Below are 57,671 nucleotides of genomic sequence, written 5' to 3'. Positions count from 1 at the left end.
TTTAGAAACTTTATTGACATCTGCTTCTATATTTGTAATAGTTCCATAAACTTGAACCATCTTATTTGTTTTTGTTAAAACCTCTAATCCTTTTAATTTAACTATTTCTGACATATATTCCTCCTAAGTTATTGTTTTTATAGTTTGTGTGGGTGGAGTTTCACCACCCACATTATTTATTTTATAAACAAGTTTCTTTCATTTGTAACAACATATCCATTGATAATAACTCTACTTTTCCAAGATGTGCTCCATTTATACCTTTATCAGCACAGAATTGCTTTAATTTGTTTGCAACCTCAACATTTTTCTTAGCTTCTTCTAAAATCGTTTTATGAAGAGTGAATTTGGCATCAACCTCACTAGATTCTTCTGTGAACGATGAAGCAGATTCTATATTATCGTTATGAGATGCAACTTTGAAATCAGATGATTTAGATTCGTTGTTTATAAAAGCTTGGTACTCCATTATATCGAAGTGATTAATCCTATCTCCTTCTTTATGTATTCCAGTACAATCTTTTTCAAATGTCATTTCAATCGCACCATCTTCTGTTTTTTTAGTGTGTAAGTTAAGATTAGTTTCATACCCTAAGAATTTGAATGAAGTAGCATCTATAATATCATATCCTAAATCTTTCATAACTAACTTTTTCTTTCCATTTTCAATTGTCTCAACAGTTTCTTTTGCATCTTTAGCTCTACACACAAATACAACGTGTTTTCCTGTTACAGCTAGTAAATCTCTTATCATCTTTTTAGCTTGCATTGATAGTTTGCTATAATCTAATAATTGAAGACCCATATTCTCAAGAGCCATCTCTTTTTCATCACCAGTGATACCCTCTTTTTTAATTTTTATATTAGTTCTTCTTTCGACTATGTTAAATCTACCTTCTGTATACATGTCTGAAATCACTGATAGTGAGTCAATTACGATTACATCTGCAACAAATGGTTTTCCATCTGCATCTAACTGAGCCTCATTTGTAAACACCTCTTTTTGAACCACCTTCTTGGCAAAAGTTTTAGGGTCTACAATCTCGACATCTTTAAACTCAGACTTCATAATTGGTTTCCCTTGTGTGAATCTATCAATTAGTATTTGAATGTTTTCAAGGTTTCTAGTTCTCTCCTCTAGAATATTCATTGTGTCAACACCTTGTTCTACCAAGTAATTCTCGTTAAATCCCTCAATAGCTTTGTATTCTGTGTCAATCAATAGAACTTTTAAATTCTTACCATCTTTACCTTTTAATCTTGCAAACTGTGCTCCTATGTTCGATTTTCTTGTCGCTGGTTTTCCATACACCATAACCTTCATAGAGTATTGTGTGCTTCCAAGTATTCTTCTTGCCATTGTCCTTCCTCCTGTTTTCTCTTTTTCAAACAACTCTTCGTTGCTTACATATACATAATATCATACTTTTTAAATATTGTCAACCATTTTTTTTAAATATTTAAAAAATTTTATTCCATTTGCTTCTGGTAACATTTTTTTATCAAAACCCTTGACTGTTTCTTTGAACAAACTCACATCTATCATATCATCGTAATCTTCTCCGAATGATTCTGAGCTAAAAGCAAACTGTACTTCTGTCATAACATTGTAAAAACTTTCCAATTTAGCGAATATTTTTATATCACCATCACATCTTCTCACCAGTTCGTTTACAGTCCAACACGTATCACACATTAATTCTTCTTTTATATTTAAAAACTCTAAATACAAAGTCTTGTTTGAGTTTTTAATATCCCCAAGTGAATAATCCGATATGCAAAAATCTACATTGTTTGGTTTGAAGTAATGTGGTCTTTGTCTTATTTTTCCATCCTTGTCTATAAACATACATAAAATTATATTCTTCATTTAAACCTCCTCGTATTGCAATCTTTTTTCTTTTATATATTTTTTAACAATTCTTCTAACTACAGTGTGAATCTCGTGAGTATAGATTACTGGGAATCTTTTTGACACATCTATCAATCTGTCATAATAAGTAGCTTCGGGATTCTCGTAGAATGAAATCTTCTTCATAACTTTCAACTTGGCAAAATGACCTTGCATTTCACGTGTTGATTGATTATAAACTATATAAAAATCCAATCCATTATCTTCGGCTCTCTGTAATTCAGCCGTAAATCGCTTCCAACTAGAGTACAGGGTAGAATTCATATCAGAATCTCTCTTTAGCTCTATAGCTAGATTACACTCTTTCCACGTGTCTCCATTATCAAGCGAATACATTATACCAACATCACCTGTTGAAGTATTTACTTTATTCCCATTTTTATCCAAAGATTTAAAAGGGGTATGAACTTCATACCCACTAATCATAACTTTTTCCGAATTGTATTTTTTGTCAAATTTAAATTGGGATTCTACCCATTCAGTCTTTTGTTCTCGTGAGTCAATTATGAGTTTGACCATTATGTTTTTCTTAGCCATTTAAAACCTCCTATTTTTAGTCTTAATACATTATACCACATAACGTGCGTATTGTCAAGCATTCTAAATAAAAAAGAGCCGTTAGGCTCTATTAAAATAGTGTCAATATCTTCTCTTTATCTTTCGGCTCTTCTTTTTTAATTTTTAACATTCCCTCTTCAACATACAATCTTTGGGCTAGTTCCTCCATTCCAATATTTGTCAAAGAAAAAGTCTCTGTTTTATTAAAACCTATTGTTTGATGGTATTTAAATATATTCTTCATCTCATTGTGTTTAGAGAATAAGCTAGTTGGATAGTAATTTTCATCTAACATTTTTGATTTTTTCATATTATCTAAGAATTGAGTATATACATCTTTGATAGTTGGAAACATCTGTTCTAAGTAAGTTTTTAACGACTGTGATTTTCTAGTGTTGTTTATTAAGATATTAGAGAAATTCTCGTTTTGTTGCGAAATCTCTTTTACTCGAGTAATTAACTTGTTGTATTGCTCTTCTGATATATGGTCTTCATTTATATAGTAGTTATTTTTTCTTATAGAAGGAAGCACTTCTGAGAATACCCACTTTTGGAACTCCTTAGCTCCATCTAAGGTGCTACCAAAAACTAATTGGTATAACCCACACTCGTTGATAAATGTTACATTATTATTTACAATTATTTCAGATGTGCTCTCTGCACACATCCCAGTGTTTTCAATGGTTTTCACATACATTTTGTTTTTATTCTCTTCCCAAACAATAGAACCTCTCTCACCCCATCTTCTAAGAGGCTTACTTTTCTCTGAATACCCTAAGAGTTTCACCATATCTTTACCGATAAACCATTCCTTACCTTCGATTTCATAAACATGTATTTCTATACCTAATCTTGCATTTTTAAATTCCTTACCTATCAACTTCATTCTAATCCTCCTTATTTTTGTCATCAGATTTGCTACTCAACACAATTGAATAAAACATAGCTTCTTTTATATATAATTTATCCAACAATGTTTCATATGTTTTCGTTTTCAGATACTCTTTCAAAGAGTATCTATTTTTAGTACAATTTAATACTAGTTAATGATATTATATTGGCAAACAAATATGTTCGGTTCTAGTTCCACCAAACTTGGTGGTAGTGTTTTAGAACACTTTTTATAAGAATCTAGTGTGTTATTCTTTATTCTATCGAATCTCAAAGATTTATATCTTTCGTTTACAAAGCCTAAAGACCTTCTAATGAAAATTCTAATTCACCATCTTTTTCCACAACCCTTATTTCCATATCCTCTTTTACAAATTTTTCAATATTCATTTTTACTCCTCCTATTTAATTTTGATATCCCAAGTATATCACACCAATTTTAGTATGTCAACATTTATTTTATATAAATAAAAAAGAGCCAAAAGGCTCTTGATTATTTTCTCCAATCGTTGCTTGTTTTAAACTCATCTATTAATTCTTTTACTTGTGATTTAGTCGGATGTCTTTTGCACAAATGCCATCTCTTTTCCTCTTCACAGAACATTTTTATATCACACTTTGGCACTAAGTAATTTTCAGCAATCCAAATCCACTGCTCATCCTTAGTTTCTTTTATAGCTTTTTTGAGTTCCATACAAAACTTCCTAGCTTCATGGTAAGCACAAGTACACGCTCTAACATTAAATATGTGCATTAACTCTCTCAGTCCTATCTTCATAACACCTTTTGTGTTGTAAGCTAATGGGATTATATTCGAAAAATCTTCAACAGGGACACCTAACTCTTTCATTCCTTTGACAGTGTTTGATATTTGAGTCATACCTTTATCCCAAACTTCTTTGGCTTCTTTATTTTTCAAGATAGAAGGAGGTGTTTGATATTTAAAATCCTCCATATCAACATACCTAGTAGACTCCTGTAGCCCAGTTAAATGTATGTGTCTGAATATTTCTCTCATAACTTTTCCACTAAACTCACTAAATTCAAAATGAATATCTGGAAACTCAGCCACTCTATGATGACCCTCTTTTAAACATTGTTCAGCTATTCTTTTAAACCACTTCTCGTTCGTTGTATTGTAGCAATACCCAGCAGATTTACCCATCATATTCATTGGATTCTTTGTATAATCAGTTATCTTTATCATTTTTATATTCCTCCCATTCTTCTTTTCATATTTATTCCCCATAAAGCTCTTAGGAATGTATTTCTTTTTTCTACATCATTTTTTTCAGATGCGAATTGCAAAGCATCTTCATCATATAAAACTATCAGATTTTTACTTGCTCTAGACATAGCTGTGTACACAGAATTTCTACTTAATACAAAGCTATGACTTGAATCAAATACAACTATGACATTACTCAAACTAGCACCTTGTGATTTATGTATAGATATGGCGTACGATAACATAGTTTCAGTCATTAGTGTGAATTCATTATATTTTATATACACATTTGGCTCATCAACTTTTTGACATCTATACATTTTTATCTCTCTACCATTTTTGTATTCTGATTTTAATTTATCAACCAATCTTATACGCTCACCATTAAATATCCCAAGTCTAGAGTTATTTTTTGTGTGCATTAAATAATCACCAAGCTTGTATTTTTTATATCTATCCTCATATATAACATTTCCTTTTGAGAATACTTCTTGTATATGATTATTTATAACATTGTTACCAAATTCTCTTATATTGAGAGGTGATAGTATAAAAGTTTCATCCAATTTTAATTTTTTAGATTTAATTATATCTTCTATCTGACCAGTGAAATTTGATTTATTCAACTTTATAAACTCAACACCTTTATGCTTTTTTTCTAGTTGATTAGAGTCATAATCCCCATGTTTTGTAAACATCTTACACATATGTGATATTGCTGAGTCTTTTTGAGAACGCATAATTTCTATTAGGTGAGTTACATTTCCATTTATCATATCACTCTCTATTAAGTTAATCATATCTCTGAAACAACAACCCTCAGAGATTGGAATTAATTGGCTTATATCTCCTATGAACAGTAGTTTTATAGGTGCTTTGTGTATCATTTCAAAAATCATCCTAAAGTGTTCTAATGCACACATTGAAACTTCGTCTATTATTATCCAGTCAGAGTCAATTTTTTCTTCTCTCATAATGTAGTCGGCATAGTATTTCCTATGAATAGTCATCGATTCTCTTTTTGTTGCATTTGACAATACTTTTGACGAACACCCAGTAGGTGTTAGTAGCTCATATGTTTCACCTAGTTCATCTAGCACATCTAATATTGCTCTAGTCGTATATGACTTACCAGAATTTCCAGTTGCAAATTCTATGCCATTATATTTAGCTAAAAAATATCCAGTTGTGGTTGTGAAACAAAACATTTCTTTTTCAGTTTTATTTTTTTCACTTATTTCTATACTAACAACTCTCTTTTTCTCTAATCCACTCTTTCTGTTTTTGAATATTTGTATCTCTATAACATCGTTTTCAAAATCTAACTCATTTATCATTTCAAATGTTCTTTTTATAAGAATCAATCCGTTTTTATACAATATATTCTTATGCTCTGTTGATACCGTTATCTTGCTTCCACATTCTAGTACTATATCAAAAAACATTGATTTTTCGTATCTATGATATTTTAATGGCATCTCAAATTTATATCTTTGCACAACATCATTGTAATCTATTTCTGATACCATTATTTCTTGTCCATTCCATTCAGATATCTTTATCCAACCATTCTTGGTTAAAACTTCAGTGTCTTTTGTGCAACACCCACCTAATCCACTGAGTATGTTTACTTTTCCATGAGGAATCTCTGTAAATGCTTTTCTTTGCTTTTCGTTTAAAGGAAATTCTAATCTTTTCTCAACTACATCAATAGCATTATTTATTTCTTCTTCACTTTTATTTTCAAACATATTTGCTCTTTTACACAACTCAACTAATCCTTGCTCTGTGTTCTTCCACCACTCCAATGTAATATAAAAAGGCTTTACATTATTCCTTTTTAACATCTTATCGTACATCAAATATCCACATTTAGACTCATTTTCTTTTATAATATTTTCTATATTAGTCCTATCTTTTCTTTCTAGTATATTCATAGCTTCGTCTAAAACAGATGATAGTTCCACTATAGTATTTCCGTTTGCTACTAATTCTATAGCATATTTTATACACCCAACAACCCTGTGATTCGAATACATGTCAAATCTAATCTTATTAGCTAATTCATCACACCTTTTAAATCCAAATCCAGTAACTTCCATGATTTCATATGGATTCATGCAAAATTTCTCAAACCAATCTTCTTTTTTAGAATAGAAAATTTTTATACAATCTAAGGTTTGTTGTGATATTTTTGTTTTCTTGCTAAGTTTTTTAATATCCTCTGAGTATTTACTCATTTTTTATAACACCTCCTATTTAACATTTATATTGTAGCATATATTTATGTATTTTGTCAAGATTTTTATTAAAATAAAAAAGAGCCGAATGGCTCTCTATTTATTAAAGTATTCCGTTGGAAGCATAGTTATATTTTCATCTATATATTTTGTAGTAGAATCTAATTTCCACGTTATTTGATATCCAGTGTGACCACCATTTGAAAATGGTCTCTCTACCCCATACTTCTTTCCTAATTCTGTCAATACAAATTTTTGCATAGAAGTAGTCCCTCTAGTTTGCAACCCTAATAATATGAAAGATTCATTTGTTTTGTTTCTTTTTATATCAAACGATTTTGCGATACTACTAGCTGTATGATACTCCTCTTCATCTACTTTCGAAATAACCTTTTTAATCTCATTAAAGTCGTAGTCAATCATCTTTGACGTTTCATTTATAGTAGTTGCTAACACAAGCTCTTTGGGTATATTTAATCCTATTGTGTTAAAAACATCCATCATACACTTCGAGTTATCAGCCAATAATTGCATTGGACTTAACTCTTTGTAACTTGGTTTTATTATCTGCTCTTTTTCACCTAAAGCTATTGACAAAACCTCTTTAACAATTTGCTTAGCTATTTCCGACTCTGTTAATTGGAACGCTACGAATAATACTGATTTTGCTGAATGAAGAACCATTCCTTGTGAGTTTATTTTCGCATTGGCATCTTGCCAACTCGACTTTAATTCTGAATGAGTGTATTTTCTAGAGCCTAATTCCTCCAGTATCTCTTGTTTTCTCTTCCAAATACCAGTTTGTATTGAATCCACTCCAACTCCATAAAACTCAGCTACTTGTTCATGACTAACCCCTCCAACCGAATCTACAAACTTAATTGCCTTAAATCTTTTAATCATCTCCATAGCTTTTTCATTTGTTGTGTCTCCTATTATAGACAAACCTTTTGCTTCTTTTAACTTCGCACTCATTCAAAACCTCCGTTTATATTTTGTACAAGTATTCCTTGTATCTTGAACTAAGTATAGCACACAAATTACGAATTTGTCAAATTAATTTTTTAGAAATAAAAAGAGGGTATTTCTACCCTCATAAAATAAAACTTTTATTTATATAACTTTCCATTCGCTATGTATTAGATGATTTTTGTTTAAATAACAACCTCTTACGTCATTTCCTTTTATATCAAAATAATTTTTTAATTCTAAAACAGTTTTAAATTTAATCTTCTTTTTCGTAAAAATATTCTCAACAACTATTTCTTCGCATGTATTTATGAAATTTTGGTAAGAACTACTTTCTTTTATATCTATTTTTTCTATAAGTTCAAATTTCATATCTTTGTAAACAGAGTTGTTTTTTATAAAATTAGACACCATTGTTTGCTTTATTCCATATTTTTTAGAAAAAGAAGTTTGATTATCGAATATAAAACTATTCCCTGTTTCTAAAAATGTAACCTTAAATAAAGTTGGACTCTTGTCAACCTTAGGATTTTCTACTAGCAAGACCATTTTTTTATCAAGATTTTCATAATACTCTTCATCTGTACATTTTGTGTATATATATTTTTTGCTTCTAGTTTTATATATTCCTCTTTTATAAACTTTAGATATGTGAGATAAATCTGTGTTTTCAACACACCTTTCGCATTCTCTTAAAGAACCATAAACTCCAACAATTTCATGTGTTTTTGCATCTAATACTTTTATCTTTACCGAATCTTTGTTTTCATCTCCAAATATAGAAACAGAACAACCATCTTCCCACGATTTTCTAGTATTTTCTTTATTTGTTGTCCAATATAAATTTTCAGCTCTATTGTCTGTTTTTATATTATTATAGTGTCCAACAATTGAGTTGTGTTTTGGCTTTTCTCCATTAAAAGCTCTACATATCAATATGTGCATTCTGTATCCTTTTGATTTTTCTGAATCAGACGATAGATGTACATAGCGATATCCATTGTGAGAATTTATACTTCCCAGTAAAAATTCGTTTTTTATTTTAGAAAACACACTACCGTCTCTGTAAAAAACATATTTCGAAAACCCTATTTTATCCCCATTTACAAAATCATTAATCAATTAAAACCACCTCTTTTGAATTTACAACTTTAAACATTTTTTGATTATCAGAGCCTCTAAATTTTTTAATCGTTGGCTTCGTTTTGTCAAACCTTCCTTCAATCAATATGTCACAATTTGGAATTTTCTCAAGTTCTTCTATTGTATATCCAGTCCAAACCCAAATATCTTTGTTTTTAAAGTTTTTTTTGACATATTCGCATATCTCAAACACTTTATCTCTATTTTTTTGATGAAGTGCCTCTCCACCTAAAATAGACAATCCTTTAATATGCTTGTCAGATAGCAATTTTTTTAACAAATAAAAATCTTCATTTTTAAATTCTTTTCCACTTTCAAAATTCCAAGATTCATAATTATGACACCCTACACACTTCAAATCACATCCTGCCACCCACAAAGTAACTCTCGCTCCGTCTCCATTATTAAAATCACATGAATCTATTTTTATATAATTCATTTTTAAACCTCCTATTAAAATTAAAGAGATAGGTTTTACCCTACCTCTTTTTACATTGAAATTCTATCTTTTACATTGTGCATCATTGCATCATTAAGAGTTCTATCTCCACGTCTTCTGCTAAAACCTAAGTATCCAGTAACTCTGTTTATTTCATTTATACTTTCACTTCCACACTTTGGACAATTTTCGCCAAAATCATTTCCTGTATTTCCACAGTCTTCGCAATAACAAGCGTTAAAATTTACTCCTTGATAAAAACCTTTCTCCAAACCTCTTAGAATTGTGTGTTTTAAACCTTCAAAATTAGAAGGATTTGTTATTCTAACATATTGTATATGACCACCTTCCGATTTTTTGAATAACTTTTCTTCAGCATCTTGTTTTTCAAAAGGATTTATTTCTTCTCCTACCCACATGTGATTAGAGTTTGTGAAATATTCTTTATCAGAAACACCTTTTATAACTCCGTATTTATTTCTGAATTGCCTAACTTGAGTTCCACACAGGCTTTCAGCGGGAACATTGTAAATTGCATATAAATGTCCATCTTCTTTTTTATAAAAAGACACTCTTTCGTTTATATAATCCATAACTTCATTTGCAAAAACTTGGTTTTCTAAAAGTCTTTTCCCATTATGTAAAACTTGCAGTTCATTAAGAGCAGTTATTCCGAAACTTGCAGTAGCATGTTTTAATAAAGGTTTTATACAGTCTTCTGGCTTTAAATTTCCACCGTAAGCTCCACCTTGAATAAACATCAAAGGATTCGAAGAAGCCTTTGCTTTTCCAACATAATCGTACCTTTGAATCCATAGTTCTCTAATCATTTGTAGATAGTATTCTAAAACTTCATAGAAATCTTTTTTTTCTTCTTTTGCTTTTATATAAATCATCGGTAAATTTAATGAATTTGCACCTATATTAAATCTTCCAGTAAACACAAGTTCGTTTGTGCTTGGCTCTCTATAATTCGATAAAAACGCTCTACAGCCCATAGGTGATACGTATTTACCTTCTCTTCTGTGTCCTTTTCCTATGTAATCTGGGTACATACACTTAGATGAACATTTTATAGACAAATCAAATAACCACTCAAATTTACATCCACCATTATGTTTTTCTTCGTGGTGTAAAAATACTAGCTTTGGAAATATCATAGTTTTTTTCTTTCCACTTTTTCCATGTCCTTCCATTCTAACCTCTAAAATAGCTTTAGATACGTCTGCTTCGTATTCGTTATCACAGTTACCAAAACTAAACGTTGTAAATGGATAACTACCCCTAGCACTAACAACCGTGTTTAACATTACTTCTAATCCTTGAAGCGATTGTTTTAAGTCGTTGTAAGCATCTTTTCTTGCAAAAATTTTGTAATCTACAACTCCCATTTCTTTGTACTTATTCTCGTATTTTACAATAGTTTTTTCGTAATACGGAGATAAAACTTTATCTATTTCTGGTACGGTATGACCTCCAAAATGTTGTGCAGATATAACCATTACAACATCTCCAACTTGACCAACAGCCGTTCTTATGTCTTTTGGTTCGTTATAATGAACATCTTCCATTTCAAATCCATCTTTTAATATATTTCCAACATCACTTAAACAACAATTAAATTGTGGCAAAAGCATATCTTTAAGGTCATGCACATAAATATATCCGTCTTTTATAGCCTGTATAACATCTTTGTTTAAAAACATCTTTTGATACATTTCTTTTGCGAATATTTGTGCTACTTCAGTCCTTTTGGTTGAAATATATCTTGTATTTGAGTTGGAGTTTTCTCTATCTACTTCATTAAGTGTCTTTTTTACTTGATTTTCTATATCATCCATTAAAGCGTATCCGAAATCTTTTTTATAATTTCTATAATTCATATAAGAAATTGCTGTTTCTTTGTTTGTTAAAATCAAAGCTTTTTCTACTAAGTTGTGCAATTTTTCTACAGAAACTACATTGTCATTTATATCTCCAATAACGTTCCTAACAACTTCTTCCTTTTGAGTATCTAATAAATGAACACCAACTCTATTAGCACTCTTATCTATCGCAGTAAATATTTTATCTTTATTAAAACTTTCTGTTGTTCCATCTTTTTTTGTAACTATGATATTCAATTATCACTTCACTCTCCTTTATATCCAACCATAACCCATACACAGCTCACACGCATTATGTATGCTCTCATAGTCGGTAATCATTATCTTTTCTTTTTTTCCACTGGCCTCAATGAATACAAACATAGTTTCATCGGCCAATATTTCTACATTCCTTAATATTACTCCACCTAAATCTACAAATCTTTCAAACATTTCCATGTATTCATGTACTTGTAAATCTTTCATTTCTCCTCTAAGTTTCATGATTCAAACCACACCACTCCTTTCTAATCTTTATTGCCACGTGTGTGACGGATTATATTCCAAAAATCTATCTTTCAAATCTTTTTATTATTTCTTGCATATCTGTTTCAAACAATACACACGCAATCTCATATAATTCTGGAATCATACCCAACCCTCTGTCTATAAAATCCATTTTATTTTTTATCTTAGGTTTTATGGCCAATGTAGTTTCAGACTCCAATCTTCTATTCAAATTCATGTGATATTTCAACTCAAATTCTTTATACAACAAGTTGTATCTGTCTTTATAATTTTTAGTATTATTCTTCACAACTTGTGTGATTCTTTGCCTTTTAGTAGCTAGGTCAATATCTGTTACTAATCCAATTATAACATCTTCTTTATGCTCAACTTCTTTTGTAAGCGACTTGTTTTCTAATTGTAAGTTAGAAATATTAGTTTTACACTCTTCAATTGTCTTATTTGCAATTTGTAATGCTCTAGCCATTACTTGAGTCGGGTCATTCCAAGCCTTTTCTATTTCTATGAAATACTTTCTAAATTGCATACCTTTTTCATTTCTAGCCAACATACATAACTGTTTTGCCATCTCTATTGAAATAATATGATTAATCTGCTCTCTTTTTACTAATCTCGAACCTTCTTTTTTTTGAGCAAGTTCGTTTACATCAACAAAATCAATATCTTCCACAAATCCATATTCAACCATTCTTCCAAACCAATCTAAGTACTTCGATTTTACCTCTAATTTCTCATGTAATTCTCTACCACTAACAACTTGTTCAAATTTATCATTAGTGTTTATTGTTATTAATTCCATACACCACTCTCCTTTTATTTTGTTATATCCACATTATACCATACTTTCATATACTATGTCAAGCATTTTGATAAATAAAAACGAGCCTGTAGGGGAACAGGCTCTAAAAGGGGAGGTTTCAGCCTAAGCTGAGTAAACTGGAATAGTGCAATCTATTTAAATCAAGGAGGATTTACAAAAGACATTTCTATTCTATAACAATTTAGGGAGGTGTTAAAATATGAATTTTATTACGCCCTATTCCAGTCTACCCAACCCACATCCTCATTTGATGTGTGCTGGAATTTTCATTTGTTTGATTGGAGGTCTTCAAAATGAATTAAAACTAAGAAAACAGCCAAGAAGAGAATCTTTAGCTGTGTGCTTTTCAGCACGATTAGATAGACAATTAATTATCTAACTAATCCAACTGAAAGTGCACATACAATTGGACACCAATCTTTTAGCATTCGCAAGGTTTATGATTGGCGAAACCTGTTTTGGTAAGAGGCTCTGACATCTCGTAGTATGTCACGTATTCAGCATTACACTTCCACACTCAACGCAGTGGACACGTAGATTTTTCGTTCCCGATAAGGCTTGGGTATTCCATTAATTGTCACACAAGTTCGCTACGCTTGTGCAGTTCTCTCATGAACTTCTGCACTAAACAGTTTTTGCCTTTCGAGTCGCTTGACTCTACTCCATTTATGGAAGGCAATTTTTCTTGTCCAATTCACAGCTTGGCTACTCTGTCTATCTTTCGGATAGAATCGTTTTTACAATCCTGTACATTCCTAACCTAATTTTTCTGTTATTAGGAAACAGTGCTGACTCTTATGTTCAGCTAAAAATCTAAATTGGTGGGTGTGGTTATTAACCACAGTTGACTCTTTTAGCTAAGGCTGACGAGTACAGCTAATGCCACCGCTATTAGTTTGATTTCATGGCTCAAACCACCTACATAGATATATTTTGAGTCCGTCTATGCAAATTTTCGGACAGTATAAACTTTTTTGTTGGGATTTTATACCCTAACATCTGAGTAATATTCTAACCGTTACTCCCGATTCTAATTTTCTGTCTCAGTAGACCACTGACCCATTCTTTCAGCATTAATGTTTTATCCTCAATCATCTAGTTGAGAAAAGGAGTTTAAACCTGTAAGTTGCAACTTACTTGATTTTATTATTTAAGGGATAATTCCCACTCCAACTTTAGCATGGTTACTCTGCACTCGACAGTACGATTTATGGCTTAGTTACAACTTCCATTTTTCGAATTATACTTTTGGTCTTATTGGGAATCCCACACAACTAAGTCCGAGTGCTAACTTACTCCTTTTCACGCAAGTAACTACGTGGTCAACCTTTGTTACCCCAACGGGTAGGCGACTTAGGATGTGATTTAGCTCACACCAAAGCTAATACTTTTGCAAAAGCTTGTTTTCCGAATAACTTTACACAATGTAATTAACATGTATGTAAAGATTTACTGTTCGGACATCCTTTACGTAAAAGGCTTGTTATAAACGCCATTTGGCGTGACACCTAGATAACTAGGATTTTAGGGATAGGCCTCGTGAGGTTGCTATCCACGAACTACTTAATTTGGCACAAGTCCACGTTGTTACACGAATTACATTCTGTGCTCTATTCTTGTCGCTAAGGACTGTAAATTTACAGGGAAATGTTGGACTCGAACCAACATCGCACAAAAAGCTCTAGTTTTGTGAATCTTCCAATTGAATTAATCTCCCATATTAGACCCTCACTCTCGTAGAGGAACACGATTAAACAGGAGCGACCAATTTAATTTCAGCGTTAAAACTAGTAACACTTGGGAAAGTAGCCAATCACTCTTTTATACTCGCTATAATTGGTTGGGAGTGTCTATATCTAGAATCAACAGTTTTCGACATCTTGAAGATTCGAACTTCACTAGCTACCATACTAGTAAGATGTCATAAGTTGAATAGGCGTTCTTTTCTGACTAGAGAAACACTTCCTATTCGGCCTACGTTTTCAGAGGTAGTAACGTATAAACTCGCAGTGTTATTTCAAACACAATTAGCTAATTTAATTATTTTTGCCAAAAATTGGATTTGCACCAATATAACCTACAGCAACGAAGGCGTAATTCTGTTATACGATTTCGGCGAATGAAACAGTGATTTTATTAATTAGGTAGGTGCGAGGCTCGAACTCGCAAGTCTAACGACGACAGTTTAGCAAACTGTTTGCTTACCATTTAGCATAACCTACCATTTGAATGTCAGAGCTGGAATCGAGCCAGCATTTTCACTAAGTCTGCGAAACCAACGACATCTGTGGGCTCGAACCACATTCAGACACCTGTGGTGATGTTCTAACCAATTGAACTATCCGACAATATTTAAATTTTAGTTCCTATGAGGAATCGAACCCCAACTTTCAAGTCCGTAGCTTGACGTGCAATCCATAACACTTTAGAAACATTGGCATACGCATAACGAATCGAACGTTACTCACAGAGTTTTGGAGACTCCGTCGCCACCTTGGAACATGTGCGTATATTTAAATGCCGACTCTTCTTTTCCACTTCCTAAGGAGAGGTGTTAGTCGGCTCAATCCATTTACTCGCAAAAGTAAATACAACTGTCATTACCACTGTTCTTTACATTTCTGTTCAGACTGTTCCAGTGGTAGCATTCGCACCCTTTGTGCTTCTACGACAACTCCAACAGGAGAAGTTTCTTTGAGATTCTTGAAAGATTTGAACTTCCGACCTTACACTACAACGGCGTACGCTCTACCTAACTGAGCTAAAGAACCATAAAATGCACATTTTATATAGACGTGCAACTATCTCTAATTTGTCTGGCGAACAGTGATTAGAGCAATTTTTAGCGTTTTATATCCATGAATGGAGGTGTGGTAATCACAAGAATTGCACTTGTTTTGTTATTGGCGTAACATTTTCTAAAATTACCATAAAAAATAAAGGAAGGCTGTATCTTCACAGCCATATGGCTCTCAACCACTTATACACATAGTATATCATACTTTTCATTTTTTGTCAAGCATTTTTGAAAAATATTTTAAAAATTTTTTAATTTAATCTCTTTTCTTAATTCTAGAGCACACTTTTCCACTATTAACCTGTTCCAAGAAATACCACTTGCACTCATCTGACATTGTTTGCATATTAGTTTTATAATATACAACATTTGGAAACTCAATGTCATTATCTTGGATAACCTTTAATTCTTTTTTATGAGAAAATAGTGGACTATTAAAAAAATATTCAGCTACATTTTTACCTAATTCTTGGCTAAAACAAACATCTTTTTCTTTTAAGAAATATACAAACCACATTTTACATACAAACTTTTTCTTTAGTTTATACTTTTCAGAAATAACCTCTATGGTTGGCATTATAGCTTTTGAACAATTTAAATAATACATTTCAGAATAAAAATTCTCATCATTTTCAATTATAATCTCATCGCCATCTAGTAAATCAAACATACACATATATATGTTATATAATGTATGAACATTTCTTTCGTCCATAAACGAACTTCTAGTTCCATGTGATTTTACTATTCCATCTTCGATTCTACTAAATTTTTTTAACAACTCTTTTGAATCTTGATTTGTGTACTTATCTAATAGTTTCAATATTTCTATCTCTTTGCTTTCATCATAAAGAAATAAATTGTCATTACTTTTTCCATATTTTCTAGATACTAAGCTAGCACTTATTCCAAGCATATCAGATAATATCTTTCTATGATGTAAAACTTCACAATTAGACAAGTTTTTAAATCCCAATCCAGCGAAGAAATTGGCAGTTTGTTCTTCAATGCTTATTTCAGACGAATAATATACACTTCCATCTTTTAGAGATGTGTATTCTTTGTAAGCACTAAGATTACTTTTTATACTGCTTATTGTTTTTCTATCTGCAAACCCTCCTTTAACCAACTCTTTTGTTGATTCGTTTATTCTTGACATAATATCTGTCAGTTTTAAAATTTGTTTTGTTGTCATCAGACACCACCTTTTTTGATATTTTTATTTTTATTATAAAACTATTCCGAATTTACTATGAACAAACTCTTTTAATTCCTTAGTTTTTTCGAAATAGAATACAATCCTACCTTCAAATTTGTTGTGAATCTTTGTATCCTCTACAACAAACCCTTCTTTTAAACAAGCATATGCAACTTCAACTTTATATATCGGTTTTAATTTTTTTGTTGGCAAGTCGTTTTCAATTTTATTATTAGTTTTACTTTCGAACTTATCTTCCATTTAAATCACTCCTTTTACAAGATATAATCAAATATTATCATATTATTTAAAATTTGTCAATCATTTTTACAAAATTTTATAAAAAAAAGAATTTTTGTACATTCTATATATTCTTTTGAAAACCAACCCAATATAGATATATAGAATTGTTAAAAATTCCCCCCACCTTTATATTTAATTTATTGTTATTTTCCTCTTTAAAACAATCTGAACACAAATCTAAATGTGAGCACAAACTTGTTTGGGCGAACAACAAACGCTTCTGAACAAAACTTGTTTTGTGAGGAAGTGTGCGTTAGTTTCTTTTCTTCTTTTTCTTTTTTAAAGTTACAGTCCTATATCCACAGCTCAGTTGTTCAGATTATGTTTCACTACGCAACCACTTTTGGTGGTAGCTAGTTCAACATATCTTCACTAACTTCCTCGGTGTATATGGATGTAACACATTTTTTTATTTTTTTGAAAATAACTACTTGACAAACAATATTTTTTATATTATACTTCAATCGACTGCAATATAAGTGAACAAAAATTTCTAAAGATGATTAATTGAATAGGATGATTAAATTAGAGTCGCTGTGCGTTGAGCGATATGGGAGGCAACACGTCTGCTGTTATGAATGTACGCAAGGTGAAAGCTACCTCAAAAGGCTTGGAGTGGATAATCTGTTTGGGATTTTCTTCTTTTGTATCTAAAATACTAAGTAGTCAGTATGGTACAGCACATATGGACAGATTGTATGTGATTCTGGAATTACAGAATATAGAAGTTAACTATGATGCTAAAAGACGATGTACAGACTTTTAACTCAACCCTATTGTTTTAGATTATTTTTTATTTTCTGAAACAGTAGGGATAAACTATTTCCACACAAGAACTTCAACCAGACTTGTTAACTATTAACTATATTTAAGTGTTTTAAACAAAACTAAATCAATATATAAATATAGCAAGTTTAGAATACAGCTAACAGAGTACTGGAAAAGGTTTTAGCATAGCTAAGAGCTTTGTAAGGACTCAACCTACAGGAGTAGATAGTAAAAGTTAAGATTGCATAAAATTAGGTTGAAAAATGAGCCTCTACATCACTTTTTAATACCTAAAAACGATTACAACAAGATTTAGGATAAAGTACTAGGGTTACATACTCTAAGGCCTTAAAATTTATCTATTTCAAACTATGGTGTAAAAATAAAGTTTTCAGAATGGTTGACAAAAGATTAAAAGTATGGTATAATCTACACAAGATAAGTAATACACTTATTAAAATAAATTTGGGAGGTAATAAATGATTTATGTTTTAGATACAAATATAATTTTAACAAATCCTTCGTTGTCTCAATACAAAGGTAAAACTGTATATATTCCTATCGAAGTTATGAGGGAATTGGATAACCAAAAAAGTAGAGAAGGAGTAGTAGGTTTTAAATCAAGATTGTTTCATAGAAAGTTAAAAGAAGTAGATGGTTTAAAAGAAGACACATATGATTTTGATGGTGTAACAGTATTAAATCCAACAACACAATTAGAAGATTGTTCTTTATGTTCAAATGAAATAAAGATAGCCGACGATTGGTTTGTTAATTCTTTTATACTAAAAGAAGACGAATATGTAGCTCACACATCAGATTTTTCTTGTTATAACTTAATGAGATTAAATGGTCAAAATTGCGAGTATATTCCTCAGCAAACAAAAGATGATTATAGTAAATTAACAAACTCTTATACAGAAGTTTATGTAAAAGGAGAAGTTTTAAATAACTTAAACTTGTTTGATAGATTTGAAGAGTTTGGTTGTATGGATTATTTATTATTAATAAATTCATCAGACCCAACTAAAAAGAGATTGGTAAAAATAAGAAAAGGTAGATTGCATCATGTAGAATCACATTCTCCTTATGGTGTAAAGCATAAAAATATAGAACAACAAATATTAATAGACTCTTTAATGGATAAGGAAGTTAAGATTGTTGTGTTATCAGCTAGACAAGGTTGTGGAAAATCGTTCTTAGGATTGGCATGTGGATTAGAGCATGTTGTGAACAAAAGAAATTATTCAAGAATATTATTAGCTAAATCACAAGCTCCACTTTCAAGACATGAGGAAATAGGTTGGTTAACTGGAGATATTGATAACAAATTAAGATATTCTATGGTAAACTATACTTCGAACTTAGAAGCTTTAAGCAATGGTGTTCACACTTTTGAAAAAGATGGTAAAAAAGTAAGAAGAGATGGAATGAAAATATTCGAAGAGTTTAAAACTTTTGGACAAATGGACTTCTTACCACTTGATTCAATTCTTGGTGCTAGTTATGATGATACGTATGTTTGCTTAGATGAGGCACAGTCAATTGATTTAAAAACACTGCGTAGTTGTTTGACTCGTATAACCGATAATTCAAAAATGGTTATAATGGGAGATGTGGCACAACAAACTGATGTTATGAGTTCGATTGATAAATCTGGACTATATTTAGCAAATAAGTATCTGAGAAATGTTGAAGGTGTTTGTGTGCTAACTCTATCAGAAATAGAAAGAGGAAGTGTATGTAGAAATGTTGCAGAAGCTTTAGATAAAATAGAGATATTAGGATAATAAAATGGGAGAGTAAAATCTCCCTATCTTTTTAAAAAGTGGTGGTGTATATGTCTAGGAAAAATTTAAAAAATTATAAAAACAAAGATGATATTAAAAATTTAACAAATAGAGAACGTGCTATTGCAAGACTACAATCAATAATATTTCATTTAAATAACAATCAAATTAGATATGGATTTAGTTATCTTGGATATGAATTCAATTTTATGAAATATGATTTTAATAAAAAAGAGTGGGTAGTTTTAGAATCACACAACTTCACACAAATGCAATATAATGAAAGTTATAGTGTAGTTAGAAGTATAAATAAAAGATTAGCCAAAGAACTTGGCATAGATGAGGAGGAGGAGTTTAATGAGAATGAATATTAATAACTTGGTGTTAAATGGCAAAAGCAAAGTAAATGGTGATTTCTTATTTGGAGGTGCACCAAAAATTGACCCAATAGTTTTCACAGAAAATGAAAAAGGTGTGTTTTATTTTGATGATGAGTTTAACAGAGATTCTATAAGAAATTTGATTAATGACATTGAAATGTATAGACAAAATGGATACAAAGCATTAGATTTATATTTTCAATCTAATGGTGGAGATGTAGATTATTTATTCACATTAGCAGATTATATTAATAATTTACCAGAAGATTTTGAAGTAACTTTCCTAGTAAATGGAATGGTGGCAAGTGCAGGAATTTATATTTTATTTATGATTAAATATGCAAATATAATTATACTTGAAAGTGGAATGGGAATGTTGCATTTAGCTGACTGTAGAGTTTCTGGAAGAGCGATGTACGATACAACTTCAAGTCCAAATCATAAATCTAACAAATTCGTTTTAGAAAATTTAAATAGATTAAATGAGTTTCTTGATAAAGAATATGTTGAAAACTTACAATTAAATGATGAGGATAAAAAGCATGTTCAAAGTGGAGAAGATTTATATTTACATAAAAATGAATTAGAAGAGTTGTTAGTTAAGTATAAAAATAGAGGGTATTTTAAATCAGAGGCTTTTGCTGAAAATATTGCATTACTTGAAAATCAACTTTGTGCAGTAGAAGATGAATTACAATCTCAATTAGATTTATATAGAGAAGAAATGGGAGTTTCATTCTATGAGCAACAAGGAAAATGCGAGTGTGGAGAAAATTGTGAGATTTGTAATTGTGTAGAAGATATAGAAAAGATTGGAGGGACTGAGTAATGGCTGTTATAATAGTATATTTGATAGCTTGTATGTTAGTAATGATGTCTGTGTTATGGTCTGTTCTTACTAAATATGTAAAATTTGAAATACCGAAGAAAGTGGATAAAGTTTTGGATATTGTGTTTGTATTAGCGTATATTGTTGTGTGTACAGGTACAATTGCGATGATAGTGCAAAATTTAATTAAAATATTGAAGTAGAAGTAGAGAGCATTTAGCTCTCTTTTTTATTTGTGTGAATAAAATGCGACTTTTATTTTCTATAATTCGTTCTCATTATCTAAAATGGCTTTCATACTTCATTGTAGTATAAATTGTGGCTCAATGCTTTTAAATCGGTTTTAGGTACTAAAAAGTGGCACACAGGATTAAATTTTAGTATAATTTTAAGAGGTATTAGTGTGAAAACATTTTAATTTAAAATAAATTAAAATTTTGTTGACATATATGTATAAGTGTGGTATTCTTTAAATATAAAAGAAACGGAGGAGATTAAAAAAATGGATAAAACAAGAGTTAATATTTACATTGATAAAAATTTATGGAAGATGTTTAAACACAAAGCTGTCGATGACGAAAAGAGTATGTCGTCAATAGTGGAAGATTTAATAAAAGAATATTTAGAATTAGAGGAGGAGATTTAAAATGAATTTAAAAGGAACTAGATTTGAAAACAACAGATTAGGATTAGAGATTTTTGTATATGATGTAGATGGAAAAGAGATGTTTATAGGAAAGGATATAGCGAAATTATTAGGATATCAAAACTATAGCACAGCAGTTTCAGAAAACATAAAACCATCTCAAAAGAAAAAGGTATACGTGAGAACCATTGAAAACATTGGGAATTCGGAAATTCCGAAGTCTGAAGTTATAAACAATAATCTAACAATGATTACAGAAATAGGCGTTTATCAGCTTGTTTTTAGAAGCAATAGAAAAGAGGCTGAGGAGTTTCAAGAATGGGTTTATGGAGAAATCCTTCCATCTATTAGAAAGAATAATTTCTATATAGATAATAAAAACTTTACAAATGAAGACTTTGAAAAATTAGAAGAAGAAAACAGAATACTTAAAGATAAACTTGGAAATTACACAAATATAACTCTAAATAATAATAGAAGATGCCAAAGTTTAGAAACATACTTAAAGCAAATGTTTCCAAACCAAAAAGATGTATTTGAGCAATTTATAGATGGGTTTAAAAGAAATGGTTATCTTGATGAAAATGGAAAACCAACAGAAATATTTGAGAAAAAGAATAAACCACACAAAATATTTAAGCATTTAACAGAGGTTTGTGATGGTGATTCAAATAAACACACAATTATATTGACAAATAAAGGAATAAATTTATTTGCTAATGATTTATATATTGAAAATAGAGTTTTAAAATGCAAGAATAGAGAAGGAAGTACTAGAATTATATAAATTTATTTATCAAATTGTTTGACAAACCAACTAAAATGTGTTATAATATATACAGAAGGTGGTGATTATTAAATGGAAGTTAAATTTTTCAGCTTTCTTAATACATCAAAAGAAGAAAGAGAAAATAACGGAAAATGTGTTTCTGATTTTTTAAAAGGAAAAAAGTTGGTAGATATTAAATTTGAAACAACATATTTCGCACATGGCGATGACAGAGTAGATGTTATGATTGTTTGTGAGTAGTAAAAAATAAAATATAAACAAGAAAGCAGAGAGAAATCTCTGCATTTTTGTATTTAGGAGGAAAGTAGATGGCAAAGAATGAGAATTTTAAAGATAGGAGCATAGTTTTTATAGGAGAAAATACAATCTTAGATGTATTGGCTAGTTCTAATATACAAGGCAATCCTATGAATGAGGATTTTTTTAGAAAAGAGATGAGGTTTTATAGCAAATCTATGTTATTAGCGTATATACAATCAATATATTCTAAAAACACGGCTTTAGCTTGGTATATGCACTCAGAATATAATATGACATACAGTGGTATAGCTAGACAATTGGGTTTGAATGTTAAAACGGTTAGAACATCTATAGAAAACACAAACAATAAAATAAATGAAATGAAAATGATAGATGTTTTGTCAATAATGGAAGACTGCTATGACATGCACATAAAAGAAAAGGAATTTAAAGAAGACGATAATGAGCTTTCTGATACTGATTTTTTAATAAGTGTAATGAAAGAACAAATGAAAACTTTGAATTTAACAAAAGATGAAAAAAATGAAATTCAGAAAAAAATAGATGAATTATCGTAAATCTATGGTATAGAGTACCATAATTTATGACATATTATGAGAGGAATAATTACGTTGCAGTTGCGATGAGCGAAGAGGTCTGCATTTAAAAATTCAAAACCTCTGCTAAAATTTTTTTACACATATATTCGGGCGGTGAATGTTATGATAATTAAGCACGTTGAGTCAACAAATTTAAAAGTTGTAATGTTTGACCCAAGCAAAAATGTGTTGTTTGTGATTTTTAATGAAGGAAGTATGTATAAATATAAAAATGTTACTGAAAAAGAGTTCGATTCTTTATTCGATAAAAAGAAAAAGAAGACTGTTGGCGAATTGTTTTTCAGTAAAATTAGGACTTCGAAAGAATACGAAATAGTTTACTGAAGTATGGTGTAGGAGACCCCTCCTACTCCTACACTTTATTTTTCCTAAAAGGTGGTGATAGTAAAAATGGGAAGAAGAGCAAGATTAAAAATATCTGAATCAGATTTTCAGATGTATTTATTAGAAAATTATATTGACTCAACTGGAGATAAGGTATCTGACAGAGAACTTTGGAGTTCAGATGAGTTTATAGAAAAAACTGGATTGTTCAAAAAGGATAAATTTTCAACTAAAAAGCTAATGGTTTCTATGGGAACAGTAAGTTATTGGAAGAAAAAGTTAGAAATAACAGAAGAGTCTATCTTCCATTATCACACGGTTATGTCAAAAAGACTTAAACCAAACGCCGATTTTGAAAAGTGGAGTAGAAAGAACAATGCAGGACATTCTAAGAAAAAGCAAAATGATGAAAAAACTAGAAGAGCTAACTTGGTTAAGATTCTAAATTTAGACTCAAACTTTAAAAAATATTCTGTCGATATTATCATGAATTACATGCGAGATATTTGGAAACTATCAAATCTTGATGTAGAATCTGAAACAAACAGAATAATGAATCTCTTAGACTCTATCGAGGTGAGATAATGGCTACTGAAAGAAAGCCAGAAGGCTATCACGTTCTTACAAGAGAATCAAAAGAAAGTTTAATATTTATGGTACTTGATTTGAAGAAACAGATTCTAGATTTAGAAAAAGAAAAACAGGTTGCTTTGATAGAAGTCACAAAAGCAAATAGGTTATTAGAAACTAAAAATAGTGAATTGGCTGTAAAGGGTCAAGATGATATGGTAAGAAAAGTATTAGAGTATAGAGCTAGGAAGCTTACGCCAACTCAGATTCAATATAAGTTAGAAATGCAAGGATATGATGCCACAGTAGAGCTAATTGAAAGATTGTTGGATTCAGAGTGGACTTTAGAAATGGAAGCATTTTTTAAGAAGTGTGAAGAAGAATATCTCGAAACTGTAAATATAAATCCAGCATTATTTAGAATAACAAATTTGACAAAACTACAAGCTATGAACGATGCGTATGAAAAAATGCTTAGAGAAGATGCAATAGATGACGCTCCAACTAAGTTGAAAATAATGAAAGATATGCAAGAAAATATAAAGAAGATGGAAGAAATTGTAAGAAATGTGCAAGATGAAAGACTTCAAAGTGGAGAAGACCAAGAAGATATGGCTACAACAGAAGCTAATAATTGGGAAGAAACAGTTGGGTCATTTATGAGTTTTGAAGGACATGAAGATGATATTATAGATATCGAAGAGGTGTAACTATGAAAAGACAAATTTTTATAGACCCTAAATCTTCAGTTGTATTTGGTAAAGTTGGAGACAAACCATTTGAGCCAATAGGATATGATTACAATTTTGAAAATAAACAAGCAACACCAATGACACATCCTATATGGAAAGATTTAATAAGATTTGTAAAAGATGTTTCAAAGGTACAAGATAAAAAAACAGGAAAAGACATAGCCCAACCTTTATTTCCTTTGCAATGGAGTATATTAATATTGGCAATACGTGCATTATTAGAGAAAAACTCTGAAATGTTTTTATGGGCTATATCAAGACAAGCAGGAAAATCATTCTTAATAGGAATAATAGTTCCATTTGCTGTTGTATATATGCCAAAATACGTAGATGTTCCAACTATGAGATATACTGCTGTAATGGGGTCTTATAAAGATGATGCTGTAAAAGAATTGTATAAAAAAATTAAACCTAAAATTCAATATGCTGTTGACCATTATAACAAACATCATAGAGATAAATTGATAACAAAAGACCTAGACCCAAAGTCAAGGTTGAAAGATAATGTTGATTTAATTGAGATAGATAAAGAATTTGTGGATGGAACAAGAATTGCTTACTCAGAAGTAAGGAATATAACATGTGGAAGTTCACAAGACGGTCAGATAGGCTGTCTATAAACCTCTCTAAAACTGGAAGTATCTTAAAAACTACTACACCAAGCTGTTGCAGTGATGTAAACAGTGGCTAACGTAATGAAATTAGGTATGGTAAAAGCTAGTAGAATTTGATTAATCAGTTACGAAGTGTCTTACGAAGATAAGATATGTGTTCAACGACTAAAGAAAACTTAAAAAAAATAAGCATTGTTGAAATACAATGTGAAGTGAGTATTGTAGGGATTAAGCTAATGAATCTCGAAACGAGAGGGTGTTTACGAAAGTAAAAGAAGATATAGTCTAGAAACTGTAAGACAGTTTTGTTAAGTGTTGCGACTTAATTTAGAAATAGTAAGAGTTGTCTGCTTACTTATTAGTTCTCGATGAAGCAGGACTAATTGATGCTCAATTATTTAGAACGTCAATGGCTAACTTTACATCATCAACAGGAGGTATTACTTGTTTTGCAGGTGTTCCTTGTGCTGATGCGAGTTCGGTTTTTTACTGGGCAAAAGCTAGTCGTGGTGTAAAAACAATGTTATATCAATTTCCAGATGTTTACAAGCATAGAAAATTAATATCTGAGCCATTGGCACAGAATTATAAAAATGACTATGAGAAAAAAGTTAAAACAGCAAGTGGTGGAATAAAAAATACAGAAATACAGTGGAACTACTATTTGAATACCGATGATATTGGTGGTAAATTCATGTCAAGAGAAAGAATGGATGACAATAATTTATTACAAAACTCTATAAGAAAACCAATTGGTGGAGAATTTAGATATAAAGTTGCAGGAATAGATGTTTCAGCTAGTGGTGACTATAAGGTTATGACAATAGGAGAAACAACCCTAGAAGAGTCATTTAATGATAAAACTAGAGAAAAAACTTCAACATATAGGTCTGATGTTTGTGAAATCATAACATTTAACAAAGATGGAATGAAACAAACAGGAGAAGAGTTTGCTGAAAAATGTGTTTTAAAATGTAAAGAATATGAATTAGATATGGTTGCGATAGATAGTTCATCAGCAGGTGGACAAATGTTCACACAGCTATTTAATAAATATATGGCAATTCATGGATTGAATATCATGGTACTGCCTTACGCTTATAACCAAAATAAGTCATTCTTATTCGGATATTTAGAGAGTTGTTTATATAACGGAAGAACAAAATTATTAAAAGAATTTGAATCTTGGGAGAGTGAACAATTAGTAGAAGAAATGTTGTATATGCTTAAAAAACATAATGATGGAAAAACAACAGTTCAATACTTTGCTCCAAAAGGCGATGGATTTACAGATGACCATGTTAACTCATTGGCACTGTTTAATATTTGTGTGAAAGAAATTATAGATAGGTCTAAAGATAAAAGAAAAAGAAGAGCGAGTGATGGAAGTGGAAAAATGTGGATTTTAAGGCCACAAAAATTCTCTTATAAAGAAGATTACAAACCTAGAGGGTTTGAAGATATAAAAAGCACAGGTGCTCAAACAGTTTGGGCTATGCTATAGAAAGGAGTTGATTGAATGTCAACATATCTTAGTGGTATGGTTGCCACAGAAGAATATGGTGGTCTGAATAGAAGACAAGTTGCCATGAAAATCATAGATGACATGAGAAGAGGTAATAGTTATAAACACTTCTGTAATATGTTTTGTGTTGACTCACAAGGCTCAATACAAGATAGTGAAAGAAAAAAACTATATCATTCTTATGGATTTATGAACAAAGTAATAAATGTGTTTGTATCTTTCTGTCCAACACTTTCTCATGCAGTTCCAACTGGTAAAAAGAAAGATGCTTATGGAAAGAAAAATGCAATTATTAAAAAAGTTTTAAATGAAATAAAGTGGAAACAATTAAATAAACAGATTTATGACATTTTAGAAGGTGGAGGAGATGTATTTCTTCATTATTACTATGATGTTAAAGCTAAAAAGTTTAATGTTAAAATCTTAAAAACTGAAAATATGAAAGATATTTTACTAGATGAATTTAACAATCCAAAAACCTATGTTTATAGAGAAGATATTTCAGAAGAAGAGGTAGATTACTCAACAGGAGAAATAAATGTTAAGTTTTCCGAAACTGTAACAACAATATATGAGAAAGGAAAGGTTTCTATAATAAGAAATCTAAGAGATGAAACAGGTAATGTGATTGAAGATGACAATGGTAAAAAGAAAGTTAAAATATATGAGGATAAAAATTTAGGAGCATATAAAAATATGATTCCAATTATCCACATTCCTTCTTTTAAAAAAGAGGGAGATAAGTTTTCTAAGATTCCAGCAAGTGAGTATATTGATGATTGTTTAAGATTAGACCAAATAACAACAGATATAAGAGGAATACATAGACAATATGCGTTCCCAAAATTATTCTTGACAGATTGTAAGGTAATAGCTGGTGACGGTAGAATCGGTGGTATGATTCAAATGGAAAGTGTGTTTCCAGAGAAAGCTGACCCATTAGAGTGGAAATCACAAGGTAAAATGGATGTAGTTCAAATAACAAACTCATCTGAGCCAATATTTAGAGAATATGAAACTGTTGTAGATAATTTATATGATACAGTTGGACTAACTAATCCTACTTTGATGAGTAAAATAGGAAGTTCTGATAGTTCTAAAATGTATCAACAAGTTAATAGTAGAATGCAAAATAAGATAGAAACTTATATAGACAATATTATAGAGGCATTTAAACCATTCTTTAAAATGATACTTCAAGATGCTAAGTTATATGAAGAAAGCTACGATGATGGTTATTCATTTGCAAGACCAGACAATATAATTAAAAACTCAGCTTATGATGATTTATTATATGACCAAATAGCTTTAAATACTCACATAACAACTATTCAAGAGTTGATGAAGAAGAAAGGTATGACAGAAGAACAGATTGAACAAAGAGTTACTGAGATAAACGAAGAGTTCTTTAATGGTGAAAAAGATGCACGTATCGAAAAGATGACAACACCTAAATCTGTTACTAGAACTGTTAAAAATGCAAATAATACAAAAGTTTAAAATGAATTAGGAGGGAAAACATGTTAGTACAAGCTATAAAGAAAAGAAAAGATGGAGTAGACTTAACAGAAGAAGAAAAAGCACTGTTAAATGAATTTGACATAGAATGTCAACTTATGTCTGCTACTATAGAAAGATTGAATTTAGAAAAGCAAAATTTAGAAACTCAAACTGGAAATGACACTTCTTTAGTTAAAGAATTAACAGATAAACTAGAGGGTGCAAACAAAGAAAAGGCTGAGTTGAACAATAAATTAGAAGAAAAACAACTTGAGTTAGATAACACTTTAAAGGCTCTTGAAGAAACAACTTTGACAGTTGATGCTAAAGTAAAAAAAGCAGAGTTAGATAAGGAAGCTGAAAAGTTAAGATTGGAAAAAGAAAATCAAGCTAAGGCTGATAAAATCTTAGCAGATGCTAAAAATAAAGAACTTGAAACTCAAAAGAAGATTGATGAATTAAATGAAAAGATTGCTAAAATTGAAGCTGAAAAATTAGAAGCTGAGAATTCTAGAAAATTCATTGAAGATATGACTTCTATAAAAAATGAAAAGCCTTATTTAGAAAATCATATTTCTGTTTTAATGCAAGAAGTTAAAGAGGGAAAAGCTACTACAGAAGAAGCTATGAAAACTTTATCATTCATGACAAGAACATTAAACCATGAAGAAGAAATGGAAAAACACAAAGCTAAAGACAATCCTAGTATTGTAGATAGAATAAAGAAAGATATTGAAAAGGATTTGCCAGACCCAACTTTAAAAGGGTTATCTGAGGCAGATAAAAAGAGAAAGGAAATAGGCGATTTAATGAAAAAACATGGACTTTAATAGTTTGTGTTTAAAATAAAGAAAAGGAGTGTGACGAAGAGTGAGAAGAAGTGTGGATTCGTTTTTAAATATTGGAACTTACACATCAATCGGTAAATATCCTGTTGCTGAAGCTGGGAATTTAGAGATTGGAACTCTTGTTGGTATAACTGAACAAGGTGAGCTTGTTACTGCTGAAGGTATTACTGATGCTAACTTCGTAAGACCTATTGGTGTAATTACTGAGGGTTCTACGGTTACTATTGAAGATAAAAGATACCTTCCAAACGGAAAAGCTTACAAAGAAGTTGGAGATTTCCAAGACCTATATACTTGTTTTAAAGTTATCAACGTAGAAAATGTATGGGTTTCTGGTGCAAGTGATGCGAAAGTAAATACTTGGACTTTAAAAGAAATTGGAGTACCAGTTTACTTATCAAACGGAGAATTAATCGTAGATGTTGCAAATGTAACAACTGCACACAAGTATGTAAAAGTTGGAGTTTTAGGTGACCCAATTAGAAAAGAAATAATTTGCAAACTTGGACAAGAAGTTTTAACAAAAGCAGTGGCTTTAAAAGCAAAGCCAACTGAGACAAAATAAAGGTGGTGAATTAAGTGATAAAAAGAAGAAGTGTGACTAACTTCCTTAACGTTGGAATTTATACTCCAATTGGAAAGTATGAGTTAGCAGAAAAAATTGCAATTGGAACTTTAGTAGGTTTCAATAATGACGGTCTTTTAGTTAGCGTTGAAAAAGGTGCTGATACAATTAGACCTGTGGGAATAATCACAGAAGGTTCTACAGTAACAATAGAGGATGCTAGATATTTACCTAATGGAAAGAACGAAAAAGAAATTGGTGATTTCCAAGAGTTATACAGAGCTTTCGATATACTAGGAGTTGAGGCTTTAGACGGTGTAGCTGGTGGAGGAAAATGGAAAGTTTCTGATATCGGAACTCCAGTGTTTGTAGATAAGGGAAAATTAACAATAACTTCATCTGCAACAGCAATAAAAGTTGGATTCTTAGGATGTCCACACAGAAAAGAAATTAAGTGCGAATTATAATAAAATTAAAAGGAGTGATGTAATAAGATGGATATGCAAGTATTAATCGGAAGAGAATCAGCAACGCTAATCCCTAATTTCAAGTATGAGGGAATTGGTCAAGATATATTAGAGTTAGTAGAGATTGGAAACTACAAAGGATATCAAGGTTTAAATTCATTAAATGCTTTATTAGCAGGAATTGAAAGACAAGAAGGTGTAGGAAGAGGTGCTAAATTACCTATTGAACATTTCAACGTGTTCTTCCAAAAAGGTGGATTAGAGTCATCTGCACCACAAATGCAAAAATATATTGAAGAGTTTACATTAAAGCATTCAGTTGGATACAACGTAATGACTTATGATTACTCACAAACAGACGTGTATAACGCAATAAATGAAGGAATCGACTTAGATGCAGAAGCTAGAAGAAATACATCTGTTGCTACTGAGCAATATGTTCAATACTTAGCTTTCTCTAGACTATGTGCATTAATCACTGGTTCATCTTTATCTGCAAAAATACCAACAGACGATGCTCAAGGAACAGGAGAGTATTCTGATAAATTTGGATTCTTAAGAGGAGAAAAACCAGCAAGAGGATTCTTAAAACCAACAGCAAAGTCTGAGAAAAAATATCACTACAGAGGAATTAAAGGAGATACTTTAGCTAAATCTGATATTTTTGACTCAATTCAATTAATAACTTCATACAAGACATATTCTGGAAAAGGTGTTATGGCATTAGCTTCTCCTTCAAAGATTTATGATTTAATTGGAGATACATTACAATCAACTAGAAATAAAGATACTCATATGTTAGAAGGTTTAGATTCAACTATGGTACCAAGACCATTTGGTTGTCAATGGATTCCAGTTCCAGAGTTAGAAGGACATGATTTCATCATATTCTTAGACGAAGGAAAGAAAGACATATTATTCAGAAGAGTTGAAAAAGCTCCTCAATTCAGAGGATTCGGAATTGTACCACAAACTAAGATAGCTACATTCATGTCTTTATCAGATGTTAAAGGTGCTAAATTAAGAATATTCCCAGAAGAGTGGTATGTGACTAAGAGAGAATCTGGAGTTATTCTTGATGTTAAAAACAAAGCTAAAGATGCAAATGGACAAATGGCTGATGTAGGAGTTACTGCATTAGAGGCATTAGCATTAGCTTGTCAAGGTGCTTATGATTTAGAGAAAGCTGAGTAATCAGTTAACATAGTGGGGTGGGAGTAATCCTACCTCACATTACTAAAAAAAATATTTAGGAGGGAAAGTTAGTGAAGACACTTAGAGAGTATGAGTTAGAAGCAATAGAGTATTTTAGAGAAATAGGAGAACCTATTCCAGTTGCAGGTGCACTAGGAAGTGGAGAGTCTAAAAGAGATTTAGATATGACTATAAACTCTATGATTATGCTTGACATGATTAAAAAAATAAAAGATTTGAACGCAGGGAATTCTGAGCCTGTTGAGGTTAAACAAGCAGTAAATAAAAAAGTTACCAAGTAGGTGGTAAAATGGCAGAGAAAACAATTCAATATTGGGAAACGCAAATTGAAAAAGCACAATCAAAACTAGATGAGCTAATAACAGGAGATTCTGTTGGAGTTAAAATGACTAAATCTGGTGATGATGAAATTATGGAACATACATTGAAAGAACAAATGGATTATTATTACAGATATATTTCTTATTGTGAAGGTGAAATTGATAAATTAAAAGAAAGTAGTAATAAAATCGGTCTTTTATTTATCGGGAGAGACAAGAGATATGGCTAATTTAATGCAAAAACATGCAAATATGATGGCAAAACACCGTAAAATAGTGGGTCTAAGCATTGTTGTGAAGAGTAGTACGGGTGAAGAATACGAAGTGCCTTCTAGCGTTACCAAAGTGAACGCTGACGACATATCTTATGACATATTTAAAGATAAACAATCTATAAAATGCAGAATTTTACTAGAGGATTTAAAGGCACAAGATATTCCACTTACGGGCTTTCAAACTATAACTTATAAAAGACAAGAATATGTAGTTGTTAATCCAAGTGTAAATGGTGGATTTGATGACTGTTTAATATTGTATGGAGTAATTTATGGGAAATAATATTAGTCTAAAACAGTTTATAAGAGATATGAAGAAAGTAAGAGATAATATTCCAAAGTTAGTTCAAAAAAACAAAGATAATATAATTGCACATGTTATGAAAAATATAGGAATGATGACAGCATACGACACAGGTGTGGCTAGAGGTGTTATTAAAGATATATTATCAAAAGAGTTAAAAAGACCAGACTTGGCAATAGAATTAGACCATACGGTTTATAATTATTGGGAAAGTAGATATGGTAAAAGAACTCCAGATGATGCAAGTTATATATTTGAGAAAACTGAAAATGGTGTTTATAAAATATCTATAATTGATGACGGATTTGCAGGACAAGCAGAAGATGGAAAGATTTCATTAACACATCCTAGGCAAGACCCATTATTAGTTCCACGTCAAGTTGATTATGTATGCGATTTAATGAACGCAAGTATGTTACAAGATGTAGAAAAAGAAATAGATGAAATGACCACAAAAATTCTATTAGCCATTGAAACTGGTAGAATTAGGGGGTTTTAAATGAAAGATTTAGTAAAAAGTACACTTATAAAAAGAATAGAAGATTTAAAGTTAGAAAATTTAACTGTTAATGATGGACATTTAGAAGAAGTTAAGCCAACTCAGAGGACATTCCCAAGAATGTTGTTTAAAGATTTTGTAAACAAAGATAAAAAATCAATATATGTGGTAGATTATGAGAGATATGATAAATATGGAAAAGAAGAAATACCAAAAATTGTAGGAGATGTAAGTGGACTTGAAGTAGAGTTTGATAAAAAAGTTATAAGTAATGTCATATCTAGTTATGACCCTACAACTGGAGTTATCGAATTTGAAAATCCAATCTCAGATAAAACTTTTAAGTTTAAAACAGAGGTACTAATTGTTGAAAATGTAGAAAGTGTTGGTGAAAATAAAGTTGAAATATACGCAGTGTCAACGATATCAACTACAAAGAATAGGAATATAACTTCAAAACTAAGGAGATATGACTTAGTTTTATTCACGTTTAATGATGAAAATGGAGATTTGACAAATTATTATATTGACCAAATACAATCTACATTAAGAAGAGATTTTTTATTATTAGATGAAAACTATGAGAAAACAAAATCTATCGTGTACATAGAAGATAATTGTAGATTTGATATACACGATTACAACAAGTCAAACAGGGTAATGAGAGGTACGGTGCTTCTTAAAACCATTGTATAACAACAAAAATATTAAAAGGAAGTGATAAAATGCCGAATGTTTTAGGTGAAAGAAATGAACAGTTCGTGGGAAGAACTGGTGGCGAAATAGTTGTATCAGCTCCAGCTAAAAACTTAACTAAGAAAAAAATAGTTTTACTAGCTAACTTAATTACAACTAGAGAACCAGCAAGTTATTCAATGAACAACATGTCAACAGGTATGTATGATAAGGTTACTGCTAATACTAACTCTGGTAAAATCGCAGGACAAGTAACAACAAATGAGCAAGAACCAGCAGGAGATATTTCTTTTGGATTCCAAGAGGATTATATTTATATTGGAGATGCTCTAGGACAAGGTTCTAAGTCAAAATTATTAGCACTTTTCAATGGAGAAGGGTTTTATAATGGAGAAGATTCATTAGTTCCAGTTGGTACAAATGGAACAGTAAAAGAAACTTCTGATATAGCTAGACCACATGAGGTTAAACAACCGTGGATGTATTTATATTACAATGAAGGAGCTTTTATTAAACAAGCAGGAGCTACAGATTCAATAACTGGTGAGCCTTTATTAAAAAGAAACCCATTTTCTGATTCATTAAACAGAGAATACAAAACTCTTTGTGCTGAGTTTTTATCAGTAGCAGGAAGTGGAACATCTGTAAACAGAATGTTTGCTATATTAGGAAAGTCAGCTCTAGACTATACAGAAGGAGATATCAACTCATTCTCATTAACAATGACAAGAGGTTGCGACTTATCTGAAAGAAAAGGATATTTCTGGGAAACTGTAGAAGGAGCACCTAAAAACGATGCTTCGAAATTAAGAGAATTTGAAGTAGATTCTATTTGCATTGGAGCAGAGCCAACTGGTGGAGTTACAGGTAATATTGCTTGTGTGGTTTCAGCAGACGGAACAATAACTTTTAAAAAGAAAACAGCTTCAGCATGGGAAGCAGAAAATACATTAACAACTAAAATTCAAACAGGAACTAGAATTCTTGCTAGAAAGATAGATGTAACTGCAAAAGCTTCAACAGTAGGAAATGTTTTTGTTGTAGTGGGAGCAGATGGAAAGGCTGTTGATTTCAGTTTAGATGCTGGTAAAAAGCAACATTATATTGAGGTTATGTTATTCAACAGAGATTCTGGAGAATATGAAACTTATGTAACACCAGATGCTATTCCAGTAGGAAGACCAAAACTTTTATAACTAGGCTGTACGTTCAAAGAGATGAGTCCTCAGAAGGGACAGCCTTAAAGTTCACAGCTGAACTATAAAAAATAACATAAGAGAGTCATTCGTGACTCTCTGAAATATTTAGGAGGGAATAATGGCAAAGTATAACTTAAAAAAGATAAAGCAAATATCACAAGAAGTTCAAAAGAATGTGACATTGAATCTTGGTCAATTTTTAGGTGAAACTATGGAGGGTGTAATAATCCCTTTTAGAGTAAGAACTTATGAAGAGACATTAAAACTGAAAAATCAATACAAATTAGATTGTGGGTTAGCCACTTTAAGATATATAAATTTTGATAAGGCTGATAAAAACCTTAGAGATTTTTATGAAAAACAGATTCCTGCTGAAAGAAAAAATGCCTCAAGATTTGTATATATATGCGATGCAGTTGCAGATGGTGGAGATTTAGAAGTGTTAAAATTTAAAGAAAGAATTTTAGAAGTTCTTTTAAACATAAACATGGAAGCTGAATCTGAAAGTGGAATGACACTGTGGCAAGATTTAGAAGTTGAAAAAGATAATTATGTAGAACTAGTAAATGTGTTCAGTGATGTAATAAAGTATGATGAAGAATTAATGGTATTGGAATCAATAGTTGGTGCTATTAAAACTGGACTAAGAGATGAAACTCAAATAGCTATAAGAGTATCTATTCAAAATGACTTGAGAAGAATAATGTCAATTGAAGATGAAGATGCTAGAAATAAAGCTTATAAAGAGTACCAAGAAAGTTTTACAAAAGTTCAAAAAAACTTAATGAAAACAGCTAAATCGGTTGAGAAAAAGATAAAACAATCTGAAGAAAAAATTGGTGTTGAGCTGTAATGTCTTCTAATGTAACGGATTTTTTCACAAAATGTAATATGAAAAGATACTGTGAGATATCTGTAGGGGAAGGGGAGACTAAATTAGTTCTTCCCTTTTGTTTTGATATAGCAAAAGTGTCAATGACGTATGAAACCGATGAGAATTTCTTTGTAGAATATAGAGATGATTTGAAAATAAAAAAAGTAAAAAACAATTTAGCTGATTTTTTAGATGATGTAGATTTGACCATGTTTTCATTCGACTTAGATGAAGACAATGATTTTTTAGAAGATTTAAATGACAATGAAATTGCATACTATAGTACAAAAAGTGAATGTTTTTTAAAAACAAAAGAAGATTTATACAAACTTTTAAATATGCTGATGTATTCAGAATTAGAGTTTGTAAGGATTAATGAATTTGTTATAAGAAACAGAAGTGAAATGGTAAATAGTTTTATCAATATGGCTTCTGACGATTTAAAAATTGGTGATAAAACTGGAAAAGTCACAGAGGCTTTTATGACAATGAGAGGAGCTATGGAACATTCTTCTGCTTGTATTTTTCCAGAGAATATGAATAAAGCAGTTTCTCAGTATTCATGGAGAGAAACGATGGTAAAAAGGCTTTATTTAGCTAGAAAGGTAGAAGTGGAAGAATATTATACCGAGAAAGCTAGAGAAGAAGCTAAACGAAAGAAATAGGTGGTGAATAGATGTCTAGACAAGTCGGTATGGACTTTACTCTTAATGAAAAACCTGTTGTAACCAGCATGGATAAGATGATTAAGAAGTTTGAAGAATTAAATAATATAAAAGAAAAACTAGCACCAAATGGAAAAATTAAAATCCAAATAGATAGTGGAAATGTAAAAGATAGCGTTAAAGGCATAAATGACTATCATATGGGTTTGAAAAATGCTACTGCTGAGGCTAAAAGATTAGAAGAGGCTAGTAAGAAATTAGGTGGAACTAGTAAGCCAATTAAAGAGTTTGGAGATTCTTTTAAAGGTGCAAATGAAAATATAGTTAAAACTGCTGGTAGTATAATTGTACTACAAACACTGGTTACACAAGCCATGAGAGGACTATCTTTTTTCTCAAAAGAAATGCTTTCGCTAACAAATAATACTTATGGCGTTGGTGTTGCCTCTCAAATGACAGCAGGTCAAATATCAAAGTTAAATGACAAGTTTCTAGAGTTGTCAAAAGGAACTCCTGTTTCAGCAAAAGACTTGGCAAAAGCAACAGATGATTTAGTTAGAACAGGTAGAACTTTTGGTGAGGCTCAAATGATGATGTCTGAAATATCTAAGCTATCGGTTGCCTCTGGGGAATCGTTAAAAGATACAGCACAAGTTGCTACAAAAATAATGGTTTCATTGGGAATTGAAGCAGAGAATACAAAGCAAACATTAAATGCACTTCATTCGGTTGCAATTCAAACAGCTTCGAGTATGGGTGGTTTATCAGAATCATTCAAGCAATTTGCTGGTACATTAGGTATGTATGCGAATGAGACAACATTACAAGGTGAAGCTTTAAGACAATATAAACAAGACATATTAGAATTAGGATTGAGTGCTACAGGAGTACTTAATAACTTAGGTTTATCCGCAGGTTTCCAAATGGTAGCTTGATAACATAGCGATATGTGAGGAACTTCTTTAATTGACGGGGACACACTTTATATATGATGACACCAAGCTATAAATTAATAGTTTATAGTGGCCAACCGTAATGGGATTGGGTATGGTAAAAGAACATCATCTTAGGTAATCCGCAACCAAGACTCGCAAAGCTGAATAGCAGAGTAAGGCTCAACGACTAGAGTCGCTCAACAATGAGTGGAAGTACAGCCGAAAAGGTTTGATTAATATTCAATTAAATGGAAATGGGAAGCTCTTATGTTAAGAAATATAAGATGAAGATATAGTCTAGCCCTTATGGAGACATAAGGTAAACAGCGACTGCTGGAACAAAAATAAAAGTAATTTTTTCTAAATTGGTAAATAGATGCCACTTCGTACAATGTACGATATCTCTCTAACTGCTGGAAACCCTTTAGGGCTTGTAATACTAAGTTGTCATAGTAATATAGACAATGGCTAATGTAATGAATTAGGTATAGTAAAAATGTACAAGATTAGGCAATCAGCAACTAAGTGTCCTAGAAATAGGATGAAAGCTCAACGACTAGGATTCAACAACAATGTTGAGAAGTACAGCCAAGCAAATGGGTTCGATTAACATTCGATTAAATGGAAATGGGAGACTCACATTCCAAGAGGTTTGTGATGAAGATATAGTCTGAACTTCTATTGAAAGATAGAGATTTTATATAATGCGAATATAATAATAACACAATGGTCTTTAGAAAAAACTGCAAAAAAATTATTTGACGTAGATATGCAAAAAGCACAAGTTTACATAGATAGTGCTGGTAAGGTAGCAACGTCAACAACAGGAGTTTTACTAACTGCTGACAAAGTAGCAGAAATGGCAAAAGGAAATTTACTAGAAGCTTTTTCTTTAATGTCTAAACTTCAAAACGAAGGTGTAATTTCAACTGGAACAATGCAAAAGATGTTTACAGGAAGACACTTTACGGAAGCACAAGCTGTTTTAAGAGCAGTAGGTGGAGATTGGGAAAGGTTCAATAGAGTTTTTGCACAAGGAGTTGATTATCAACAAGACTATGCAAAGCAAATGATGAACGTAAATAATGAGATAGCTAAATTAAGAAATAATGTTTTATCTCTAGGTTTAAGTGGTGGAAGTTCGAATTATTTGAATACATTAATAACGGGTACAACTTTAGGGTTGAATGATATTATAGAAAAAGGTGGAAGTACTTCAAAATCTTTATTTGATTTAGGTACACATGTAGTTGGACTTGGTGCTCAATTTGGAGTTCTATATAAAGGTCTATCTATGATAAAAACAGGTATGTTATCACTAACTCCAGTTATGGGAGTTGTATCTGGAATAGTAACACTAGGTGCTTTTGCATGGCAAAAATATAATCTATACATAAAAGAAGCAGAAATAAACCTGCAATCTTTTTTAGATGTTCTATCTGGAGAGCAAATAGCTTCTGACAAACTAGCTGTATTCTCTCAACAATCTGCTTCTGGAATGGCTGAACTAAACAGAGTTATAAATGAAATTAGAGATGGAAAATTCGTTTTAAATGGATTAGATGACACAAGTTATGCTATTGCTGGAATATTGGGAATAACAGACAAGTGGGGTGACTCATTATTAACAGTAAAAGAAGCCTTTTCTGAAATAAATAGAGGAGCAACTGCATTAGAGCAAAGAGCTAGAAGAAAACAAGAGTATGATTTAAGAGAGAAGGCGTATAAATCTAACGAGGCATATGACACTCAAAAAGAGGTTGTAAAATCAAAATTTATAGATGAAGCTGTTAGTAGAAGAGGAGAATTTTACAGAAAGGAAATAGAAGCACAAGCTAAAATATGGTTTGATGAAATAGAAAAAGGTGAGATGAAAACATTTGACAAAATGAGCGATTATATAGAAAAAAGCTCAAGAGGAATGTTTGGTTTTTCGTCTGACAAAGGATTAAATGTAAAATTATTATCATCATCTATGGAAGGAGAAATAACAAAACTAGCTGAAATTTCAGATGAGAGAAAGAAGTCAACTGACGATTTAAAGAAGTTTTCAGAAGATGTTGAGAAAGAAATAAAAGGTAAACAAGATATATTAGAAAAACTTCAAGGAACATTAAATAATGTTAATATAGAAAATGCTAAAAAGCAAATGAACATATTAAAAGAACATGGAAAAATAAATGTCGGTGGAGTTGAATTATCTGGAGAATCAGCGTTTAAAAAAATAAACATAGATAGTTTCGGTGGAAATAAAGAGGCTCAAGAAAGATTTGATTCTTTATATGGTAGATTTTTAGAGATGGAAGGAAAGAAGATAGACTTCTCTTCGCCAGAATCTATAGAGTATGCTATGAATGCAATAATGTTATTAGGAAACATATCAGCATTAGAGGAAGAAATAACTCTTCTAAAAATAGAGCAAGAGAAAATAGGAGTAGGTGTAAACGGAAATCTTGACACTGAAATAAAGTACAGAGAAGATTTTAGAAATAAGTTGTTAGAGAATCTTAGATTAAACAGAGTCCAAAAATCTTATGATGACGACAAGCTTAGGTTAGCAAAAAACACAAATGAATATACTTTTAAATATAAAAACTATTTGAAAGAATCTTTAGATATAGAATTAGAGAGATTGAAAATAGGTAAAACAGCAGGACAACAAGCTGTATTGGAATATGAGTATAAAGTTAAACAGTTAGAAGTAAATAAAGAATTAGCTGACCAAGAGTTAAAATCTGCTAAATTAATGGGACAAAAATCATTAGGTGGACTTACAGATTTATCTGCAACTAGAGCTAATTTAGAAACACTTCAAGCTCAAAGAGATGCTTTAACAAGTCAAACGTTCCAAGTGGGAGAAGCTGGAAAGGCAAATAAAGATAAATTAGTTCAATTAGATGCAATTATGACAGCTATGGTAAAAGTTTTAGATTTAGAAGAAAGGATTGCACTAGCTCCACTTCAAGAATTTAATAAATTATCAGATAATTTTCCTAAAACTTTAAAAACAATAATAGATTCACTGGCAGATTCAAGATTACCAAGTATGAATATTTGGAAAGATATGCTGGAATTGCAAGATATAGACTTACAAGAATCTATGGATAAAATTAGTAAATCATTTAACAAAGAAATCACATCTGGGAATATAGACACTTCAATACAAGACCAAGTTAGAAACGTACTAGCTTCTAAGAAGAAAGTACAAGAAGCAGAAAAGAAGGGTGGAAAAGCACTTTCGGATGCTACGTTGGAATATGTAGAACAAGTTGAATTGTTAAATGATATGAATGATTTGAAGAAAGATATATTAGATAAAGATAAGACAATGCTAGAGTATTATCAACAAATGAATAAACCTTTTGAGCAAACAGGAAGTTTATTTTCAACATTAGGAAGTGTATTTGGCAATGATAATCTAACTAGCATAGGAAATATATTTACAGATTTTGCTGATGTAAATTCACAGTTCAAATCTGGGGATTTTGGATTAGATTTTGGAAGTATGTTTAAAGATGGTAAGTTTGATGCACAAGCTATGGGAAAAGTTATGGAGTCAGCAAGTGCAGTAATGGCACTAGGTCAAATGGGTGGAAGTTTAATGGCTAGTGTTTTTGGTGGAAACTCGCAAATGGGTGGAGAATTAGGAAGTATTGGTGGAATGATAGGAACTATGGTTGGTGGCCCAGTTGGTGGATTAATAGGGTCAGCACTAGGTGGGTTAGCAGGTGGAATGTTTGGTGGCGATTCTGGGAAAGACCAAGAAAAAGCACAGCAAAAAACTAATGAGGCTAATAGGTTATACCAAGAAAACACAAATGCTTTGAATAAACTAGCAAACAACATGGCAAATTTAAATAGTGGAATAGATAGTCTAAATAGTAGTTTATTATCTTCATTCTCACAAATACCAACGTTTGATAAGTTAAACAATGTTACAGATGCTTTAAAAGAAATGAATAAAACACTGATTTCATCAAGAGATTTTGGGTCTGTCGCATTCCAAGTAACTAAATCTAAAAAGTCTGGTGGTGGATTATTTAGTAAAGGTCAGACTGTTCAATGGACAGAAACTCATGAAAAGACACTTCAAGATATGTTGAATCAATATGGATTTAAAGGCTCTATTTATGACATGGATTCTAAACAATTGCAGAACTTTGCTGATTGGTTAGAAGATGTAAAACTAGGAGAACAATCTAATGTTGAAGGAATGTCACAGTTAATACATGACTATGCTGACGCTATGAATAAACTCGAAGACAATATAAATGACTTCTTTTATGATGCTACAATGGAAGGGTTTAGTGGTATTTCATCTATAGCACAAGAAGAATTAAAGCAACAATTAACTGAATACTATAAAAACTTAGGTATAACAATAGATGAAGAAATGCAAAAAGAAATTGATAAATTAGCAGAGCAAATGTCGATAATGGTAACAGTTATGACAGATGTAAGAGGCGAGTTCTTGGATGTGTGGAGAGAAACAGGTACAACATCTGGAGAAGCCTTTATATCTTCTATGAAGCCATATATGGACAGTTTATTGGGCAATATTTCTCAAATTTACTACGATGTGTATTTTTCAGATGTTACAAAAGCATTAGAGGATTCTTTTAAGAAGATGTCAGAAGAGTTGGTTGAACTTAAAAAAGAAGGTGCAAATTTAAACTGGGATGATGTTGGAAGTAAGTTAGCAGGAGAATTTGACAAGGTTTTAAATGCGATAATTTCTGCAAAACAAGAAAGCGAGAGTTTCAATGAGATAATTATGCAACTTCAAAAACAAGCTATAGAGGCAGGGTTGAGCTTAGGAGAGTTGTTTGAAACTGGATTGGTAACAGGAACACAAGGTGAAGTTTTAGAGATGTTTAAAGATGCTGTATTGTCAAAAGATGATGATGGTGCTTTAAAAGCAGTTGGTGACTTCATGGGAGATAAAATAGGAAAAGCTCTATCTGAAAAACTTATGGACAATTTATTTTCTAGTCAAATACTAGAGTTTGGAAATGAGTTAGACAAAGTGTTGAGTGGAGAGTTGAAATTTAGTCAGTTGGCAGGGTTAATGAGCCAAGCAAATGCTATAGGAATAAATATAGAAAGCCAAAGGCTACAGATGGAGGCTATTTTAGCAGGGTTTGAATTTGGAGATATTACATATTCTACAGACTCTTCTAAAGTTGAATACTCGGCTGGTAGTAGCCAACAAAATACATATGTTTACAATATATCAAGTGCAATTAATACGAGCAACGTTATAGAGAGTGATTCTATTCAATCGTTAGCTGATGAATTGTTAGATATTATAATTGAAAAGTTAAAAGTAGACAAGGGTGTAGATATAACTAAAAATTATTAATTTAAATAATACTTGACATATTTAAATTTGTGTGGTAGACTCGTAGTAAAGATAGGCTTACGAGTCTACGCAAATTATAAAGGAGAGTATTATGAAAGAAAAGAATAAGGTTGAAATTAAAGAATTTTTTGGAACAAATGTAAGGGTTGTGAATGAGGATTGGATAGTGATGAAAGATATGTTTGGAGCTCTGGGGAGGTTGGATTCAAAGGGAGATGTTCCATCAGCTACATCTAATAAGGTTGACGAAAAGATAGGTTTATTAAAATTATGCCCCCGTAAAAGTTTTACAGTGCCAGTCAAAGTGTCAAAATCAAAAGGTGGTAATAAAAATGAATTTGTTGATATAAGTTGTGTTAACTTAAAAGACTCGCCAGTATTACTAACGTTTTTCGAACCAACAGCGAGAGCTGGTGAGGTGGCTTTAAAAACGTGGGTTGAGTTTATGAAATTTGTAAACAATCTACTCGTAGCGAACAATGTAAATCTTTTTGATATACAAGATAGACGTAATCAAATGTCAGCACAAGACAAACTTGACTCAGATGGTGGAAAGGTTATGATTATGAATACTATGATTTCTAAAATGTTAGCAGAGTTAATTGGAGTCGAAGGTAAAATACTAAAGGGTGATATTAGAAAGTTTCAAGATGAAAACCCACAAATAAGATTGGATTTAGGTTTAGTTTACGAAGAATTAAGAGAGGATTTTGTTAGTGCTTATAGCTTTACACAATCTCATTCGACTTCAAAAGATATGGCATTAAATAAGGCCAAAAGAAAATATAAAATTTAATACTTGACATCTTCCTATGTATGTGATAAACTCATATCAAAGTGAGAAATCACAAATAAAAACATAGGAAGGTGTTATATGAATAATTTAGTAGTAAAAAAATATTTAGGAAATTCGATTGAATTCAAAATGATTGATGGAATGGTGTATGCGAATGCGAACTCTATGGCAAGAAACTTTGGAGGTAGCTCTAAAATAGCAGATTGGAAGAGAAGTTCAAATACAAAAAGGTATTTAGAGGCTATGGAAAATTCCCATAGGGTGGTAGGAGAATTAATCATATCTAAAGACGGGATTGAAGCTGGAACTTGGATTCACGAGAAATTAGTATTACACTTGGCCAGATATTGCGACATCTCTTTTGAAATCTGGTGCGACGAACAAATAACTACCCTTATTAGAGAAGGAAAAGTTGAAATTCAATCACAGCCAACAAGAATAGAAGAAGTGAATCTTAAGTATGCTGTGTTGTCAAACATATCAAATCTTATGAATCTTAATGATTCGTCAAAAGCTAGTTTGTCAAACAAGATTGTTAAAACCATGAATCTTGGAGATGAATTATTGTTAGATTATGTAGATTCAAAAGGTGTGTTGTTCCCACCTAGTGATTTGTTAAAGAAAAATAACAAAGAGTTAAAAATAATAACTTTTAATAAGTTGCTGTTGGCCGATGGAATATTAGAAGAAAAAGAAAGAAATAGTTCTAAAGGTGGCGTTAAGAAATACAAAGCTCTGAGTACAAAAGGATTGGAGTATGGAGAAAATCAAGTAAGTCCTATGAATCCAAAAGAAGTTCAGCCGATGTATTATGAGAATAAATTCTTAGAACTATATGATTTGATTGTAAATAAATAAAATTTTGCGTTAAAAATGATTGACAAAAATACTAAAATATGGTATACTATATATAAAGGGAGAGTATGTTCGCATACTTTCCCTAAAGTAGTTTACGGAAAAGGTAGGTGAAGATATGATTATAGACTCTCTAGGAGATACAGAAGTATTTGTGGAACAAAAAGTTGAGGCAACAATAACTGTAAATTCAACAAAAAACAACACGGGTGTTTTAAGTGTTGATGATTTGGGAAATAAATTAGTTGGACTAATAGATAGTGGAGAAACAGAATACTATACAATAACAGAGTACAATGGTACAGATGGAGTGATGTTATATAATAGAGTTACAAAAGAAATACAAGTTGTCAAAGTTGGAGATAGTATAAAGGTTAGAAATGATTTTCAAAGTGGAACTCAATATTTCATTGGAGCGAAAAGGGTTTTATCCACATCGGTAAACAATGGTACATTTACAGTTCCGATTAATGGAAAGAAAATATTTAGAGTACAATTGTCTGGGAGAGATGTAAAATCTTACCAAGTAAACGGAAATACTTTGAAGATAATAGGAAATATGAGTTTTTTAGTAGACAACTTTTCAGAAATAGTTGTGTATTTATATGATGAAGATAAAATTATAGAAGGTGATAACACAACGTTTACAGTAACATATCAAACGTACTCAAAGGTGTGGGAAGATGAAATGTTTGAAAACCCTCAATATTGGATAACGTTTAGAGGAAATCAATTAGAAAACTTTGATAGTGCTTCGATATCATCAAATGTACAAGAAGATACAAATAAACAGGCTTTTGGAAATGTTACTAGAAGAGTGTTGAATACTGTTGACAATACAATAAGTATGACAACGTTTGAGGGTAAGGATTTGTTTAATATTGTAGATTCAATGGTTGGGCAAGAATTTAGACTGTTGTTTTACAATGGATATTATGGAAGAGTAGTATTGGTAAACAATTGTGTTGTGAGCGATAATGTTAATATAGTATACGATAAAAATAAGAATACAAAAACTTTTACAATTTATTGTGGAAACTATATAGATATAAATAAAGGAAAAGATAGACCATATGGAGAAGGTCAGTATGGTAGAGGAAGATATGGTGGAGAAAAGATAGTTAAAAACTCTGCAAGGTTAGGTGAGGTTTTATGATAATATTAACAAATGATAAATATAATTATACTGTTGAATTTAAAGGTGGAATAAAACCTATCCCAACTAGGCTTGGTATGAATAAGATTGAAACTATTTATAACGAGAGGATAACAGAAACAGGTAGGTTTGTATTTGATTTACAGATAACAATGGACTATATGAATGATGATATGTTTGATAACCTATCAATTATGTTTGGTAAAGCTCATGTTATAAGTATAGAAGATTCTGACACAGGAGATTATTATACTGGTTATGAAATAACTGGCGACACATTAGATTTGGAAAAGAAAGAAGATTATAAAACTAAAAAGTTTTATTACAAAGGAAGTTTAAAGTTAGAGAAAAAATAGGAGGTGATTTTTGATGATAGATTTGTCTAAATATGGCATATCTGAAAGTTTAGAAAACATAGAGGTTACAAACTTAGTTGTACTTTCTAACATAGAAAGAACAAATATAGATACTGCTTTTATCTCTAAAAATGGCAATACATTCTTAATAAAAGGAAAACAAAATGATAAAGTTGGAAGTTACGCCATATTTGGATGTGAAATAGTAAAAATACTAGAGCAGTCTGAAATAAGTGGAAATACACAAGTTGTAGTAGAAAGAGCACAGCTTGGTACGATAGAAGAAGAACAAGTGATAGGAATGAAATTTAGAACTGTTATTCCACTTATATCGCCAATTCAATTAATAGGTTGGGATTTTAATGAGACTATGGGAACTATAGGGTCGACTGTATTCCCAGTTGAATTAGGAACTGGAAAGATAGAGATAAAAGATGACCCCAAAAAGTGGATGCAATTCTCATTAGATAAAATTTACTCTATAAAAAATAAGAAATCTATGGCATTTTTATTTAAAGGTGTAGATGGAAAATGTGTGTTGAAAAATGCAACAATAATAGAAAAAGTTGGATTTAATACTAAGGGTAAAAGAGACCCTAATATGATATCTATAAACATTAAAACAGTTTTAGCTAAATGGTTTGATAAAGATTTGGCAATAAATCAACAAATTAAATCGTGTGAGCCAAAGCAGTTTCTACAAATGATATTCGGACTTGAAGACCATGATGTATATTATGCAGACGGAGTAACAGCAGATTCATTTGTACAAATAGGAAATATGCACACAAAAGAATATAAAAAGATGAGTGAAATGTTGAAAGCTTATGCAAGTTGTGGAGTTAGATTTTGTTTTGATAGATATGAGAGAATAAAAATATTTTCAGATATGAAAGTTAAAGATTTACAATCTCAAAAAACGTTAAAGTATAATATAACAGATACAATGATGAACGAAAATTCGTTATTAGTATTTAATAAAATAGATACAAGTAGCTATGAAAGACAAACCATGTTTGATTTTGAAGAGTTAAATAATGAATATGTGCACTTTGCAGGTGTGAAAACAAATGCAGTTAGCTCAGATAAGTTTGTGTCAGTTGCTCCAAATGGAGATTACCAAGCAGATTCGATAGAGATTATAGATGAACAAGTTTTCTCAGCAGTTCAATTAAAAGACTATGTATTATTCAAAGGCACAAAAGCACCTTATTTAGAAGTGTATGGCATGGTTGGTAAAAAAGAAAAGGGGAATAAAGTAACTATATTGCCTATATTACAAGGAGATAAAGATTATAAATTGTTTTATCTTGGTAAAGCTGACTATTTATACAAAAACCTTAGTCAAAACATACAGCCTATGAACTTACACTATGCAAGATTCGACCTGCCTATGATATGGAGATATTCAAGAGGAAGAGGAAGTTCTGATAGTGAAAAATTTATGAATCAAATGTTACCATTATTACCAAAAATAGATGGAGAAACAAAGTATGAGACAGAAATTGTAATGTCATTTGGGTCAGCTAGTAATTTAGAAGCTGGAGAGTATAGTGGAATAATAGAAGAAGTAAATGGTATTTATGGAACATGGGATAGTTCAAAATTATTATATAATCAAGAGAAAACTCAATTTAGTGGAAAAGATTATCCTCCAATATTTGCATTATCGAATATAGGGTATGAAAATACGATTAAAAATCAACCGGTATTGTTCTTTAATAAATTTGATAACTCTAATTTATTAATAGAAGTAACAAAAAATGAAAAGAGTACATCGTCAAATGATGGAAAGTTGGTTTTATCAAACACTATGAATGCAAATAGCTTAATAGATATTTATGAAGGAGAGGAAGTTTCAAGGTTAGGAAATAGAATTTTACAGGTTTCAGATATGTCGCCTTTCAAAGTAGGCGATATTTTAATAGTGAAAAACTTTGATAATCCAACTTCTCAAGAATCAAAATTGTTTGATGAAAAATTGAGTAAGCTTAGATATAGAATAACCAACAAGAAGACAGATGTTATAAGTGAGACAGAAGTTAAACATTGGATAACATTGGACAATAACTTTCCTCCAAAAAGTAAAGATAGAAAGTGGAAGTTTCAGAGATTTCCAGTTGATAAAATAGTTTATCTGCAAGAATTGTATTTCAGAGGAAACCCTGTAATTCAATTTTCACAAGAGGTTAGTGGATTTTCTAGTACAACAAATACAGATGGAGATACTTCCAAGGATATTTATGGAGATAAAGAGTATTCTTTTGACTCAAAGTTATTAGAAAAAGATGGAGTTAAAATGTTGATGGGATATATTTTAGACCATTTTAACGGAGTAACACCTATGACAACAAAGTATACGTTGCCAGTAAGTGTTCACAATGGAATAGACATCGAGTTATATGACGTAGTAACTGTAATAGATACTGTCTTTACCCATGTTGGAGAAAATATAAAATGGTTGGTTACTGGTATAAAATCAAATGCTAGAACCAATGTTGTAGAATTATCTCTTATAAATTTAAATGCAACTGACACCAAACCTTATGATATAGACATAAAGGACTATATAGAATACGACCCTGTTGAAATACCAAGCTACGACTTCGCAGGTGGAGAAGGTGAGACAGATAAGCCTAATGGTGGAGAAGGTGGAAGTGATGAGGATAGAAAACTAGGAGTAGTTGCATTAGCAGAAGTTAAAAGAGAGGAGTTTAGAGCTAGAATAGAAAGGTTTGATGGAAATTATATCTACTTTAAAGATTTTAGTGGAACTAAATTTGAAGAATATACAAAAGCATTATTCCCAGAAAGTGAGTTTGCTGTAAATATAGATGGTGAAATAGTATTTGTTCAATCAGATAGAGAATTTAGAGCTTTTGTAAAAAAGAGACGAATGTATGATACAGAAGAGGCAGTAATAACCCCAGAGCTAGAAGTTGGATTTTATGTGGTATCAACTATGGTTGGAATAGATGGAACTTTTTATTCAAGACGTGCTCACATAGGAGATGGAGTTACATTTTTTAAATTTGACCCAATAAATGGAGCACACTTTCAAGGAGATTTCGTAGTAGGAGCTAATGGGCAACATGCAGGTAATGATTTGTGGTTAGCATTACAAAATACTAAAACTTATTATTCAGATGTTGAGCCAACTTTGGCAACGCACCCTAATTTAAAAAATGGAGACTTATGGATTAATACACTAGACAGAAATCATCCGTGGGTTTGGAATAATGGCCAATGGGTAGATGCACAAGATAAAGTTTATGAAATCAAAGGTGGTAATAAAGTTTACTACACAGGAACAAGGCCAGTTATAGGAGAAACAAATAAAGATGGAGATGTTTGGTTTGATACTTCTCAAAACAATAAAATGTATGTTTTATTAAGTGGAGAATGGGTGTTAGCTGACGATGCACTAGACAAAGTTAACACTGGAAGAATAATATTAAATGGAAATACGACTATAAATGGTGACTTCATAGTAAGAGGTGCAAATGTAGAGTTAAATGCTCAGACTAAGATATACGGAACTCTAGAAGTTTACGGTGGAGATAAAGGTATAATTAGCTATAATGGAGTAAATGAAGCTAGTAGTAATAAAAGAATAATAATGAGAGGTGGAGAATTAGTTTTCCAACAAAAGGTGTGATGATATGGCATGGGTAGATACAAAATTGATAAAAAATTTTAAAGTTTTTAAAATAAGAGTAAATGAAAGTTTTAATGTAGAAATATTGTCAAATGGATATAAGTATTCAGATATAAAGTTTATATACGCATACGAAAGTGTAGATGCTGTTGATTACATATGGGATTCAACACTAACTTTAAATGGTGCATACCCTAACTATTATTTTTCTGCAAGAGAAAATGTTACAGGAAATTCGGTTATAAATGTTGTAATATTTGAAGGAGATGCTTCTGTCACTACGACAGATACATCTCCGAAATATGGAAATTGGGTAACTATATCAGCAATAGGAAAGATAACTTCGTTTAAATTAAATTCGTCAAACGGTTTTACTCAAAACTTAGATTTATTAGGGAAAGGAAGTTGGACTAAAGGAAAATATACAATAATACCTATGGTTTCTAGGATGAAATTTACAAAAAGAGATAGAGGATACAACTTATCTTTAGAAAATTTATCTGGAAATACATATAGATGTAGATTAAAAAGTTGGAGATTTACAGGCAAATTCATAGAGACAAAAATAACGTCTCCTGCATATACAGAGATTAGGCTTAGAGATGACTGCATATTTGCTATGTCTTATCAAAAAGGATTTGCTGGAAATCACTCAGTTTATGTGAAATTATGGGATGATGGAAATCTACAATATGACGTCAGAAGTTATGACGTTGCACTTGGGTATTATAGTAAGTATAAAAGATATGGAGTGCCTAGTACAATAGCATACAGAGGGGATGGTAGTTTAAATGGATATGTAGTGTATTTAAAAGAATTTTTATCGGAAAATGTATTTGTAGAAGATGCAGAGGTAACTTGTTTGGTAATCGAGGAGTTGGTGTAGTATATGGCATGGAAAAACTTATTTTCTATAGGAAAGATGCACTCTAGTCTATTTGTGGGTTCTAAGCAGATAGACTTAAGGAATACAACAAACGGAGCTACTTGGACTAATCCATCTGTAAGTAGCTTTGCATCATCACTATCTACAAAAAACAACGCCTTTGTCTTCGAAACTAGTTCTAGTATAAGTGGTCAAATTGCAAATTGGTGGTCGAGCTCTACCCTATGTAAAGAAATAAATGTTGGAGAATATAAAATAAGAGACAATGAAGGTGGTTATACATACTCATACAATGCTAGAGTAAAAGAAGTGTTGGGCACAATAAACTTCAAACTATCTATATCTAAGTATGGAGATTCTTCTAAAAACCATTCGTTATACATGGATTTTATGATGAATGGGTCTTTAATAGCTAGAATACATACAATCCATGATGGATATACATTAGATTCGAGCAGATGTATGAATTTAAAGGATTTTACTTACTATACATACAGTAGACTTGCTGGTGATGAAGTAAATGATTATATTCAAGTATACAATGTATTTGTAGAAATTCTAAGAATAGAGGAGGCTGGTAGTTTAAATATAGATACAAGTGGATTTAATATTTCAGTAGGGGGTCAAGCCAGTCCAAAAATAATACTTAGTTCAGAAATACGTAATTTATCATTTTATGATATACAAAATACAACAAATCAACAGGCACAATGTTTGGCTGTGGCAATAGAAAATTTCAATTAAAGAGGTGATGCAAAAATGAGTAGAAAAACAGTGTATAACAAAAATTTGGTTACACCAGAGAAATGGGAAAGTGTGAATGAAGAAAATAAGGAGTTGATGGAAAATTTTCTAGATTCAAAAGAAGGAGATGGACTTAAAGAAAGTACGTTGAAACAATATCGTAATGACTTGCGTATATTTTTCTGTTGGGTATTAGATAAAAAAAGAAATATAGATTTCTTTAAATTGACAAGATTGGATTTTGGACAATTTCAAAAATACCAATTGGACATGGGAGTAGGTACAAAGATAGTTTCAAGAAGAAGGTCTTCTGTAAACTCTCTAGAAAGCTTTGTTGAAGTTATGATGGGTGACGTGATGCCAGATTTTAGACCTAGAATGAACAAAACAAAAGTTCCTGTTAGAGAAGCGGTTAGAGAAAAATCTATATTTTCGTTCGAAGATTGTAAAAAAATAGCAGATACTTTATTAGAAGAAGATAAAATTCAATTGGCTTCTTTGATAATAGTAGCTTGTTATAGTGGTTTGAGAAAAGCAGAATTAACTAGATTATTGCACAAAGATTTTACAACAAATGTAAATTTAGTGTGGGGAGATTCTTTTTATAAAACTTCAAAAATACTTGTAAAAGGTAGTGGAGACAGAAAAGACCATAAATATGTATGGAAGAAATGTGATGAATATTTACAAAAATTACTAGAGTATAAAGAAGAAAAATCAATAATAAGTGAATATTTATTCTGTGACATAAATGGTGAACAATTGGGCATTCCTACTATGGACAGCTACGCAAATACCATAAATAGAATTTGTGAAAAATTAGAATTACCAAAATTTTATTGGCATAGCTTACGCCATACGCTACCGACTATGTTAACAAAAATGGGATTACCTATGGAAGCTTGTCAAAAGTTACTAGGCCACGGGTCAACTGATGTGACAAAATTATATATAGATATTGACCAAGAAGAATCTATGGAGCAATTTGCAGACTTATTTAGTGGAAAAATTACTGAAGTAGAAAAGAAAGGACTGGGTGATTTGTAATGACAGAATATTCAGTCTCAAATAAAACAAGCATTTTATTATTAGTTTTTCTCTTTTGTTGTACGTTTATAGTACATAAAATGCCTAAAAATGTATATAAGCCAAACACAATTACGATGATAAATAAGTCAGAACTAGCAAAAGATGGACAAAAAATACTGGAAGATTTACTTAACCAAGTAGGTGGGTAACAATGACACCTACCTACTTCAGCGAAGAGTTACTTAGAAAATTACATGCAATTATACAGGATAACATTTACATTTATGTGGCTCTAGCAGTTCTTTGCTTTGTTTTGGGAGGCATTGATGAGCTACTTCTTATCTTCGCATTGTTAAATATAATAAATTTGCTATTTGCGACATATCAAGCAGTATTTAATTGTGATTGGAAGATTTTAAAAAATGCTCTGAAAAGAGTCTTACACAACTTTGTTATTGTAGTAATAGGCTCTATTGCAGACAGACTCCTACATTTAGACTCTGCAAAAGTTATGTCGCTAAGAAATTATTTATTATTATGGATGTCACACAAAGAACTAGTTTTACTTTATGTGACAATTACAATTCAAGGTGCAGAAGTACCAATTGTTTTAAAACACTTTATAAAATTTAGTAAAAGAAAAAGTGGTGGAGATGATAGAGATGATTGAGATTTTACAAGCATATAAGATAGATATTATAATTGTTGTAACTTTGATAATTGGATTTTTTATTTTTAGAAAGACACCAGTGGTTAAGAGCATTGTTATTAATGCTCTTTCTGAGATTGAAAAAAGAGTCAATACAGACTTGGCTCAAAAGGGAATAGATGAAAAAGTTAAGGCTATTAGAGATGACAAAAAAATTCCATTTTTAATTAGAAAATGTGTGACAAAATATGTGTTAATTACAATAATGGAAAAAGGAATGAATGTCGTAGCTAATGTATGCGAAATAGATAGAGAGTTTGATTTAAAAGGAAATGATGAGTGTTTGACGAGTACATCTACAAAAATAGAATTAAAAGATGAAGTTGTTGAAGTTTCTCATAAAATAGAAGTTGGCGAAAAACCAACAGAATCAGATACATACATTTACGCAGAGGCAAAAGCTAAGACGGATTTTAAAGGTGAATCTAGTGGCGAAATAGCCATTGGAATAAAAAAGAAAATATAGGAAGTGATGGAATGAAAAAGGTTTTAGTTATTTTAGCATTAACATTATCAATGGGTGCTTGTTCTTCTTTAAAAGAAGTTGGCGAGAAACATAAGGCTGAGAGGAAAGAACTTAGAGCTGAACAAAGAGAAGAAAAGATGGCTTTAAACAAAGAATTAAGTGAAGAAATTAAAGTTATTTTATCTGAATATAAAGCTAAGAAAACTAAGCTAAAAAATGAAATGGATTCTAAAAGGAAGGTTTTAGAAGCAAAACATTTAATAGAGTTTACAATTTATAGTGGTGGAAAGTTCAAAGACTTAGAAGAAGTTTTAGATAAATTAAATGAGTTTTTAAAGTAAAATACGGGTGTGGAAACACCCACTTAAATTAATAATAAAGGTGGTGAAATTAATGCCTGTAGTAAAACCAACATATAGGTTGCCAGTAGTTTTCGGTAGCTTAAACGAATGGGGAGAAATTCTTAATACTGTAATAAAACAAGTTGATGGTTTCCAGTCAGACCTAGTTTCCAACATAACTGGTATAGAAACCGAATTAGGAAGACTAGAGCAAGAAAAGTTAAGCTTAGTAGATGCAGATAAGTTGATTGAAGTTAAAGTAAATAATTACATAGATATACATGTAAAGCCAGATTTAGATAGCTATACAGAAAATCTAAAGACAAACAATATCAGACCGTTTGTTTTAGAACAAATGAAGGAAATAGATGAGTTCACAGAAGCTCAAAAGATAGAACTAAATGAGAGATGTGAGGATGAAAAATTAGAATTAGATGCTCATGAGAAATTAAAAGAAAAAGAGTTGGATGACTATGAATTGGTAAAAGAAGGAGAAATAACAACTCATACAAATAGTGAAATTGCAAGAATAACGGCTCATACAAACAATACTGAAATCCCTAGGCTTATAGCTAGAGCTGATAGAGAAATAGAAAGAATTAGAGCAGTTGGAGTAGATGGAATATTAGATGAAATAGATTTCACAACAGGAGATACATTTCATTTTGATAGAGACGAAAACTCAGATGACCCAATTGGAGATTTTAGAAGAGGTAAAACTTACAAACTTGGAGAGTTAGTAGATAAGATTTATGATGAAAAACAATTTAAAATAGATAATGACTTACAAACAATTTCTAAAAGTGTTGTTGGAGCTATAAACGAAGTAAACTCTAAAAAAGTTGAAATAGGAAATGGATTAGAAAGAGTAAATGAAGTGTTAAATGTAACGTCTGAAGATGAAGGTATTTTAGTTAATAAAAAACTAAAGTTAAATATCGTAGATGACTTACTTACTGGTGGAGTAAAAAGACCACTATCTGCTGAACAAGGTAAGGTTTTAAAACAACTAATAGATGCCATTGGAACTGGTGGAGTAGCTAAACTGATGAGAAAAGCTGAACTACTAGGAGAGTATGATTATCTAGGAAACTTACCTGCAAGTGGAACTTCAATAGCAGTTGGAAAACAATTATTCAATCCTAATCTATATTTAGACGGAGTTAAAATGAATAAAAATCAATTCTCTGTTGAATTAAATACTGGATTGATAACACTAACAAATATTTATTCAGACACATATGATGTAACATGGGTAGTTGAAGATGATATGACACCACATATTAAATTTTGTTTTCCAACTATGAATTTGTTGATAGCTAACGATGATATGAAAAGTAGAATTGTATTAGATGATGTAATAAAGATATTAGGAGAGTCAGATGCAGATGACGGTGGACATTATTTGGTTAAATGTGAAAATACAGCTAAATTAAACCCAGTAGATATTGGTGGAGGAAAGTTTTTAAATGAAATTCCAAACACTAAGATAGCCACTTTAAAAGGCGAAGTAGACAAAAATAAAAGCGATATTTTATTAAATTCTAAAAATATTGATATTGGAGAGGTAAAAGGGTTGAATTCTATGAGAGACTATACACCTCTAGCATACAATTGGTTTAATGGAACTGTTGATACTGGTAGTAGTTTGAACAGAATTACAGCACATTGTCTTCAAATAGGGCAATTTAGGAATAACGTAGCAGGAAATCACAGGTCTCAAATTTTAGTTGGGAAAGATGGGTTACGTTATAGAACTGTTTATGGAGATACAGATTTATCTACTGAATTTATTAGAGCGTTTGATGATAAAAACTGTACAATAGTTAAAAGTGGAGATGGTTGGTGTAAATTGGCAAATGGTTTAATAGTTCAATGGTTTGGTGCAGGTAAATCTGGAGACATAGCAGGAAGTTTTGTAACTGCAACTTTACCCATAGCATTCTCAGCACCACATACATATACTGTTTGTATTTCATGTACAACTGGATATCCAACAGGAATACAACAACAAACAAATTCAATATCTTTTACAAACGCCACTGCGAACAATGGGTCTAGATGTTTAGCAATAGGTTATTAAAAATAAAAAGAGGTGACAAAATGGATTTAAATGCAATTAAAGGTTTGGTAAGTGGGGAAGTAGTAAGTTCAGAAAATACTATATCTTACACTGCGTTAAAAACTACAGAAGGAAATATAACTTTTACTCCAATGGGGGACAATAGATTGAATACAGTTTTCTCAGAATGGGTTGTGTTAAAAGATATAAATTCAGCAGAGCATCAAAATATTTTAAATATGATGAATTCTTGCGAGTGGGATAAAAAAGTAGACTTTGTGAATGGAGAGTTTGTCAAAGTTGAGAGGTACACTTTAGAAGAAAAAGAAGTGATTATTGCTCAGAGAACAGCGAATGAAAAGAAATCATTTTTTAATTCTGAGAAAAGAATAGCGTTAGAAATAGAGGAAGATTTTAGATTAGATTTGGGTGTAACAGAAGTAGAGATGGAAGAAGTTAAGATGTATATTAAATCAATAAAGCCAAGCGAAGCTGTTGTTTTAAAAAGAAGCATAGCACCACAAGTTCAAAGACCAGAAGTTATGTTTAGATATGATAATAAGGAGGTGTAATTATGCCTAATTTACCAAGTATACCAGACATAGCTAAACAAGTAGACTTAAATAAAACTGATATTTTATCTATACAAAATATACTTCCTACAATCACAAATGAAAAAGGTGCAGGGTGGTTTAAAGACAAGAAGACGGGTTTAATTATACAATGGAACACAACAAGTGGAAGTGGTAGAGTTCCATTTCAAATAGCATTTTCTTCCAAACCTCATGTTTTCGTAGATGGACATGTAACAAATGCAGACCCAATCTATAAAACGAAGTCTGGAGCGTACAATCCAAATGAAACAGGATTTACAATTGTAACTTATGGATATGAAACACTGGGTACTTTAAATACAGACCCTTTAACATGGCAATATATAACAACAGTCAGTGCTTCTTCGTTTAGTGGAACTTCTAGTTGGTTAGCGATAGGGTATTAATAAAATAACGATTTTATCGTCAAAATTGATTTTGAAAACCCTCTCTAATTGGGGGTTTTCAGAGGTAGGTGAAAATGAAAAAAGCAATTTTAGTGCTAATATTGGTATTTATGAGTGGTTGTACTACAAGATACACTAAAAAGCAAGAAGAAAATAGAAAGTTTAGAAAATGGGGACTTCAAGAGATAAGAATTAGATTTAATTCTGCTGGAAGTTCATTAGTAGGAAATACTATGTTTTTAAAAAATTTAGGAGATGTGTCAATATTTCTACATGAGTATGGACACGTACTTCATGACTTTCATTTAGTTCCACATGACAAATTAGTAAGATTGTTACAAGTAGAATATCCTATTCCACCTAAAATAATCCCTACAAATGAAAATACAGAGTTACAAGATTTTATAACAACATCGACTAGATGGAAAGTAAAATATCCTCACTCTCACAAAGAGGGAGACACTCTTATAGAAAAAGAATTAATGGCAAATTTATTTGTAATATTTACACTACAAGGTATAAACAAAGAATACATAAAAAATAATTACAGAGAGTTGTATGTTGAGTACGAAAAATACTACAACAACTTATCTAAATAAAGGAGATGTGATATAGTGAAAATAACACCTTTTAGACCAGACATTGGTCAATCTTACAAAAACGATTTTAGAGAAAAGAGAATTTTCCCATTCAATAAAATCGGAAGAGTTGTTGTTGATAAAGATACAGCAGAGATATTAATGTGGTTAGGAGAAGATGATTCCACATTAACCAAAGAAGGAGCACCTTGGGTATATGATGAAACAAGACATGATATCATGGTACACTTCCCTGCTTTTTATTATAAAAGAACTTGGAATGGAGATGTACTAGAAGATTCGATATTTACAGAAGTTCCAGTTAAACCAGTTAGTCCAGAAACAGGTGCAGAAGTTTTCCCATGTTTCTTAAGAGAGGATGGAAGTGTAAGACCTTATGTTTTATATGGAGCGTTTAAAGGAGTAGAGTTAGGTGGTCAATTAAGAAGTATAGTTGGACAAAAACCTACTGTAAATAAAACTATTTCAGCGTTTAGAGATTCAGCTAGACAAGGTAGAGATAGTAGATGGAACATAGAAACCTTTGGAGTTATTTCTATGGTGCAGTTTTT

61 protein-coding genes and 3 tRNA genes (2 of these 64 cut by a window edge) are annotated in these 57,671 nt (G+C 31.2%); 46 read left to right on the top strand and 18 right to left on the bottom strand.

The window, feature by feature from the left end; genetic code table 11:
* The 13 genes from ACRDDY_RS04135 to ACRDDY_RS04075 all read right to left on the bottom strand — a co-directional run.
* Positions 1-114: the 5' end (the start) of a hypothetical protein gene (locus ACRDDY_RS04135; protein WP_438563704.1), read on the bottom strand. The gene continues 1,314 nt to the left of window position 1, outside the view; 114 of the gene's 1,428 nt are visible here — the first part of the coding sequence; its start codon is at positions 112-114; the stop codon falls past the left edge of the window.
* 67 nt (positions 115-181) lie between these two features.
* Positions 182-1,360, bottom strand: coding sequence for a hypothetical protein (locus ACRDDY_RS04130; protein ID WP_438563703.1), 1,179 nt, complete (start codon positions 1,358-1,360; stop codon positions 182-184).
* Positions 1,361-1,429: 69 nt separating this feature from the next.
* Positions 1,430-1,870, bottom strand: coding sequence for a hypothetical protein (locus ACRDDY_RS04125; RefSeq protein ID WP_438563702.1), 441 nt, complete (start codon positions 1,868-1,870; stop codon positions 1,430-1,432).
* The gene (locus ACRDDY_RS04120; protein WP_438563701.1) at positions 1,871-2,449 is read right to left on the bottom strand and encodes a hypothetical protein; all 579 of its coding nucleotides are present in this window, start codon (positions 2,447-2,449) and stop codon (positions 1,871-1,873) included. It lies immediately after the preceding gene.
* 91 nt (positions 2,450-2,540) lie between these two features.
* Entirely contained in the window at positions 2,541-3,356 is an 816-nt protein-coding gene (locus ACRDDY_RS04115; RefSeq protein WP_438563700.1) for a BRO-N domain-containing protein, read from the bottom strand.
* 498 nt (positions 3,357-3,854) lie between these two features.
* Entirely contained in the window at positions 3,855-4,568 is a 714-nt protein-coding gene (locus tag ACRDDY_RS04110; RefSeq protein WP_438563699.1) for an FAD-dependent thymidylate synthase, read from the bottom strand.
* Positions 4,569-4,570: 2 nt separating this feature from the next.
* A complete protein-coding gene (locus tag ACRDDY_RS04105; RefSeq protein WP_438563698.1) occupies positions 4,571-6,829 on the bottom strand; it encodes an AAA family ATPase in 2,259 nt (752 codons plus the stop codon).
* A gap of 96 nt (positions 6,830-6,925) precedes the next feature.
* Positions 6,926-7,804, bottom strand: coding sequence for a hypothetical protein (locus ACRDDY_RS04100; RefSeq protein ID WP_438563697.1), 879 nt, complete (start codon positions 7,802-7,804; stop codon positions 6,926-6,928).
* Between the two features lie 138 nt (positions 7,805-7,942).
* On the bottom strand, positions 7,943-8,920 hold the full coding sequence (locus ACRDDY_RS04095; protein WP_438563696.1) for an HNH endonuclease signature motif containing protein: 978 nt from the start codon (positions 8,918-8,920) through the stop codon (positions 7,943-7,945).
* Positions 8,913-9,380 carry an anaerobic ribonucleoside-triphosphate reductase activating protein gene (gene nrdG, locus ACRDDY_RS04090; protein ID WP_438563695.1) on the bottom strand — a complete coding sequence of 156 codons (468 nt, stop codon included), beginning with the start codon at positions 9,378-9,380 and terminating at the stop codon, positions 8,913-8,915. Before nrdG ends, ACRDDY_RS04095 begins: the two co-directional genes overlap by 8 nt.
* A 50-nt stretch (positions 9,381-9,430) precedes the next feature.
* Positions 9,431-11,503, bottom strand: coding sequence for an anaerobic ribonucleoside-triphosphate reductase (gene nrdD / locus ACRDDY_RS04085; protein ID WP_438563694.1), 2,073 nt, complete (start codon positions 11,501-11,503; stop codon positions 9,431-9,433).
* An 18-nt stretch (positions 11,504-11,521) separates the two neighbouring features.
* Positions 11,522-11,731, bottom strand: a complete 210-nt coding sequence (locus ACRDDY_RS04080) for a hypothetical protein (protein WP_438563693.1) — start codon at positions 11,729-11,731, stop codon at positions 11,522-11,524.
* 85 nt (positions 11,732-11,816) lie between these two features.
* Complete coding sequence (locus ACRDDY_RS04075) at positions 11,817-12,572, bottom strand: antA/AntB antirepressor family protein (protein WP_438563692.1); 756 nt, start codon at positions 12,570-12,572, stop codon at positions 11,817-11,819.
* A gap of 220 nt (positions 12,573-12,792) precedes the next feature.
* Here ACRDDY_RS04075 and ACRDDY_RS04070 point away from each other — a divergent pair, with 220 nt between their 5' ends.
* The gene (locus tag ACRDDY_RS04070) at positions 12,793-12,972 is read left to right on the top strand and encodes a hypothetical protein (protein WP_438563691.1); all 180 of its coding nucleotides are present in this window, start codon (positions 12,793-12,795) and stop codon (positions 12,970-12,972) included.
* A 1,262-nt stretch (positions 12,973-14,234) separates the two neighbouring features.
* Here the strand turns inward: ACRDDY_RS04070 and ACRDDY_RS04065 are convergent.
* The 5 genes from ACRDDY_RS04065 to ACRDDY_RS04045 form a co-directional block, all read right to left on the bottom strand.
* Positions 14,235-14,310 (bottom strand) — tRNA-Ser (locus tag ACRDDY_RS04065).
* 425 nt (positions 14,311-14,735) lie between these two features.
* A tRNA-Ser gene (locus ACRDDY_RS04060) sits at positions 14,736-14,816 on the bottom strand.
* A 474-nt stretch (positions 14,817-15,290) separates the two neighbouring features.
* Positions 15,291-15,364 (bottom strand) — tRNA-Gln (locus ACRDDY_RS04055).
* Positions 15,365-15,646: 282 nt separating this feature from the next.
* Entirely contained in the window at positions 15,647-16,585 is a 939-nt protein-coding gene (locus tag ACRDDY_RS04050) for a hypothetical protein (protein ID WP_438563690.1), read from the bottom strand.
* A gap of 33 nt (positions 16,586-16,618) precedes the next feature.
* Positions 16,619-16,849: a hypothetical protein gene (locus ACRDDY_RS04045; protein WP_438563689.1), complete on the bottom strand. Its 231-nt coding sequence runs from the start codon at positions 16,847-16,849 to the stop codon at positions 16,619-16,621.
* A 592-nt stretch (positions 16,850-17,441) separates the two neighbouring features.
* On the opposite strand from ACRDDY_RS04045, the gene ACRDDY_RS04040 reads away from it, so the two are divergent.
* The 45 genes from ACRDDY_RS04040 to ACRDDY_RS03820 all read left to right on the top strand — a co-directional run.
* Positions 17,442-17,657 carry a hypothetical protein gene (locus tag ACRDDY_RS04040; RefSeq protein WP_438563688.1) on the top strand — a complete coding sequence of 72 codons (216 nt, stop codon included), beginning with the start codon at positions 17,442-17,444 and terminating at the stop codon, positions 17,655-17,657.
* A gap of 481 nt (positions 17,658-18,138) precedes the next feature.
* Positions 18,139-19,449 carry a PhoH family protein gene (locus tag ACRDDY_RS04035; protein WP_438563687.1) on the top strand — a complete coding sequence of 437 codons (1,311 nt, stop codon included), beginning with the start codon at positions 18,139-18,141 and terminating at the stop codon, positions 19,447-19,449.
* A gap of 50 nt (positions 19,450-19,499) precedes the next feature.
* Entirely contained in the window at positions 19,500-19,823 is a 324-nt protein-coding gene (locus tag ACRDDY_RS04030) for a hypothetical protein (protein ID WP_438563686.1), read from the top strand.
* On the top strand, positions 19,807-20,658 hold the full coding sequence (locus ACRDDY_RS04025) for an ATP-dependent Clp protease proteolytic subunit (RefSeq protein WP_438563685.1): 852 nt from the start codon (positions 19,807-19,809) through the stop codon (positions 20,656-20,658). Before ACRDDY_RS04030 ends, ACRDDY_RS04025 begins: the two co-directional genes overlap by 17 nt.
* The gene (locus tag ACRDDY_RS04020; protein ID WP_438563684.1) at positions 20,658-20,861 is read left to right on the top strand and encodes a hypothetical protein; all 204 of its coding nucleotides are present in this window, start codon (positions 20,658-20,660) and stop codon (positions 20,859-20,861) included. The genes ACRDDY_RS04025 and ACRDDY_RS04020 overlap by 1 nt, the downstream gene beginning before the upstream one ends.
* Positions 20,862-21,160: 299 nt before the next feature.
* Positions 21,161-21,304: a ribbon-helix-helix protein, CopG family gene (locus tag ACRDDY_RS04015; RefSeq protein ID WP_438563683.1), complete on the top strand. Its 144-nt coding sequence runs from the start codon at positions 21,161-21,163 to the stop codon at positions 21,302-21,304.
* Position 21,305: 1 nt separating this feature from the next.
* Entirely contained in the window at positions 21,306-22,091 is a 786-nt protein-coding gene (locus tag ACRDDY_RS04010) for a BRO-N domain-containing protein (RefSeq protein ID WP_438563682.1), read from the top strand.
* Positions 22,092-22,163: 72 nt separating this feature from the next.
* Positions 22,164-22,334, top strand: a complete 171-nt coding sequence (locus ACRDDY_RS04005; RefSeq protein ID WP_438563681.1) for a hypothetical protein — start codon at positions 22,164-22,166, stop codon at positions 22,332-22,334.
* A gap of 68 nt (positions 22,335-22,402) precedes the next feature.
* On the top strand, positions 22,403-22,912 hold the full coding sequence (locus tag ACRDDY_RS04000) for a hypothetical protein (RefSeq protein ID WP_438563680.1): 510 nt from the start codon (positions 22,403-22,405) through the stop codon (positions 22,910-22,912).
* Positions 22,913-23,056: 144 nt separating this feature from the next.
* On the top strand, positions 23,057-23,278 hold the full coding sequence (locus tag ACRDDY_RS03995; RefSeq protein ID WP_438563679.1) for a KTSC domain-containing protein: 222 nt from the start codon (positions 23,057-23,059) through the stop codon (positions 23,276-23,278).
* Positions 23,279-23,344: 66 nt separating this feature from the next.
* Positions 23,345-23,863, top strand: coding sequence for a hypothetical protein (locus tag ACRDDY_RS03990; RefSeq protein ID WP_438563678.1), 519 nt, complete (start codon positions 23,345-23,347; stop codon positions 23,861-23,863).
* Entirely contained in the window at positions 23,863-24,558 is a 696-nt protein-coding gene (locus ACRDDY_RS03985) for a hypothetical protein (protein WP_438563677.1), read from the top strand. Before ACRDDY_RS03990 ends, ACRDDY_RS03985 begins: the two co-directional genes overlap by 1 nt.
* A gap of 2 nt (positions 24,559-24,560) precedes the next feature.
* Complete coding sequence (locus ACRDDY_RS03980) at positions 24,561-25,220, top strand: hypothetical protein (RefSeq protein WP_438563676.1); 660 nt, start codon at positions 24,561-24,563, stop codon at positions 25,218-25,220.
* A gap of 337 nt (positions 25,221-25,557) precedes the next feature.
* Positions 25,558-26,718 carry a hypothetical protein gene (locus ACRDDY_RS03975; protein WP_438563675.1) on the top strand — a complete coding sequence of 387 codons (1,161 nt, stop codon included), beginning with the start codon at positions 25,558-25,560 and terminating at the stop codon, positions 26,716-26,718.
* A 15-nt stretch (positions 26,719-26,733) separates the two neighbouring features.
* Entirely contained in the window at positions 26,734-28,239 is a 1,506-nt protein-coding gene (locus ACRDDY_RS03970; RefSeq protein ID WP_438563674.1) for a hypothetical protein, read from the top strand.
* A gap of 20 nt (positions 28,240-28,259) precedes the next feature.
* Entirely contained in the window at positions 28,260-29,069 is an 810-nt protein-coding gene (locus tag ACRDDY_RS03965) for a hypothetical protein (protein WP_438563673.1), read from the top strand.
* A gap of 40 nt (positions 29,070-29,109) precedes the next feature.
* Positions 29,110-29,652, top strand: a complete 543-nt coding sequence (locus ACRDDY_RS03960; protein WP_438563672.1) for a hypothetical protein — start codon at positions 29,110-29,112, stop codon at positions 29,650-29,652.
* Between the two features lie 14 nt (positions 29,653-29,666).
* Positions 29,667-30,119 carry a hypothetical protein gene (locus tag ACRDDY_RS03955; RefSeq protein WP_438563671.1) on the top strand — a complete coding sequence of 151 codons (453 nt, stop codon included), beginning with the start codon at positions 29,667-29,669 and terminating at the stop codon, positions 30,117-30,119.
* Between the two features lie 27 nt (positions 30,120-30,146).
* Positions 30,147-31,313, top strand: coding sequence for a hypothetical protein (locus ACRDDY_RS03950; protein ID WP_438563670.1), 1,167 nt, complete (start codon positions 30,147-30,149; stop codon positions 31,311-31,313).
* A gap of 71 nt (positions 31,314-31,384) precedes the next feature.
* Positions 31,385-31,615: a hypothetical protein gene (locus ACRDDY_RS03945; protein ID WP_438563669.1), complete on the top strand. Its 231-nt coding sequence runs from the start codon at positions 31,385-31,387 to the stop codon at positions 31,613-31,615.
* An 8-nt stretch (positions 31,616-31,623) separates the two neighbouring features.
* The gene (locus ACRDDY_RS03940) at positions 31,624-31,884 is read left to right on the top strand and encodes a hypothetical protein (RefSeq protein WP_438563668.1); all 261 of its coding nucleotides are present in this window, start codon (positions 31,624-31,626) and stop codon (positions 31,882-31,884) included.
* Positions 31,885-31,888: 4 nt separating this feature from the next.
* Positions 31,889-32,212, top strand: a complete 324-nt coding sequence (locus ACRDDY_RS03935) for a hypothetical protein (protein ID WP_438563667.1) — start codon at positions 31,889-31,891, stop codon at positions 32,210-32,212.
* Positions 32,202-32,732, top strand: a complete 531-nt coding sequence (locus ACRDDY_RS03930) for a hypothetical protein (protein WP_438563666.1) — start codon at positions 32,202-32,204, stop codon at positions 32,730-32,732. The genes ACRDDY_RS03935 and ACRDDY_RS03930 overlap by 11 nt, the downstream gene beginning before the upstream one ends.
* The gene (locus tag ACRDDY_RS03925) at positions 32,733-33,428 is read left to right on the top strand and encodes a hypothetical protein (protein ID WP_438563665.1); all 696 of its coding nucleotides are present in this window, start codon (positions 32,733-32,735) and stop codon (positions 33,426-33,428) included.
* Between the two features lie 29 nt (positions 33,429-33,457).
* Positions 33,458-34,624: a hypothetical protein gene (locus ACRDDY_RS03920; RefSeq protein ID WP_438563664.1), complete on the top strand. Its 1,167-nt coding sequence runs from the start codon at positions 33,458-33,460 to the stop codon at positions 34,622-34,624.
* 121 nt (positions 34,625-34,745) lie between these two features.
* Entirely contained in the window at positions 34,746-35,480 is a 735-nt protein-coding gene (locus ACRDDY_RS03915) for a hypothetical protein (protein WP_438563663.1), read from the top strand.
* Positions 35,480-36,166 carry a hypothetical protein gene (locus ACRDDY_RS03910; protein ID WP_438563662.1) on the top strand — a complete coding sequence of 229 codons (687 nt, stop codon included), beginning with the start codon at positions 35,480-35,482 and terminating at the stop codon, positions 36,164-36,166. Before ACRDDY_RS03915 ends, ACRDDY_RS03910 begins: the two co-directional genes overlap by 1 nt.
* Positions 36,167-36,177: 11 nt before the next feature.
* Positions 36,178-37,101 carry a phage tail tape measure protein gene (locus tag ACRDDY_RS03905; protein WP_438563661.1) on the top strand — a complete coding sequence of 308 codons (924 nt, stop codon included), beginning with the start codon at positions 36,178-36,180 and terminating at the stop codon, positions 37,099-37,101.
* A gap of 769 nt (positions 37,102-37,870) precedes the next feature.
* A complete protein-coding gene (locus tag ACRDDY_RS03900) occupies positions 37,871-42,463 on the top strand; it encodes a hypothetical protein (RefSeq protein WP_438563660.1) in 4,593 nt (1,530 codons plus the stop codon).
* Positions 42,464-42,554: 91 nt separating this feature from the next.
* Positions 42,555-43,259, top strand: coding sequence for a hypothetical protein (locus tag ACRDDY_RS03895; protein ID WP_438563659.1), 705 nt, complete (start codon positions 42,555-42,557; stop codon positions 43,257-43,259).
* Between the two features lie 78 nt (positions 43,260-43,337).
* Positions 43,338-44,117 carry a KilA-N domain-containing protein gene (locus ACRDDY_RS03890; protein ID WP_438563658.1) on the top strand — a complete coding sequence of 260 codons (780 nt, stop codon included), beginning with the start codon at positions 43,338-43,340 and terminating at the stop codon, positions 44,115-44,117.
* Positions 44,118-44,232: 115 nt separating this feature from the next.
* A complete protein-coding gene (locus tag ACRDDY_RS03885; RefSeq protein ID WP_438563657.1) occupies positions 44,233-45,270 on the top strand; it encodes a hypothetical protein in 1,038 nt (345 codons plus the stop codon).
* The gene (locus ACRDDY_RS03880; RefSeq protein WP_438563656.1) at positions 45,267-45,626 is read left to right on the top strand and encodes a hypothetical protein; all 360 of its coding nucleotides are present in this window, start codon (positions 45,267-45,269) and stop codon (positions 45,624-45,626) included. The genes ACRDDY_RS03885 and ACRDDY_RS03880 overlap by 4 nt, the downstream gene beginning before the upstream one ends.
* Before the next feature lie 10 nt (positions 45,627-45,636).
* Positions 45,637-49,284, top strand: coding sequence for a hypothetical protein (locus tag ACRDDY_RS03875; RefSeq protein ID WP_438563655.1), 3,648 nt, complete (start codon positions 45,637-45,639; stop codon positions 49,282-49,284).
* Positions 49,285-49,288: 4 nt separating this feature from the next.
* The gene (locus ACRDDY_RS03870) at positions 49,289-50,170 is read left to right on the top strand and encodes a hypothetical protein (protein ID WP_438563654.1); all 882 of its coding nucleotides are present in this window, start codon (positions 49,289-49,291) and stop codon (positions 50,168-50,170) included.
* Positions 50,171-50,173: 3 nt separating this feature from the next.
* Positions 50,174-50,914: a hypothetical protein gene (locus ACRDDY_RS03865; RefSeq protein ID WP_438563653.1), complete on the top strand. Its 741-nt coding sequence runs from the start codon at positions 50,174-50,176 to the stop codon at positions 50,912-50,914.
* Between the two features lie 15 nt (positions 50,915-50,929).
* Positions 50,930-51,961 carry a tyrosine-type recombinase/integrase gene (locus tag ACRDDY_RS03860; RefSeq protein WP_438563652.1) on the top strand — a complete coding sequence of 344 codons (1,032 nt, stop codon included), beginning with the start codon at positions 50,930-50,932 and terminating at the stop codon, positions 51,959-51,961.
* Between the two features lie 193 nt (positions 51,962-52,154).
* The gene (locus ACRDDY_RS03855) at positions 52,155-52,613 is read left to right on the top strand and encodes a phage holin family protein (RefSeq protein ID WP_438563651.1); all 459 of its coding nucleotides are present in this window, start codon (positions 52,155-52,157) and stop codon (positions 52,611-52,613) included.
* A complete protein-coding gene (locus tag ACRDDY_RS03850; protein WP_438563650.1) occupies positions 52,606-53,118 on the top strand; it encodes a hypothetical protein in 513 nt (170 codons plus the stop codon). Before ACRDDY_RS03855 ends, ACRDDY_RS03850 begins: the two co-directional genes overlap by 8 nt.
* 11 nt (positions 53,119-53,129) lie before the next feature.
* The gene (locus tag ACRDDY_RS03845) at positions 53,130-53,459 is read left to right on the top strand and encodes a hypothetical protein (RefSeq protein WP_438563649.1); all 330 of its coding nucleotides are present in this window, start codon (positions 53,130-53,132) and stop codon (positions 53,457-53,459) included.
* A 52-nt stretch (positions 53,460-53,511) separates the two neighbouring features.
* The gene (locus tag ACRDDY_RS03840) at positions 53,512-55,542 is read left to right on the top strand and encodes a hypothetical protein (protein WP_438563648.1); all 2,031 of its coding nucleotides are present in this window, start codon (positions 53,512-53,514) and stop codon (positions 55,540-55,542) included.
* A 20-nt stretch (positions 55,543-55,562) separates the two neighbouring features.
* Positions 55,563-56,093: a hypothetical protein gene (locus ACRDDY_RS03835; RefSeq protein ID WP_438563647.1), complete on the top strand. Its 531-nt coding sequence runs from the start codon at positions 55,563-55,565 to the stop codon at positions 56,091-56,093.
* 2 nt (positions 56,094-56,095) lie between these two features.
* Positions 56,096-56,521, top strand: coding sequence for a hypothetical protein (locus tag ACRDDY_RS03830; RefSeq protein ID WP_438563646.1), 426 nt, complete (start codon positions 56,096-56,098; stop codon positions 56,519-56,521).
* 74 nt (positions 56,522-56,595) lie between these two features.
* Positions 56,596-57,120, top strand: a complete 525-nt coding sequence (locus ACRDDY_RS03825) for a hypothetical protein (RefSeq protein ID WP_438563645.1) — start codon at positions 56,596-56,598, stop codon at positions 57,118-57,120.
* A gap of 15 nt (positions 57,121-57,135) precedes the next feature.
* Positions 57,136-57,671: the beginning of a hypothetical protein gene (locus tag ACRDDY_RS03820; RefSeq protein ID WP_438563644.1), read on the top strand. Its footprint extends 562 nt past the window's final position; the window shows 536 of its 1,098 coding nt (coding positions 1-536); the start codon lies at positions 57,136-57,138; its stop codon lies off the right edge, out of view.

The organism is Clostridium sp., from assembly GCF_051656525.1.
Taxonomy (GTDB): Bacteria; Bacillota; Clostridia; order Clostridiales; family Clostridiaceae; genus Clostridium.
This window is presented reverse-complemented; position numbering and strand designations above follow the sequence as displayed.

Excerpts from the sequence above, each read along its gene's own strand:
- ACRDDY_RS04130 (WP_438563703.1), bottom strand. The coding sequence starts at position 1,360 with ATGGCAAGAAGAATACTTGGAAGCACACAATACTCTATGAAGGTTATG.
- ACRDDY_RS04125 (WP_438563702.1), bottom strand. The coding sequence starts at position 1,870 with ATGAAGAATATAATTTTATGTATGTTTATAGACAAGGATGGAAAAATA.
- ACRDDY_RS04120 (WP_438563701.1), bottom strand. The coding sequence starts at position 2,449 with ATGGCTAAGAAAAACATAATGGTCAAACTCATAATTGACTCACGAGAA.
- ACRDDY_RS04115 (WP_438563700.1), bottom strand. The coding sequence starts at position 3,356 with ATGAAGTTGATAGGTAAGGAATTTAAAAATGCAAGATTAGGTATAGAA.
- ACRDDY_RS04110 (WP_438563699.1), bottom strand. The coding sequence starts at position 4,568 with ATGATAAAGATAACTGATTATACAAAGAATCCAATGAATATGATGGGT.
- ACRDDY_RS04105 (WP_438563698.1), bottom strand. The coding sequence starts at position 6,829 with ATGAGTAAATACTCAGAGGATATTAAAAAACTTAGCAAGAAAACAAAA.
- ACRDDY_RS04100 (WP_438563697.1), bottom strand. The coding sequence starts at position 7,804 with ATGAGTGCGAAGTTAAAAGAAGCAAAAGGTTTGTCTATAATAGGAGAC.
- nrdG (WP_438563695.1), bottom strand. The coding sequence starts at position 9,380 with ATGAATTATATAAAAATAGATTCATGTGATTTTAATAATGGAGACGGA.
- ACRDDY_RS04080 (WP_438563693.1), bottom strand. The coding sequence starts at position 11,731 with ATGAAAGATTTACAAGTACATGAATACATGGAAATGTTTGAAAGATTT.
- ACRDDY_RS04075 (WP_438563692.1), bottom strand. The coding sequence starts at position 12,572 with ATGGAATTAATAACAATAAACACTAATGATAAATTTGAACAAGTTGTT.
- ACRDDY_RS04070 (WP_438563691.1), top strand. The coding sequence starts at position 12,793 with ATGAATTTTATTACGCCCTATTCCAGTCTACCCAACCCACATCCTCAT.
- ACRDDY_RS04050 (WP_438563690.1), bottom strand. The coding sequence starts at position 16,585 with ATGACAACAAAACAAATTTTAAAACTGACAGATATTATGTCAAGAATA.
- ACRDDY_RS04045 (WP_438563689.1), bottom strand. The coding sequence starts at position 16,849 with ATGGAAGATAAGTTCGAAAGTAAAACTAATAATAAAATTGAAAACGAC.
- ACRDDY_RS04040 (WP_438563688.1), top strand. The coding sequence starts at position 17,442 with ATGGGAGGCAACACGTCTGCTGTTATGAATGTACGCAAGGTGAAAGCT.
- ACRDDY_RS04035 (WP_438563687.1), top strand. The coding sequence starts at position 18,139 with ATGATTTATGTTTTAGATACAAATATAATTTTAACAAATCCTTCGTTG.
- ACRDDY_RS04030 (WP_438563686.1), top strand. The coding sequence starts at position 19,500 with ATGTCTAGGAAAAATTTAAAAAATTATAAAAACAAAGATGATATTAAA.
- ACRDDY_RS04025 (WP_438563685.1), top strand. The coding sequence starts at position 19,807 with ATGAGAATGAATATTAATAACTTGGTGTTAAATGGCAAAAGCAAAGTA.
- ACRDDY_RS04020 (WP_438563684.1), top strand. The coding sequence starts at position 20,658 with ATGGCTGTTATAATAGTATATTTGATAGCTTGTATGTTAGTAATGATG.
- ACRDDY_RS04015 (WP_438563683.1), top strand. The coding sequence starts at position 21,161 with ATGGATAAAACAAGAGTTAATATTTACATTGATAAAAATTTATGGAAG.
- ACRDDY_RS04010 (WP_438563682.1), top strand. The coding sequence starts at position 21,306 with ATGAATTTAAAAGGAACTAGATTTGAAAACAACAGATTAGGATTAGAG.
- ACRDDY_RS04005 (WP_438563681.1), top strand. The coding sequence starts at position 22,164 with ATGGAAGTTAAATTTTTCAGCTTTCTTAATACATCAAAAGAAGAAAGA.
- ACRDDY_RS04000 (WP_438563680.1), top strand. The coding sequence starts at position 22,403 with ATGGCAAAGAATGAGAATTTTAAAGATAGGAGCATAGTTTTTATAGGA.
- ACRDDY_RS03995 (WP_438563679.1), top strand. The coding sequence starts at position 23,057 with ATGATAATTAAGCACGTTGAGTCAACAAATTTAAAAGTTGTAATGTTT.
- ACRDDY_RS03990 (WP_438563678.1), top strand. The coding sequence starts at position 23,345 with ATGGGAAGAAGAGCAAGATTAAAAATATCTGAATCAGATTTTCAGATG.
- ACRDDY_RS03985 (WP_438563677.1), top strand. The coding sequence starts at position 23,863 with ATGGCTACTGAAAGAAAGCCAGAAGGCTATCACGTTCTTACAAGAGAA.
- ACRDDY_RS03980 (WP_438563676.1), top strand. The coding sequence starts at position 24,561 with ATGAAAAGACAAATTTTTATAGACCCTAAATCTTCAGTTGTATTTGGT.
- ACRDDY_RS03970 (WP_438563674.1), top strand. The coding sequence starts at position 26,734 with ATGTCAACATATCTTAGTGGTATGGTTGCCACAGAAGAATATGGTGGT.
- ACRDDY_RS03965 (WP_438563673.1), top strand. The coding sequence starts at position 28,260 with ATGTTAGTACAAGCTATAAAGAAAAGAAAAGATGGAGTAGACTTAACA.
- ACRDDY_RS03950 (WP_438563670.1), top strand. The coding sequence starts at position 30,147 with ATGGATATGCAAGTATTAATCGGAAGAGAATCAGCAACGCTAATCCCT.
- ACRDDY_RS03940 (WP_438563668.1), top strand. The coding sequence starts at position 31,624 with ATGGCAGAGAAAACAATTCAATATTGGGAAACGCAAATTGAAAAAGCA.
- ACRDDY_RS03935 (WP_438563667.1), top strand. The coding sequence starts at position 31,889 with ATGCAAAAACATGCAAATATGATGGCAAAACACCGTAAAATAGTGGGT.
- ACRDDY_RS03930 (WP_438563666.1), top strand. The coding sequence starts at position 32,202 with ATGGGAAATAATATTAGTCTAAAACAGTTTATAAGAGATATGAAGAAA.
- ACRDDY_RS03925 (WP_438563665.1), top strand. The coding sequence starts at position 32,733 with ATGAAAGATTTAGTAAAAAGTACACTTATAAAAAGAATAGAAGATTTA.
- ACRDDY_RS03920 (WP_438563664.1), top strand. The coding sequence starts at position 33,458 with ATGCCGAATGTTTTAGGTGAAAGAAATGAACAGTTCGTGGGAAGAACT.
- ACRDDY_RS03915 (WP_438563663.1), top strand. The coding sequence starts at position 34,746 with ATGGCAAAGTATAACTTAAAAAAGATAAAGCAAATATCACAAGAAGTT.
- ACRDDY_RS03910 (WP_438563662.1), top strand. The coding sequence starts at position 35,480 with ATGTCTTCTAATGTAACGGATTTTTTCACAAAATGTAATATGAAAAGA.
- ACRDDY_RS03905 (WP_438563661.1), top strand. The coding sequence starts at position 36,178 with ATGTCTAGACAAGTCGGTATGGACTTTACTCTTAATGAAAAACCTGTT.
- ACRDDY_RS03900 (WP_438563660.1), top strand. The coding sequence starts at position 37,871 with ATGCAAAAAGCACAAGTTTACATAGATAGTGCTGGTAAGGTAGCAACG.
- ACRDDY_RS03895 (WP_438563659.1), top strand. The coding sequence starts at position 42,555 with ATGAAAGAAAAGAATAAGGTTGAAATTAAAGAATTTTTTGGAACAAAT.
- ACRDDY_RS03890 (WP_438563658.1), top strand. The coding sequence starts at position 43,338 with ATGAATAATTTAGTAGTAAAAAAATATTTAGGAAATTCGATTGAATTC.
- ACRDDY_RS03885 (WP_438563657.1), top strand. The coding sequence starts at position 44,233 with ATGATTATAGACTCTCTAGGAGATACAGAAGTATTTGTGGAACAAAAA.
- ACRDDY_RS03880 (WP_438563656.1), top strand. The coding sequence starts at position 45,267 with ATGATAATATTAACAAATGATAAATATAATTATACTGTTGAATTTAAA.
- ACRDDY_RS03870 (WP_438563654.1), top strand. The coding sequence starts at position 49,289 with ATGGCATGGGTAGATACAAAATTGATAAAAAATTTTAAAGTTTTTAAA.
- ACRDDY_RS03865 (WP_438563653.1), top strand. The coding sequence starts at position 50,174 with ATGGCATGGAAAAACTTATTTTCTATAGGAAAGATGCACTCTAGTCTA.
- ACRDDY_RS03860 (WP_438563652.1), top strand. The coding sequence starts at position 50,930 with ATGAGTAGAAAAACAGTGTATAACAAAAATTTGGTTACACCAGAGAAA.
- ACRDDY_RS03855 (WP_438563651.1), top strand. The coding sequence starts at position 52,155 with ATGACACCTACCTACTTCAGCGAAGAGTTACTTAGAAAATTACATGCA.
- ACRDDY_RS03850 (WP_438563650.1), top strand. The coding sequence starts at position 52,606 with ATGATTGAGATTTTACAAGCATATAAGATAGATATTATAATTGTTGTA.
- ACRDDY_RS03845 (WP_438563649.1), top strand. The coding sequence starts at position 53,130 with ATGAAAAAGGTTTTAGTTATTTTAGCATTAACATTATCAATGGGTGCT.
- ACRDDY_RS03840 (WP_438563648.1), top strand. The coding sequence starts at position 53,512 with ATGCCTGTAGTAAAACCAACATATAGGTTGCCAGTAGTTTTCGGTAGC.
- ACRDDY_RS03835 (WP_438563647.1), top strand. The coding sequence starts at position 55,563 with ATGGATTTAAATGCAATTAAAGGTTTGGTAAGTGGGGAAGTAGTAAGT.
- ACRDDY_RS03830 (WP_438563646.1), top strand. The coding sequence starts at position 56,096 with ATGCCTAATTTACCAAGTATACCAGACATAGCTAAACAAGTAGACTTA.
- ACRDDY_RS03825 (WP_438563645.1), top strand. The coding sequence starts at position 56,596 with ATGAAAAAAGCAATTTTAGTGCTAATATTGGTATTTATGAGTGGTTGT.